The sequence below is a fragment of the Vibrio sp. C8 genome, from assembly GCF_054051265.1.
Window position 1 is genome coordinate 173,015 of record NZ_JBPAOE010000050.1, and the last position, 42,324, is coordinate 215,338.

The window sequence follows — 42,324 nt, forward strand, 5'->3', positions numbered from 1 at the left end:
GAAGTTAAATCTTATATCAAAAGACAATTTGATAGTTTTCGTGTGAAATCGAATGCGGATGTTATAATAGAAAAAACTTGCGCTACGACATTACGAGTTGGTTTTGTCAATGAGGTTTTTCCTGAGGCAAAATATATCCATATCATACGAGATGGAGCTGATGCAGTAGGCTCCGCAAAGCTGCGTTGGACGGCTAATCTGGATATCCCTTATTTGATGAAAAAGGTAAGGTACGTTCCTATATCCGATCTGCCCTACTACGCAATTCGTTATGCTTGGAATAGATTAGTCAAGCTATTCTCGAAGAATAGAACTCTGAGTTATTGGGGGCCTCAACTAGACAATATGAAAGAATTAACGTCTGGCTTTAGTGTGTTTGAAATTTGTGCTTTGCAGTGGAAAGTATGTGTGTCACGATCTAGAAAAGAACTCGAACAATATGATCCTAGACGCGTATATACACTTAAGTATGAAGATTTTGTAGCGAATCCCACTGAAGAGTTTGTTAAACTTTCCAAGTTTATAGGTAAGATACCTTCCGCAGAAACAGTTAAAAAGGTCGTGGGCAGTACGAGCTCAAAGAGTGTCGGCAAAGGGCGATCTCAATTAGACACTAAAGAAGCGAAAAAAGTAAACGATATAATTAGTGAAGAGCTAAAACTCTACGGCTACTTACCTCTGGATAAAGACAATGATATATAGAAGTGGTGGAAAACGCCTGTTTGATTTATTTTTTTCTTTTTCTGGACTAGTAATATTGTTTCCATTGGTAATATTGGGGTGGATTGCTGCTTCAGTTAGTACAAGATCAAATGGCTTCTATGTTCAGAAACGAATTGGTCAACATGGTAAGCTAATTAGAGTATATAAGCTGAAGACAATGCTAGACAGTCCATTGAAGTATAGTAGTGTTACTGCTCTTAACGAAAGTAGAATTACAGCTACAGGTAACTTTTTGCGTAAGTTAAAACTTGATGAACTTCCACAACTCATGAATGTTCTTTTAGGCAATATGAGTTTTGTTGGTCCAAGACCAGATGTTCCTGGCTATGCAGATAAGCTGGAAGACAAAGATAGATCATTGCTTGTGATTAAGCCCGGTATTACAGGGTATGCTACTTTGTTTTTTAAGTATGAAGAACAAATATTAAAAGAAGTAGTAAATCCTCAGTACTTTAATGACTCTGTGATTTATCCTTTAAAGGTTAAACTTAATCTAGAATATTTAGACATGTATTCATTAAAATCTGATCTGGGTCTGATTATGCAAACCGTGTCGGGGAAAAACTTCGAAGGGCAGTTAGTGGTGCCTTTAAGAAATGAAAAGCAATGTTTAGATCTTTTGGATAAATATAAATGTTAAATACAGAATTCTCCCCGTGGCCAGATTACAGTCAAGAAGAGGCTGATGCTGTTAAAGAGCTGTTATTGACTAACAGAGTAAATTATTGGACGGGTAATGAGTGTCGTGAGTTTGAGAAAGAGTTTGCTGAATGGAGCGACTGTGACTACGGTATCGCTGTTGCAAATGGCACTTTAGCTCTTGATTTAGCTTTAAAGTCATTAGATATTGGATCTGGAGACGAGGTTATTACAACTCCACGAACGTTTTTAGCATCAGCATCCTCAATTGTTACTGCCGGTGCAAATCCAGTTTTTGCCGATGTAGATCTTAATAGCCAAAATATTACAGCAGAAACAATTGAACAGGTTATAACAGGTAAAACTAAAGCCATTATTGTTGTACACCTAGCAGGGATGCCTGCCGAGATGGATGCTATTATGGCCCTTTCAGAAAAGCACGGCTTTAAAGTCATTGAAGATTGTGCACAAGCGCATGGAGCCAAATATAAAGGTCGTAGTGTCGGTACTATTGGTCATATTGGTGCGTGGTCTTTCTGTCAGGATAAGATTATGACCACTGGCGGTGAAGGTGGTATGGTGACAACCAACGATCATCATCTATGGTCTAAAATGTGGTCATATAAAGATCATGGTAAGAGCTTTGATGCGATCTACAACAAGCAGCATCCTCCAGGTTTTCGTTGGTTACATGAAAGCTTTGGTACAAACTGGCGGATGACAGAAATGCAAGCGGTGATTGGCCGTATTCAGCTAAAACGTATGGTGGAATGGACCGCGAAGCGCCAGCACTATGGTCAGTTAATTGATAATGCTGTTGCAGATTTGTCTATTATCCGTACGGTTAAGGTGGCAGACTACATTGAACATGCTGAGTATAAACATTACTTGTTTGTTAATCCGGAACATTTAAAAGCAGATTGGGACCGAGATCGTATCATTGAAGAGATTAATGCTGCAGGCGTCCCAGCATATCAAGGTAGTTGTTCAGAAGTTTATCTGGAAAAGGCTTTTGATAATACCCCGTGGCGACCAGCAGTACGTTTAAAGAATGCCGTAACTTTGGGTGAAACCAGCTTAATGTTTTTAGTTCATCCTACGTTAACTGAGCAAGAAATGGCTAAAACTGTTGATGTAATTCGTAAAGTACTTAAGTTGGCTTCTAAATATGTAACGCTGACTTAGTTGTGTCATTATTGAACAGAACAGAACGTTGAATCAATAGATGTACTCGATTATGGATAAATTAGCTTGTATATATTCCTTACCAAGAATCTATAAGCGATTGATTAGCTTGGGTATTGACTCATGCTTTATTACATTTGCATTCTTTGCCGCTATTTGGGTGCGCTTGGGAGAAATTACCCCAGCACTTTCTCCTACAACCCTGTTAACCTTGGCTGGCACATTAGTCGTTACTTTATTGGCGTATACTAAGCTAGGCTTGTATAGAGCAATACTCCGTTACTTAACGTTCCACGCTTTAACCGTTGTATTGGTTGGCGGGATCGTTTCTGCGGTATCAATTACCACTTTTGCTTACTTCTTTCACGCTTCCATTCCGCGTACGGTCCCTATTATCTACATGACTTTTTTGATTCTGTTCTGTGGTGGTTCCAGAATGGTGATACGTGCTTTGATTGTACAAGCTAGCCGTCGTAGCTGTAAGCGAGTATTGATTTATGGTGCAGGAAGTACTGGTAGGCAGCTCGCTATTGCGTTAAGAAACTCAGAGAATTATCAAGTTAAAGGGTTTATTGATAATTATGGTGTACTTGAAAGAACCATTATCCAGGGTTTAACCGTCTATTCGCCCGAGCAAATTGAACATTTGGTTGCCAAGTTAGGTATCGATAAAATACTGTTAGCAATGCCGAGAAAGTTGCGTTCTGAGCGCAAACAGATAATTGACGGGTTGCTACACCTACCTGTTGAAGTTCTAACGGTTCCGGATTTTAAAGATATTGTTAATGGCAATGCGACCGTTGATGAACTTAAAGATGTCGCTATTGAAGATTTGCTTGGCCGCGATCCGGTAGAGCCAAATCCAAATCTGATGATTGCTAATATCAAAGATAAAGTGGTATTAGTAACCGGTGCCGGCGGTTCGATTGGTTCAGAGCTGTGTCGACAAATACTGCGTCAAAAACCAAAAACATTGGTATTGTTTGAGTTATCTGAGTTTGCTTTGTACCAAGTGGATAAAGAGTTATCGGCTATTAATGAGCAAGAACAACTAGACGTTAATATTGTACCTTTGCTTGGTTCGGTGCAACGCATTAACCGCATCAGTACTGTGATGAGGTCATTTGCAGTACAAACCGTTTATCATGCTGCGGCATACAAACATGTTCCTTTGGTGGAATATAATGTGGTGGAAGGGGTGCGTAATAATGTGTTTGGTACCTACTTTACGGCGAAAGCAGCTATTGAAGCTGGTGTAGAATCTTTCGTGTTGATTTCTACCGATAAAGCCGTACGCCCAACTAACGTTATGGGAACATCAAAACGTATGGCTGAGCTTGCTCTGCAGGCTTTGGCTGATAAAGAAAACCAAAAGACTAACGGTACGCGTTTTTGTATGGTGCGTTTTGGTAATGTCTTGGGTTCATCAGGTTCTGTAATCCCGTTATTTAAACGTCAGATTGAGCAAGGGCATCCAATTACAGTGACTCACCCAGATATTATTCGTTACTTTATGACCATACCAGAAGCGGCTCAGCTGGTGATTCAGGCGGGTGCATTAGGTAAAGGCGGGGATGTTTTTGTCCTGGATATGGGCGAACCGGTTAAGATTGTTGATTTAGCCAAGAATTTAATTCAGCTTTCTGGTCTTGAAGTCAAATCAGCAGAGAACCCGAATGGGGATATTGAGATTAAGTTTACTGGATTGCGTCCGGGTGAGAAATTATATGAAGAGTTGCTTATCGGAGATAACGTCGCTGGAACCAGTCACGAGCGTATAATGACCGCTAATGAGCAGTTTTTACCGATTGAAACCTTTAGTTTTATCTTAGATAACCTCGATAAAGCATGTCATAACTTTGATCATGAAAAAATTCGTCAAATTTTGCTTGAAGCGCCAACGGGCTTTAACCCAACTGATGGTATTGGTGATTTGGTATGGAATGTCAAGCAAGAGGTAAGCTCGAATATTGTGGACTTTAAAAATAATCAAGTGTGATTGATTTCGATAGTATCTTTATACTTCGCAACTATTTAATTAACTAGTTTAATAATTAAGGAAATACTTTGACTGAGCAAAATCAGCAGCCAGCCCAAATGGGTGAATATTCTCCTCAAGTCCCGGTTGCTTATCATCAGCAAAATGATGAAATCGATTTGAGAGAATTATTGTTAACTTTGTGGCAAGGAAAATGGATTGTTTTAGCATCAATTTTACTTGTGGGTATTGTGGCTGCTTTTTATGCAGTAAAACAACCTAATGAATATCAAACGAAGGCCTCCGTTGTTGTAAATAGTAGTTTTTATTCACTGGACGATACTTATCAATTGAGTTTGTCACCGCATTTGTTGACTGGTAGTGGATTAGTTAATGCGCTTAAAGATAAATCCGGAGATAACCGTAATTTAGTTAATGGGGTTGGCATTTCATATGACAAGCGTGATCAAGTTTTTACTATCAGTAAAACATCCACATCTCCAGAGCAAGCGTTTACTGGCGTTGAGTTAGCGGTGAATCGTTTAAATCCTATTTTAAAACAGTTAGAGCTGAATAAAGTAGTGACGGCTGTTAACTCAGTATCGTCATTAAATGAACTCAATTCTACAGAACAGGTTAAATCATCCCTATCTGAAATTTACGCCCAACAGTTATATAAAAAGGCAGTGCTTGAAAACCCTGACTCACAGATTGTTCAAGTGGTAAGCCCTCCTGTAAAACCAACCAGCCATATTAAGCCTAAACGCCCTTTGATCATTGTTTTAGGTGTATTACTTGGTGGTATGGTGGGAGTCGCTATTGTCCTGCTTCGTTTTGCATTCCGAAAAGAAGATTAATTTTTTTAACTTCCCGTAATGTTTGTTTTAAACTCCTCCGCTATCCGAAATAGGTAGCTGGGGAGTTTTTGTTTGTTAATAACCCAACATCCCCCGCAACTTCACTTCACTGTTTTATCTATACTCCCTATATCGCTATTAGGCTGAAATCAATAGCAAATATAGGGAGTATGGTTTATGCAACTCGTCCATCATGGCGGCAAAAATACGGTAACTGGTTCGTGTCACGAACTCGTGTTTGGAGACCGTTCTATTCTTATTGATTGCGGTATGTTTCAAGGCGCGGATGCGCAGCAACTTAGCGAGCCATTTCCTTTAGATAACGTGAAAGCGTTAGTGCTTACTCACGCTCATATCGACCATATAGGGCGCTTGCCTTGGCTTATTACTCAAGAGTTTAATAAACCCATTTACTGCACAAAGGCAACGGCACAGTTAGTGCCTTTGATGCTTGATGATGGGCTTAAAATTCAGCAGGGACTGACGTTTGAAGCTCGCAAGCCGATCATTGAAGCGATCATTCGTTTGCTTCATCCGGTGGATTATTATCGCTGGATTGATGTCGATACTTTCCGCTGTCGATTTAATCCTGCTGGTCATATCTTAGGCTCTGCGTATTTAGAAGTGGAGCTACCAAATCAGGAACTTGTGGTGTTTTCTGGCGATTTAGGACCAAGCAACACGCCGTTGTTACCTGATCCGGTTCCACCGAAGCAGGCAGACTATCTAGTTATTGAAACGACCTATGGTGATGCTAAACACGAAGGGGTAGAGCACCGGTCTCAGAAACTAAAAGAGATCATCGATCGTTCTTTGTCTGATGGTGGCACAATCCTGATTCCCGCGTTTAGTGTTGGGCGAACTCAAGAGTTGCTATTCGATATCGAGCAATTGATTCATGAACATCAACTCGATTCTAAACTACCTATCATTCTTGATTCACCCATGGCGCAAAAGGTCACTTTGTCTTATCAGAAATTCAGAAGCCTTTGGGGTGAAGAAGCCAAACAACGTCTCAAAATGCATCGCCATCCACTCGCGTTTGAACAGTGCATTACGGTCGGTGATCATCAGGCGCACCAAGAACTGGTGAATCGTCTGGTTTCAACGGGAGAGCCTGCAATTGTCGTGGCAGCCTCAGGCATGTGCGAAGGTGGGAGAGTTATGGATTATCTCAAAGCCCTTTTGCCTGATGAGAGAACCGATGTGATATTTGCAGGCTTTCAGGCTGAGGGAACACTAGGTAAGTGTATCCAACAGGGAAACAAAACAGTTTGGATTGATGAAGAGGAAGTGTCAGTAAACGCTCACATTCATATTATGTCGGGCTATTCTGCCCATGCGGATAGTGATGACTTACTCAAGTTTGTTGAAGGGATACCAGTTAAACCTAAGCAGATTCATCTGATTCATGGAGAGCCAGAGTCCGAGAAAGCTTTTGCCAATACCTTGCGCTCCAAAGGTTATGAGGTTGTTGAGTAAGCTTACAGACTAAATACAAGAATGAACGTGCTTGCGAATGTATTCCACAACCTCTTCTTCAAACCAGGGGTTTTTCTTCAGCCAAAGCGTGTTCCGAGGTGAAGGGTGCGGAAGTGGTATAAACGTCGGTGCCCATTTTTGCCATTGTTGTACGGTCTCTGTGAGAGTTGCGGGTTTATCTTTTAGATAGTAATTTTGCGCGTACTGACCGATCAGTAACGTCATTTCAATATTCGGTAATTCGGCTAGCACTCTTTGATGCCAGAGTGGAGCGCATTCTTTTCTTGGTGGTAAGTCGCCACTGTTACCTCTGCCGGGATAGCATAATCCCATTGGCATGATGGCAATTTTCTCAGGGTTATAGAATGTCTCTTTATCGATATCCAGCCAGCTTCGTAGTCGATTGCCACTGGGGTCATTCCAAGGAATAGAAGTCTCGTGTACTTTTGCTCCCGGAGCTTGGCCGATGATGAGCAACTTAGCTTTTTTGTGAGCCTGAATAACCGGGTTTGCACCTAAGGGAAGTGAGTGAGCACATACTTCACAAGCTCTGATTTCTTTGAGTAGAAGATCTAACATCAGTAGCCTTTGTCAAAATCAATTCGATTTTCTAATTGGAAGCCATCTCGCCACAAGCGGTAGTTGTGAGCAAAAATTTCAACCACCTGATGTGGGAAACTTAAGGCTGCTATGTGTGGTGTGATAGTGACACTACTGTGCTGCCAGAAAGGATGTTCTGGTATTAGTGGCTCATTGATGAACACATCAAGAAAGGCGTGTTTGATATGCCCTTGTTCAATAGCAGGAATTAAATCTTCTTCAATCAAAATAGCACCGCGCCCAACATTAAACAGCAGAGCATTGGAGCAGTAACCCAATGTTTTAGCGTTTAACAGCCCTTTGGTCTCTGGGGTATTTGGCAAGGTATTAACGACGATATCAGTGCGTTTCATGGCGTTTTCGAGTTCATTGATATGGTAAGTATCATGAAATGTGCCTGTTTTCGCTGGTATGCCTGTGGTATTAACACCTATCACTTTGATTCCCAGTGCCGCTGCTGCTGAAGAGAGGTGAGAACTGATAGAGCCAGTACCGAGTATCAGCATCTCCTTGGTATCAAGGGAATGATATAAGTGTTGCTGCCATTGACGTTGAGCTTGTTGCTTTTCATACGTAGCAAAGTGACGGAAATGGCTAATTGTGTAGCCTAAAACATATTCTGATATCTGCTGGCCGAAGATGCCTTTAACATTGGTTAACTCATAGTCTTGTCGAAGATGAGGTGCGGTTAAAGCATCCACACCTGCATAAGCGGATTGTAGCCATTCTAGCTTTGGAAAGTCATCGAGGCATTTCGCGGCCATGGGAGGGGCAGCCAAAAGTATCGACGCGTCTTCTCTTTGTTCTGTGATGACTAAGTCTTCAAGCATCAATGATTCAACGTTTTCTCGATAAACGTCGTTTTGTTCCGTCAAAATATAAAGCTTGTGAGTGAAATTGTTCATAAGAGCCGCTTTTTTCCCCGTTGGTTATCCAGTACACTTCCGCTGTCTATTTTCCTCAACGGTTGAGTGCTTATGCTCCAAAATCCTGTACAGGTTCGTCTAGAAAAGTTCGAGCCTTGGCAACAAATTACCTTCATGGCTTGCTTGTGTGAGCGTATGTACCCTAACTATGCCATGTTTTGTGAAAATACTGAATTTGCTCATGCCCGCGTTTATCGCGATATTTTAGATAGTGTGTGGGAGCAGCTAACAGTCAAAACGGCCAAAGTGAACTTTGAGCATCAACTAGAGAAGCTAGAAGAGATCATCCCGACCTCGGAAGATTTCGATATGTATGCCGTGTACCCAGCTATTGACGCTTGTGTTGCGCTATCAACGTTGCTGCATGGCTTATTAGACCGTGACTACCTGTTTGAAAACATGCTAGAAGTCAGCCAGATATCGGTAACCACTGTCGCTCAATTGGAAGAAGCTCAAACGGGTGAAGAGATCACAAACGAGAACCAAAAGCAGAACGAAGCGGTTTGTGCTGAATGGGACGTTCAATGGGCCATTTATCGCCCGCTGCGTGAAGTCGAAGGTCGTGATATCGATCTAATAAAAGATTTGCGCCAAGAACTTCGTGATGAAGGCGTGAGCAATATTGGTGTGACTCTCTAATTCTGTTTAGGCTTTATGAGCTATGTTGCTGTCTAAAAAAATCTCGCAGATAAAAAGCGCCGTGAGCAACAAAATTGTGCGGGCGTTAGATTTTCAGTCGCGTATCTGGGTGATTCGAATATCGGAATCAAGATTGAAAGACGAATCCTTTGTTATTAACGAAGATAGCTTTCAAGAGCCTTTACAGTGGATGAAACGACGTAATTACACACCCGTGATGCTAGAGCAGGTTGAAGATATGCAGCGTTCTCAGGTTCGTATCTTTCATTTTGACCATCAGACGCATCATCTCTTACGGGTTAAGTAACCAACCTTTCGGATATTGCCCTTAGTAACTTACGCTAAGGGCGATCTCTTTTAGTTATTCGTCATTGTCGTCATGATCGCGACTTTCAATCACACGGTGTGCTTGTTTCCATCGCTCCCAACGTTCTGCTGCCAATTTTTGCATGTTGGTTGTGCGGTCTGCTTCATCAATAATCTCTTCACCAATCAAATGCTCGAAAATATCTTCCAAGGTTAGCAGGCCTTGAACGGTTCCATATTCGTCAACCAACATGGCAAGTTGCGATCGGTTTTCAATCATTTGCTCAAAAGCCTTGGGTAAAGTGATCGTATTCAGCAGAACATGCAGTGGCCGCATAACACTACCAATTTGTTTTTCCCCTTTTCCTTTTTGTTGCAATCTAAATAACTCCAATCGGTGTACAAAACCGAGGATATTGTCTTTATTCTCGCTGTAGATCAGTGGCCGAGAAAACGGTGTGTTTTTATGTTGGGTCAAAAACTCATTGATGGTCATTGTAGCATCAACTCTAAAAAGCACTCTTCTCGGGGTCATTGCCTGTATTGCCGGCACATTTTGAATGTTTAATAAGTTGTAGAGGATTTTGGATTCACCAGACGTAAACTCACCGCTCTCATGAGCGAGTTGAGCCATAGCTGACAACTCTTCTCGAACTTTAGGCGTTATTCGATTTCGCGTAAGTAAATGGGTGACTTTTTGGGACATCCAAACGAAAGGCAAAAGCAACACCACCATCCAGTGCAGAATCTTTGCGGTCGCTGGCGCAAGCTGTCGCCAATATGTTGCGCCAATCGTTTTAGGCACTATTTCTGAAAGAAAAAGGATACCCAGCGTTAATATCGCCGAAAATAATCCTAGCCACTGACTGCCAAATACCACTGATGCCTGAGCACCCGCGCTAGCGGCACCCGCAGTATGTGCAATGGTGTTTAACGTTAAAATTGACGCCAGCGGTTGGTCAATGTCGGCTTTTAGGCGTTCCAGTTTTTGAGCACAAGGGTGGTTCTGTTGACGTAACTGTGCCAAATAACTGGGTGTAATACTCAGTATCACGGCTTCAAGAATCGAACAAATAAACGACACGCCAATGGCAATCAAGACGTAAATTGTGAGCAGAAACATGAATACTCCTTAGGTAAGAGAGCGAAATACACCCTAATATTTCAGATGTTTCAACACATTGATGCTTATTTAATAAGGTCGTTTTGCTGTAAAGCAAGGGTATATGCAGCCAATTGATTTAGGAAATTGTGAGTTAATGCCCAGAATATGGTTAAAACTACGTCAGATAAGCAAATCTTGCATGACAAACCTTTGCCAGCTGGGGCACTTATGCTTTAGAGTGAAGCGAATTCGATAACCTATCAGAAGGGAAAACTAATGAACAAGACCCAATTAATCGACTTTATCGCAGAAAAAGCAGACCTATCTAAAGCTCAAGCAAAAGCTGCTCTTGAAGCGACTCTAGGCGCAGTTGAAGGTGCACTTAAAGATGGTGACCAAGTTCAACTAATTGGTTTTGGTACATTCAAAGTAAATCATCGTGCAGCTCGCACTGGCCGTAACCCAAAAACTGGTGCTGAGATTCAAATCGCTGCAGCAAATGTACCTGCATTCGTAGCAGGTAAAGCACTGAAAGATTCTGTTAAGTAATCTATACTACGCCGAGGTAGTCTTATCTCGGCGTTCTTTTCTATGAAAAAAATTCTTTCCTCTCTTTTCGCTTCCGCTCTTATTGCGGGATGTTCATCTTCCATAGATACATCTAACTTCGCTCAAATGAGTCAGTTTTCTGGTGGTCAACGTACTGGAGACGCAACTAGCTATTACTGGTACGTCGAAAATGCATCTCAAGCTTTATCTGCCTCTGACCATGTTACTTCTGAAACCTATGGTTGGTATGAAACCTCTTACCGCTGGGATGAAGGAAGTGTGCGTGAAGTGGTTCGTAAAGGTGAGCAACTCAAAGATGGTGAGCTTGTACCATATACTGCGCATGTCCGTTTTAATAAAGATGGGGAAGCGGTATATCAGCAGTACCGAGTGAACAAGAAAATTTTGCCTCTCAACGAAGGGCAGTTAGAACGCTACGTTTTAGAAGCAAAAGCCATTACTAAAATGACGAAAGACCAAAATAAACAAGGTCTTGAGCTTATTCAGGGCTATTGGGATGGTTCGACATTTGAACGTTGTAACGGACCCGATTACAACAAGGTTGAGTTTAACCATACGCTTCCGAATTTCGTTATGAGCCGCTTGTCTACACTGGATAACTACATTGGCTTTCTAGGGAAAATTCGCAATAACACTGTTTATATCGATGAATTGCTCATTCTTGCCGATGATGATCACGACTGTATCGAAAGGCCTCAGTTGATTACTGAATAACGTGCTTTTGAGGTTCCACCAATAAAAAAGACGCTGAGTTTCCACAGCGCCTTAATCTTAATTGCTTTAGCTATTACTTATCAGCTTGTTGCTCGCGCGCGATAGCACGGTAGCCGATATCGTTGCGGTAGAACATGCCGTCCCACTGAATTTGTTTTGTTAGCTCATAAGCGCGTTGTTGTGCTTCAGATACTGTGTTGCCCAGTGCCGTTGCACAAAGAACACGACCGCCGTTAGTCACAACATTGCCGTCTTTTTCAGTTGTACCCGCATGGAAAACTTTTTGACCTTCCACTTCAACTGTTGGTAAGCCAGAAATTACATCACCTTTGTTGTAGTCGCCAGGGTAACCACCTGCAGCAAGCACAATACCGATAGAAGCGCGTGGATCCCACTTAGATTCCATTTGATCTAACTTGCCATCAATAGCAGCCAGACAAAGTTCAACTAAGTCTGATTGCATACGCATCATGATAGGTTGAGTTTCTGGATCACCAAAGCGGCAGTTGTACTCGATAACTTTAGGTGTACCCGCTTTATCGATCATAAGACCAGCGTATAAGAAACCTGTGTATGGGTTACCTTCTGCTGCCATACCGCGTACCGTAGGGTAAATCACTTCTTGCATAATGCGGTCATGAATTTCTTGAGTAACCACTGGCGCTGGAGAATAAGCACCCATACCACCTGTGTTAGGACCTGTATCTTTGTCGCCTACGCGTTTATGGTCTTGGCTGGTGGCCATAGGTAGCACGTTAACGCCATCAACCATTACAATGAAGCTTGCTTCTTCGCCATCAAGGAACTCTTCCACAACAACACGGCTGCCTGCATCACCGAATGCATTGCCAGCTAGCATGTCTTTAATCGCGTCTTCTGCTTCTTCTAGCGTCATTGCGACAATAACGCCTTTACCAGCAGCAAGACCATCTGCTTTAACAACAATAGGCGCGCCTTGTTCACGAACGTAAGCCAATGCTGGTTCAATTTCAGTGAAGTTTGCGTATGCCGCCGTTGGAATGTTGTGACGAGCTAAGAAGTCCTTAGTGAAGGCTTTTGAACCTTCTAACTGAGCTGCGGCTTGGGTTGGACCAAAAATCGGTAAGCCTGCTGCACGGAAAGCATCAACCACGCCGATAACTAGTGGCGCTTCTGGACCAACAATCGTTAAGTCAATTGCGTTTTCTTTTGCGAATGCTACTAAACCAGCAACATCTTCTACCTGAATTGCCACATTTTGCAGTTTAGGTTCAAGAGCTGTACCAGCATTACCCGGAGCGATAAAGATATTTTTAACGTTCGGGTTTTGGGCAACTTTCCAACCAAGCGCATGTTCACGGCCGCCAGCACCAATAATCAATACATTCATTCTTTAAAATCCTTATAGCTGCGCCAATGTCATTATTTCTGTGTCAAAAGTGCTCATTTATGCTTATAAACTGCGCGCTTTTTCCTTGAACTAAAGCCATTGGCTTGCTCTAACACATTTCAAAATATCAGATATTTAAAATGCAAAAATATCAAAAATGTTTACTCAAAATAGTTGGTGATGTAGCAAGGCAACAATTGAGCACTTCCCCAGGAGCATAAATATCTATGTGACTGGGGAGGGCGAAAGCCGTTAACGCCGCTACAACGCCAAATATGAAGAGTAAAAGTTAGTGGCGGAAATGACGCATACCCGTAAAGATCATCGCCATGCCGTGTTCATCTGCTGCAGCGATAACTTCGTCATCACGCATTGAGCCACCTGGTTGAATTACGCACTTAATGCCAGCTTCTGCTGCTGCGTCGATACCATCACGGAATGGGAAGAATGCGTCAGAAGCCATTACGCTACCTGCAACTTCAAGACCTTCGTCTGCTGCTTTGATGCCTGCAATTTTAGCTGAGTATACGCGGCTCATTTGTCCTGCGCCGACACCAATTGTCATATCGCCTTTTGCGTAAACAATCGCGTTTGATTTCACGTATTTCGCTACTTTCCAGCAGAATAGGGCATCTTTAAGTTCTTCTTCAGTTGGTTGACGCTTAGAAACCACTTTCAGGTCATCAAGTGAAACCATGCCTTGGTCGCGATCTTGAACAAGAAGGCCGCCGTTGACACGCTTAACATCAAAGCCAGTTGTTTTCGTTGACCACTCACCACACTCAAGTAGACGAACGTTTTTCTTCGCAGCGACTACTTCAATCGCTTCAGCAGAAACTTTTGGTGCGATGATTACTTCAACGAACTGGCGTTCAACGATAGCGGATGCGGTTTCTGCATCTAACTCTTGGTTAAATGCGATGATGCCGCCGAATGCTGAAGTTGGGTCAGTTTGGTAAGCGCGGTTGTAGGCTTCTAGAATATCTTTACCTAGTGCTACACCACATGGGTTTGCGTGTTTTACGATCACACATGCTGGTTCAGCGAACTCTTTCACACACTCGAGTGCAGCGTCTGTATCTGCAATGTTGTTGTATGAAAGTGCTTTACCTTGAATTTGAGTCGCTGTTGAAACAGATGCTTCTTCTGGGTTTGCTTCCACATAGAAAGCCGCCGCTTGGTGGCTGTTTTCACCGTAGCGCATATCTTGTTTCTTCTCGAACTGTTGGTTGAATGTGCGAGGGAATTTACTCTCCTCATCACCTTCTTTGTTCTCACCGTAAGATGGAACCATAGTGCCGAAGTAGTTAGCGATCATGCCGTCGTATGCCGCTGTGTGCTCGAATGCTGCGATAGCTAGGTCAAAACGAGTAGCAAGAGTGAGAGATTTTTCGTTCGCATCCATTTCAGTAATAACGCGGTCGTAATCTGAAGCGTTAACTACGATAGTCACATCTTTATGGTTTTTCGCCGCAGAACGAACCATTGTTGGACCACCGATATCGATGTTTTCAACAGCATCTTCTAGCGTACAACCGTCTTTCGCGACTGTTTCAGCGAATGGGTAAAGGTTAACAACCACCATATCGATAGGGTTGATGCCATGAGTAGCCATGATTTCATCATCTTGGCCGCGACGGCCTAATACGCCACCATGAACTTTCGGGTGTAGCGTTTTTACACGCCCGTCCATCATTTCCGGGAAACCGGTGTAGTCTGAAACTTCAGTTACAGCGATACCTTTTTCTGCAAGCAGGCGAGCGGTACCGCCAGTAGATAGGATATCGACACCGCGTTGTGCGAGCGCTTGGGCGAACTCAACGATGCCAGTTTTATCTGAAACACTGATCAGTGCGCGGCGAATTGGACGAGCGTTACTCATGCTTCCATTTTCCTTTAATTCATGGAGTTGATACGAAAGGTGTTTGCCAAAACTGTTCATGGGCGATGTTGATTCATCACTGCTTGGTCAGTTTTGGTAAAGACCCTATATCTGTATCAATAGTCTTCCAGATTTCGGATGGCGCGTATTCTAACCAATTTATTACAAAAGATCTCGCGCAATCGTTTGGCATGGGGAAAATAAACTCTAAAAACAGGTTTTTCAAGAGAAAAAAGTAACGAAGAGGTAAATAAAGCAAGTTATTTCTAGTTGGGAAGTGGGAGTGGATTGAGCTGTTGATATTGCAGTCAGAAAATAAGATATAGATGTGTTAACAAGTAAAAGCTCGATGTGAGAAAGAAAAAGTGGGCATTTGCCCACTTCCCCTTTAAACCTTAAACACAGAAAAGCTGTGAGTCAGACGTTGCCCGTTTTCTTGTAGCTGCTCGCTTGCTGCAGTGACTTGTTCTGCTTGAATTGCCGCTTGAGCACTGTGATCGGCTATCAGGGTGAGGTTACGGCTGATTTCATCTGTTGCCAAAGATTGCTGGGCACTGGCTTCGGCAATATGTTCATTCAATTGCAGGATTTGTCGAATCTGCTGATCAATATCATCCAATGCTTGTTGAGCTTTTTCTGCTTGCTCTTGAGTGCCTTTCGATTGTAGCTGAGTTTCGTCCATTGACGAGCTCACCTGATGTGCTCGCTCTTGTAGCCCTGCAATGATCTGTTCTATTTGTTGAGTGCTGCTCTGAGTGCGGGTTGCCAGTGAACGCACTTCATCAGCAACCACCGCAAAACCTCTCCCTTGCTCGCCAGCACGTGCTGCTTCAATGGCTGCGTTGAGAGCTAACAGGTTAGTTTGTTCTGCTACACCGTAGATCACCTCAAGTACCGCGCTTACTTGCTGAATCTCTTTGGCTAAGGCTTGAGTGTTGGTGTCGGTAGCGGTCAATCTTTCAGATAGTGAATCCATATAAACGGATACTTGATTGATGACATCACGCCCTTGCTGACTCTTCTCATTAGCGGTTTGAGCTGCAATCGCCGCATTTTGTGCCGCGTTAGCCACTTCCTGATTGCTGGAGTGAAGCTGGTTCATGGCAGAAGCGACGGTATCCACCGATTGCTGTTGTTCCATTGCTTTACCCGCCGCATTTTGAGCAACATGAGTCAGCTCAAGTGCTGAACCGGTCACCCCATCCGTTACTGGCACGATATCCAGCACGATATGGCGAAGCTTATGAGTAAACTGGTTGAAGGCTTGAGCGATACGCGACAGTTCGTCTTTGCCTGATGCATCAAGTTGTTTGGTAAGATCTCCTTCACCTTTAGCGATATCTTCCATCGCTTGCAATGTTGCAACACATGGTTTGGTAATACTTAAACCGATCAAATAAGCGAGGGTCAACATAGCTATCAGCACGATGGCTAAGCCAGTAAATACACTTTGCAGACGTTGCCAAACCAAAGCGTTTACATCATCAATATAAACCCCTGAACCGACAATCCAGCCCCAAGGTTCGAACAACTTAACGTAAGAGACTTTTTCAACGTCGGTTTCTGAACCTGGTTTAGGCCACATGTAATAAACGGTTCCTTCGCCCTTCTCACGGGCAATGTTCGCCATTTCGACAAATAAGGCTTTGCCTTGTGGATCTTTCACAGCAGAAAGGTTTTTTCCATCAAGCTGAGGCTTGAATGGGTGCATGATCATTGTCGGAGTCAGATCATTCATCCAGAAGTAGTCCTCTTCTCCATAACGTAACTGAGCTACGGCTTGTTTGGCTTGGTTTTGAGCTTGTTGTTCGCTCAAGGTTCCTTGAGTCTGGAGTTGATAGAAGTGGTTGAGTAGAGAGTGGGTGTTTTCAACCAAATGGCGAGTTTGTGTTTGTTTAGCTTTTATTAGGTCACTTTGATAATCCTGCACCATTACCATAAGCGGAAACAGAAGGAACAGAGTGATCATTCCACTAAGCAGATATAAGCGAGCACGGATGCTGATTCGGCGTAAAGAGACAAAAATCATAAAGCCACTCCTTGTAATACGGCAATTCGGGCTAGCAAACTGAATAATGAATTGTGTTGTTAACATTAATGTAACAATGTGGATTTTGATTTGTATATGAGACTAAAGGATAAAAAAGTGAAAACTGTTAGTGAGGTCTACAATAGTTAGTTGAAATTTGGCGTGAGTGTTGTACTGGAATTTGATGGCAGGACAAAGGATTTGATAATGAACCAATAAAAAAGCTCAACTATTTCTAGCTGAGCTTTTTAAATTCAATTAGTTAGCACTTTTTATTAGTTCATGCCGTATTTTTTAAGTTTCTTACGAAGAGTGCCGCGGTTGATACCCATCATAGTTGCTGCGCGAGTTTGGTTACCGCGAGTGTACTGCATGATCGTATCTAATAGTGGCTGTTCAACTTCCGCTAGAACTAACTCGTATAGTTCTGTTACTTCTTGGCCATTTAACTGAGCAAGATAGTTTTTAAGAGATGCTTTAACGGAATCACGTAGTGGCTTTTGCGTGATTTGGTCTTGTGAAGTTACTGTAGTTACTGTTAAAGCTTCTGAAGTCAGATTTTGTTCGAACATATTCGGTCTAGCTCTTCTCTTAATTATGATGCAACGTTATCAAAATAACCTTCAAGCGCTTCCAATTGCAGCGAGGCTGCCTCTATGGCGTTGAAGGTACGGCGAAACTCACTCGCTTCTTCATGTTCTTTTAAGTACCAACCCACGTGCTTACGCGCGATTCGTGGCCCTAAATACTCTCCATAGAAACCATGTAGAGCTGTCACATGACCAAGCATAATACTTTTCACTTCCTCAAGAGGAAGGTCGGGCATTGTGGTGCCGTTTTCCAAATAGTGTCGGATTTCCTGGAAAATCCACGGACGACCTTGGGCAGGACGTCCAATCATTAAAGCGTCAGCGCCTGTGTACTCAAGCACATATTTGGCTTTCTCCGGAGAATCGATATCACCGTTAGCGATAACCGGAATACTGATTGCCTCTTTCGCCGCTTTAATGCTGTTGTATTCTGCCTCTCCTTTGTACATACAAGCTCGCGTTCTCCCGTGGAGTGCTAATGCCTGTATGCCGCAGTTTTCGGCTAATTGAGCGATGTAGACACAGTTTTTATTGTCTGTATCCCAGCCAGTACGGGTTTTGAGTGTCACTGGGACATTCACCGCATCTACCACCGTTTTTAAAATCTCTTCTATGAGATCAGGAAAACGAAGTAGTGCAGAGCCGGCTAGCTTCTTATTCACTTTTTTCGCTGGGCAGCCCATGTTGATATCGATGATTTGCGCACCGTTTTCAACACTGAATTGAGCCGCATCGGCCATAAGCTGTGGGTCACTTCCCGCAATTTGTACAGAACGAATGCCCGATTCGCCTTCATGTACCATACGGTTTTTTGATTTATCGGTATTCCACAGTGCAGGGTTGGAAGACATCATTTCACTGACGGCCATTCCTGCACCATATTGAAGACACAACTCACGAAAAGGTCTATCAGTGACACCTGCCATAGGGGCAACGATAAGATTGTTCTTAAGTTGATAATTTCCGATCTTCAAAACGTCTTCACAGCTTAGTACCAGCAAGGGCGCGCATTTTACGCATTTTTTTACTGCGTGAAAAGACTAATATTTGAGCATTTACAAATTGTTTTTGTAAATAGTCCAATTTTCAATCAATTAAGCAGATAACTTATCTTTAGCTTAATTTCTGTCCAGAGATTCTGCACCACTCATTGAGCTCTACAATAGGGTCAACTCGCAGTTCATCTCGGTAGTAGTTGGCGACGTCTTCGGCTTGAGTATCTAGCACGCCAGACATTGCTAACAGACCATTTGGTTTCATAAGCCCTTTGATAACACCAGAAAGTTCACGCAGTGGGCCAGCAAGAATATTTGCCACGACAACGTCAGCTACTAGACCTTCTGGTTGGTCTTGCGGCAGATAGACTTCGATTTGGTCTTCAACGCCGTTACGACCAGCATTGTCTTTTGAAGCAAGCAGAGCTTGAGGATCGATATCGATACCGATAACTTTTGCTGCGCCGAGTTTGATCGCTGCAATAGCTAGGATGCCCGAACCACAACCGAAATCGATGACGGTTTTGCCGCTTAAATCGAGGGACTCAAGCCATTCAAGACACAGTGCTGTGGTTGGGTGAGTACCTGTACCAAATGCAAGCCCCGGATCGAGCATCACGTTCACAGCGCTTGGATCTGGTACATCACGCCAGCTTGGGCAAATCCATAAGCGCTCACCGAACTTCATTGGGTGGAAGTTATCCATCCATTCACGTTCCCAGTCTTTATCTTCAATCTGTTCAACTTTATGAGCAAAGCCTTCAGGAAGAAGTTGGCTGTCGCGAATTTGGCTGATGATGAGTGCGGTATCAACTTCAGCGTCGTAGAGAGCTAATACGTCTGTATCACCCCATAAGCGAGTTTCACCCGGTAAAGGCTCAAACACAGGGGTATCTTTTGCATCTAGGAAAGTGACGGATAACGCGCCAGTATCTTCCATTAGCATATCGCTAATTTGTTCGGCGTTTTCATTGGTCGCGTTAAGCTTAATTTGAATCCAAGGCATGTTATTGCTCTCTTCGTACTTTATGTTGGCGCTGAGTTTACTCTCGCACTGATGCTGCTGCAACTTTGTTCGTTAATGACGTACATCACAAAAAGAAACGCCACAAAAAGATTGCACCAGAAATAAAAATGCCCACCGAAGTGGGCATTTCTTTCAATTTGTCTATTAAGACTTATTCAAACCAAGTTTTTTCTCTAGGTAGTGAATGTTCGCGCCTCCATGTTGGAAGTTCTCATCCTTCATGATTTCTTGTTGTAGAGGTACGTTTGTTTTGATGCCTTCTACAATCATTTCGTTCAGCGCGTTACGCATACGTGCGATCGCTACATCACGGTTCTCACCGAAAGTGATCAGCTTACCGATCATTGAATCGTAGTACGGTGGAACTGTGTAACCAGAGTAAATGTGCGACTCCCAACGAACGCCCATACCACCCGGAGTGTGTAAACGAGTAATCTTACCTGGGCTTGGCAGGAAGCGTACTGGGTCTTCAGCATTGATACGACACTCAACTGCATGGCCGCGGATCTTGATGTCACTTTGAGTAAATGACAGTGGCTGACCAGCCGCAATACGAAGTTGCTCTTTAATCAAGTCTACGCCAGTTACCATTTCTGTTACTGGGTGTTCAACCTGAATACGCGTGTTCATTTCGATGAAGTAGAACTCGCCATTTTCGTATAGGAATTCGAATGTACCAGCACCGCGGTAGCCGATCTCGATACATGCACGAGTACAACGTTCACCGATGTACTTACGCATCTCTTCAGTGATACCTGGAGCTGGAGCTTCTTCAACAACTTTTTGGTGACGACGCTGCATTGAACAGTCACGCTCACCTAAGTGAATTGCGCCACCTTGGCCATCAGCAAGCACCTGAACTTCAACGTGGCGAGGGTTCTCTAGGAATTTTTCCATGTAAACCATGTCGTTGTTGAAGGCAGCTTTTGCTTCTGCACGAGTCATGCTGATTGCGTTAACAAGTTCTGCTTCAGAGCGAACAACACGCATACCACGACCGCCGCCGCCGCCAGACGCTTTAATGATTACTGGGTAACCAATGCGTTTAGCGTGAGCCTTGTTTTTCGCTTCGTCATTGTCTAGTGGACCATCAGAACCCGGAACACAAGGTACGCCAGCTTTTTTCATTGAGTTGATTGCTGAAACTTTGTCACCCATTAGGCGAATGGTTTCTGCTCTAGGGCCAACGAAAATAAAGCCGCTTTTCTCTACTTGTTCAGCAAAGTCTGCGTTCTCAGATAGGAAGCCGTATCCAGGGTGAATCGCAACAGCACCTGTCACTTCTGCAGCAGAAATGATGCGTGGAATGTTTAGGTAACTTTCCATGCTTGAAGCTGGACCGATACAGATAGACTCATCTGCTAGCAATACATGTTTTAGATCGCGGTCTGCTGTTGAGTGAACAGCAACCGTTTTGATCCCCAATTCTTTACATGCGCGAAGAATACGAAGTGCAATTTCACCTCGGTTCGCGATGACTACTTTATCTAACATAGAAAAGGCCTCTATTATTCGATAACAACAAGTGGTTGGTCGAATTCAACAGGTTGACCGTCTTCAAGTAGGATCGCAGTAACAACACCAGACTTGTCTGATTCGATTTGGTTCATCATTTTCATCGCTTCAACGATACATAGAGTATCGCCTACAGACACTTTTTGACCCACTTCGATGAATGGTTTTGAATCTGGACTTGGTGAGCGGTAGAACGTACCAACCATTGGAGAAAGAACGCTATGACCTGCTGGTGCACTTGGCTCTGCAGATGCGGCTGGCGCAGCAGCTGGTGCCGCTACTGGTGCCGGTGCAGCTACAGGAGCTGGTGCTGCCGCATAGTGAATTGGTGCTGGCGCAGCAACACCGTGGCGACTGATTCGTACCGACTCTTCGCCTTCAGAAATTTCTAGTTCAGCGATGCCTGATTCTTCAACTAACTCGATTAGCTTCTTGATTTTACGAATATCCATTGTTTCTTTTCTCTTTTATCTTGTTGAGTAAGACAGTTCGTTAGAACTGCAGAGTGTTTGGTTACTGTGCCTGCAGCGTTTTTATTGCTGCAGACAAAGCAAATTCATAACCTTGTGCACCTAGACCGCAAATAACCCCTTGCGCCTTATCGGACAAGTAAGAGTGATGACGGAATGGCTCACGAGCATGCACGTTCGACAAATGCACTTCGATAAACGGAATGGCAACGCCGAGCAAAGCGTCACGAATAGCGACACTGGTGTGCGTAAAAGCTGCTGGGTTGATAATAATGAAATCCACATTTCCATGAGCCTGATGAATGGCTTCTATCAACTCATATTCGCGATTAGATTGAAGATGTTCCAACTCAACACCTGCTTTTTCTGCATTTTCACGTAAAGTCGCGACAATGTGCTCTAAGGTGTTAGAACCATAATGTGTCGGCTCACGTAAACCTAAAAGATTTAGGTTGGGGCCGTTTAAGACAAGAATGCGTGATTTGGCAGTCATTGTGTCGTTATCTTCCTCTAATGTGGAGCGAATCGGAGATTCTTGAGAATCTTCTCGTATTCGACACTATTTTTTGTCAAAAATTCGTAGGAATTTTCAAATTGACCAAGATTATAGCTAATTCACAGCAAATGGCAGCAAATTACTGGTCTTATCACTTTTATTTAGCTTTTAAGTATAGATGAAATGGAAGGAACAACACACAGCGGGTCGATCCATCCGTCTTTCATTCTTTTGTGGGCAAGCTGATATCAGATTTGTCTGAAAATTCAGAATATTGTTATTAATCTGATATTCGAGACTCAATCAGAAACTATAGTTTACAAATTCGGCTTTAAAAAGTGTTGTTACACTCAAGTCAGTGGTCTGGTAGAAGAACGAATTTGATTGAAGAGGGCAGACTCCGGCATCAACCGTTTCTTCTCAATGAAGGTATTTAAAAATGAAAACAGCCCCATTTATATCGATAGCAACGTTAGTTTTCGCTAGTGCAGTGCATGCGGCGCCAAACTCGGATATTAAAGATAATGAATCTAAGTTAGCTGATGACCCGACTAAGGTTGTGACCAAAGTGGGAGTGTCTTATGCGAATAACTACGATTTTGATGATTCCAACGTCTCTTTTTCAGGCTCTTTAGCGTTTGATCCTGCGAGAAAGATTAACGTTCGTCTTAATTCTGATGCGAGTGAATGGCGTGTAGGCGGCTCTTGGTTATTTCCTGTTGGTATCTTGAACTTTAATTTTGGTAAGAATGAGTACACTAACGGCGCCACACAAACTAACTACAGTGTGGGAACCTTTATTCCTCTAAGTTTATTTGGCATTGAACCTTTGGGGGTTCAGTTGTTCCCAATGGCGGGTTATACCTACAACGATGGTGAGTCTCCTCGCTGTGATGGTATTGGTGCATGTGCGGATGTGACTTTCATCGATACACCAAGTGCTGAAAATGGCTTCTATATGGCAGACTCTGCGGGCAGTAGTGGCTATGTCGGTGCATTTGGTTTGAAACCACTATCGCAAGAAGTGACATTGATGGGCTTTGCTGCTGGCACTTATGGCTCTGAAAACGATGAAGGTGAAAACTATAAAGGTTTCTTCCTTGGTGGTGGTGTCAGCTATTTAGCCAATAAGAACCACTCATTCAGCTTGATGAGCTTTATGATGGACAACAACACTTATTTAGAAGAAGCAGATAAGCGCGTTATTGCGTCATACTCCTACCAATTTAATTGATTGAGGAAGTCGGCGAGATTGATATCTAGACAAATATTGATGTCGAGATAAAGAAAAGCCCCAACGAGTTGGGGCTTTTTACTTTTGAGTATTCGCTAAGTGGTTACACTAGTTCGGCTTTCTCTGCGATCAGTTTATCGACAACACTTGGATCCGCTAAGGTAGAGGTATCTCCCAAGTTTCCGGTATCACCAGTAGCAATCTTGCGTAGAATACGACGCATGATTTTACCTGAACGTGTTTTCGGTAGCGCATCTGTCCAATGCAGCACATCAGGTGTCGCGATAGGACCAATCTCTTTACGCACCCAGTCTTTCACTTCTTTATGCAGTTCCGCTGTTGGATACACGCCATCATTGAGCGTGATGTAAGCGTAAATCGCTTGGCCTTTAATGTCGTGAGGTACACCAACGACAGCTGCTTCAGCAATTTTCTCGAATGCGACTAGAGCTGATTCGATCTCAGCCGTACCCATTCGGTGACCTGATACGTTGAGTACGTCATCCACACGACCTGTAATCCAGTAATAACCGTCTTCATCACGGCGAGCACCGTCACCAGTAAAGTACATGCCTTTAAAGGTAGAGAAGTAGGTTTGCTCAAAGCGTTCGTGGTCACCATACACGGTGCGCATTTGACCCGGCCATGAATCCAGAATGACTAGGTTACCTTCAGTCGCACCATCCACGATTTCACCCATGTTATCGACTAGTGCAGGTTGTACACCGAAGAATGGACGAGTCGCTGAGCCCGGTTTCAAATCTGTTGCGCCCGGTAGTGGCGTAATCAAAATACCGCCGGTCTCTGTTTGCCACCAAGTATCCACAATTGGAGACTTCTCGTTACCAATGGTTTTGTAGTACCACTCCCACGCTTCTGGGTTAATTGGTTCACCCACTGAACCCATGATGCGAAGGCTGTTACGATGAGTATCTTTTACAGCTTCATCACCTTTTGCCATGAGAGCACGTATTGCCGTTGGTGCAGTGTAAAGGATATTGACCTGATGTTTGTCGACAACTTGGCTCATACGGTTTGTATCAGGGTAGTTAGGTACACCTTCAAACAGAATGGTTTTCGCGCCGTTAGCCAGTGGTCCGTAAATCAGATAAGTATGACCGGTAATCCAGCCCACATCGGCAGTACACCAGAAAGTTTCGCCCGGTTGATAGTCAAACACGTATTTAAACGTCATGGTCGCATAAACAAGGTAGCCACCCGTGGTGTGCAGTACGCCTTTTGGTTTTCCTGTTGAACCAGAGGTGTAAAGGATGAATAGAGGATCTTCCGCTTTCATCTCTTCAGGAGGACAGTTAGCAGACACTTTAGCGGTTGCTTCATGCCACCAAACATCGCGATGTTCATGCCATGCTACATCGCCACCAGTACGTTTAAACACAATGACTTTACTGATGTTTTTGACTTCAGGGTTAGTCAGTGCTTCGTCGACGTTTTTCTTCAGAGGAACTGCGCGGCCACCGCGAACACCTTCATCGGCAGTGATGACAAGTTTCGCGTTAGAGTCGATGATACGACCTGACAGAGCTTCTGGAGAGAAGCCACCAAATACTACCGTATGCACGGCACCAATACGTGTACAAGCTAACATTGCAATCGCGGCTTCTGGAACCATTGGCATGTACAGACACACCACATCGCCTTTGCGAACGCCTTGATCTTTCATTGCGTTTGAGAAGCGACAAACTTGCTCATGCAACTGCTTAAAAGTAAGAGTCTTGTCTTCTTCAGGATTGTCGCCTTCCCAGATGATGGCAACGTCATCACCACGCTCAGCAAGATGACGGTCGATACAGTTAGCAGAAACATTTAGCGTGCCGTCTTCAAACCAGCGAATGTCGACATGTCCAGTGTCGAAAGAAGTCTGTTTCACTTTAGTGAATGGCTTAATCCAATCCACAATCTTACCGTGTTCGCTCCAGAACCCTTCAGGATCGGAAACTGATTGCTGGTACATGGCTAGGTAAGTGTCATTATCCGCATGCGTGTGAGATTTAATATTTTCTTTTACCGGATAAATGTGGGCTTCACTCATTACAAATTCTCCTTGTGAATACGGCGATCACCTTGATGGCGTTTAAAACATCCAACATGGAATATCGTTATCGCTATAACTCTTAGCCACAAGGGGAAGTTTCACAATTAGACTTTAGGATAAATGCGGTTTGTTTAAGGCGGAATAAAACGAATTTTTGTTTGATTAGGCGTTTGTTTGAAAAGGGAATCGACCCACAAATCAGACTTTAGTGATAGGACGAGGTGAAAGTCGGTAAGTCTCCATGAGTCAGGCGCACATAAACCAAAGCGGCTGAGATGGCATCTTGTAGTGCATCGTGTTTGTCTTGTTGTGGTAGGCCGAGATGTTTGCAAATAGCGTCCAAACTCAAATCGATATAAGCGTTAGGCAGATGCCGCTCAAGTTTATCGTGATAAATCTGACTGACTTCAATCAATTCGTTTGGTAGCGGAAAACCAAGCTGTTTACGACAAGCGATATCTAAGATTTTTTTGTCATAACGAATGTGATAGCCAACCAGAGGACGGTTACCAATAAAGGCGATGAGTTGAATAAGCGCTTCTTTTTCTGAAATACCGTCAATTAAGTCTTGATGACGCATACGGTGGATCCGCACAGAATTGGAATCAAGAGACTGAGGAGCCCGTAATCTTACTTCGAAAGGCTGGCTAGTGATTATGCGATTATCAATAATCTTGGTTGCCGCGATGGTCACCAGTTCGGCTCTGTTTGGGTCTAAGCTGGTGGTCTCACAGTCGAGCGAGACATACTCATTGCCACTGCTTGGTTCAAACAGTGACTGATAATGAGATCCTTTAAGCTTGTGGTGCCAATAGCGGCGACTTATCCAATTCATAATATTGCCCGTTGCCTAGTCTCTTATTTGGTAATGATAGCCAAGCCACTGTTTAAATTTCTTCACGACGTGCAGGCTGTGTCTCAGCAAGTCTCGCTCAGTACGGTCAAGCAAGTTAATGTCGATGTTATTGCTACCCTTTACATCTGAAGCAGGTGGGTGATTTAATTGCTGTGCGAGACGCAATTTGAAAAACTGCTTCAGCGCTTCGCTCAAATTGTCGCCAGTCTGTTTTTCTAGTACACGACGTTTTACCAGTTCACTGATTCTGTCGAAGGTGTTATTCACTTCAATCATGTGCTCTAAGCTCAAGGCGCGAATGCCGTGAACGATAGGGAATATGCCTCCTTGCTTGATATCCAAACCGGTTTTTGAATTTTTCACATTACCGAACAAAGTGAGAGGAACTGAAAAATTCAGTGCCGGACGGGTAAACTCGGTAAGAATCAGTTCTTGATCGGCCATCAGGTGAGTCAAATGTGACTTGATAGGAGCCAGCAAAGATTTATTACCCGCAATCGCATGAGCGTCAGCCATAATCGCAATATCCATCACCTGTTCAGGTTTAGCGGCATTGACCCAACTGCTGAGCATTTTTTTCCACTGTGACTGGCTTTTAACCCATTTAGGATTGTTCACCATCACCTTGCCGGGACATAGAGGATAGCCAAGCTGCAACAAGGTGTGGGTCAGCTCATGCATGATGTTTTCACATTGATGCCATTCCAATCCGTCTTTAATAATTAAAGCGTTGTCCTGATCGGTTTTGAGTATTTGTTCTCCGCGTCCTTCTGACCCTAACACGATGAAACAACAGTGATCATGCAGTGCTGGTGGCACCACGAGTTCAAACGCTTTCTCGATGATCTGCTCGTTGACCGCAGAAATGAGCTCCATGATAAACCGGGTACGGACGCCTCGGCTGAGCAAGCTTTCGATTAACTCTATTTGTTTATTAGATGCTAAGGCTAGTTCTTCAACGCTGGAGGCTCGTGCAATTGCCAGTGTCAGTACATGCGAGTGGGTTGAGAAAGTACTCAGGATCTGCGTCATATCCAGCATACCGATGGCATTATTACCATCGCATACCATCACGCGTTTGACGCGATTACGGGTCATCATCACCATGGCATTAAACAAAAAATCTCCGTCGTCGACATGCATGACTGGGAATGTGGCTATTTTTCCTACGGGAGTATCTAGCGGATGATTCTCCAGCATTACAGCATGCAGCATGTTGGTTCGGGTGACGATGGCATACGGATGATGAGTAGAGTCAATTAAGCGAATATCGGACTCAGCCAACTCAACCAGTGCTGCATCGACACCGTTTTCTTTCATCTGCATGGTGACCGTTTTCAATGATTGTTCAGGAGTGACAATCATTGGTGGAGAATAAATGGAGTTGTCGACCTTAGTCAGGATGAATTCAGCGATGTTTTTCTGTTGCTGTGCCGCTTCAATTAGCTCTTGTCTTTTGGCTAGGTTGTTATCGAAGTAAGCGGCAAACTGCCCATTTTCTGAATAGAGGGAAAGAAAGATTTCTCTTGGGATCAGGTAAGAAAGCGTATCTTCTAACGCAATGTATTGGTGGCGGGTTTGTTCTTCAAATAAGGCTCGCACATCGAACATGTCGTCGTTGGCGTAATGAGCGAATATTTCTTTCCCCGTTGGCGAACGCTCTTCGACCGTTCCCTTAATTAGGACGTGTAAATGAGTGCTGGTTTGGCCGTTTTTTAGCAGTGGGGCGCCTTGCCGGAAATAGGCCACATCTAATGATGCGCGAAGTTTTTTCTGTTGATCAGAGGTCAAACGATCAAAGGGTGGAGATTGCATGTTGAATTTATCAGGCATATACCCTTCCTATTTGAAGCTGCCGCTACATTCGCTGCGTTCTTTTGCCCCAATCGCAATGAACTAAACATGCCCAGCTACAAATAGTTTATCGGCGGTTTGTTCTCTGTGTTCATGGGGGCTCATTCACTTTTACCTTACTGAAATGCTGATTAGATTGGGCATTACAGAAGTTCGTTAGTGAGAGGTACCTAAGGTAAGTGTGACAAATTTCCCTCAGCCCTCCAGACGACTTTGGTCTAATGAAGCTATTTTTTACGCGATGAAAGTTGTGATAGGGGAAACAGTTCGTTTAACAAAGTTCCCTTTTTCGCGGTCGTGTCTCGTTGCATAATGGCCGCGTTTATTTTTCTCATGCTGTTTAGGATAACTAATGTTTAAGCCCTCTCCCTACGGATGGATCTCTCAATACTTTTTCGGTTTCTTCTTTGCTTACGGCGTATATCTACCGTTTTGGGCGCTATGGTTTGAAGGGCAGGGTGTGTCTGCCAGTGATATCGGTGTGTTAGTGGGGATTGGTTTTGCAACACGTTGTGTCGCGAACTTAGTTATTACACCTCGCATCCATAACGTGGAACATCTTCTGCCAGCACTTCGCTGGGTGACATTCGCACTGATGTTATTTACCGCCTTTCACTTTTTCACTGGTGGTGATTTTTGGTTACTAGCTTTGGCGACGGTTCTTTTCAATATGATGTGTGGCCCAGTATTACCGTTGTCGGATTCTGTTGCTAACCACTATGCCAAGCGCAATATGCTCGATTATGGACGCACCCGTCTCTGGGGTTCGATCGCCTTTATCGCAGGCTCTACTGTGGTTGGGTATCTGATTGTGTTTTCTGGTTCAGACATGATCGTTTACACCGCGCTGTTCGGCACACTTGTCACCTTGCTGATCAGTCTGCGCAATCCTAAGGTTATGCCTGTTACAGAAAGTCACGAACATAAAATTCGCCCTAAGCTAACGGAATTACTTCGTGAATGGCCAGTGATTAAGTTTTTGCTCTTGGTCGCGCTGATCCAAGGTAGCCATGCAGCGTATTACAGCTTTAGTTCGATTCACTGGCGTGCAGCGGGGCATTCAGAAGATATCATTGGTTACTTGTGGAGCTTAGGCGTTGTTTCAGAGATTCTGGTGTTTGCTATCAGCAAGCGAGTGTTTTCCAATTGGAATATTCGCACCCTGTTTATCATTTCTGCGTTAGGGGTCATTGTCCGCTGGGGATTAACGGCATCAACAACCTCATTAGTGGCATTGGTGGCGATTCAATCCTTACATGGGGTGACTTTTGCTTTGGCTCATATCGCGACGATTAAATACATTCAGCACGCACCGCAGCATAAAATGGTCGCACTACAGGCGCTGTATAACGCGATCCCTCTTGGCGCAGTGATTGCGATGATGACAACGCTGAGTGGTTGGGGCTACGAAAGCTGGGGCGCTGGTGTGTTCTGGGGAATGGCGTTGATGGGTTTGCTTGCTTTGTTTGTGAAAGTCGAATTACTCCAATCACAAGTTAATGATGTTTCAGCGCATAAAGCGGAGCCTGAAGCACAAAATTAACCCAATCAGATTGAGATAAAATCCCAACCCTGTTTAATAAAGCTTCTCCTAAGCTATTGGAGAAGCTTTATTTCTTTATAAGCCGCACTGGCGGTTTTAGAACATTCAGAGATTTCACAGGGAATAGGGAAGTCGGATGCAGGGTTGGTTGGTGGTTCCAGTCTCACTCGCTTATTTAGGCGTGCTGTTTCTTATCGCATGGTATGGCGATCGTCAAACCCGTTGGTTGGCGAAATGGCGACCTTGGATATACAGCCTATCGATTGCGGTTTACTGCACCTCATGGACCTTTTACGGCACGGTTGGCCAAGCTAGCCAGAACCCGTGGTCATTTTTACCGATTTATATCGCGCCAATTATTGTCTTTACGTTTGGCTGGCGCATTTTAGCGCGTCTGATCCTGATTGCGAAACGGGAACACATCACTTCCATTGCTGACTTTATTGCCGCTCGCTATGGGAAATCTCAGGGCTTAGCAGTTGCCGTCACCCTAATTGCAGTTGCAGGCATACTGCCCTATATCGCATTGCAGCTTCGTGGTATCACCATGGGGCTGAATATCATCGCACCAGATCTGGGTACGCAGTTTGGTTATCAGGACGACAGTGTTTCTTGGTTTGTGGTCTTGGCGCTAGCTCTGTTTACTATGTTGTTTGGTACTCGTCATATTGATAATACCGAGCATCACCGAGGAATGATGATGGCGATTGCTTTTGAATCGATCGTCAAGCTGGTTGCGTTTCTGGTGGTAGGCATGTTCATTCTCTATCTTGCACTGAGAGAGCAAGATGTCGCGCTGTTGGATGTGGCGCGAGAAACCTATCAGGCCCCGAACTGGCCAACGTTAATTATCCATACTGTTTTAACCATGATCGCCATCATATGCTTGCCTCGTCAGTTCCATACCATGGTGGTAGAAAATGAACGCGCGCAAGACTTGCACACAGCGCGTTGGCTTTTTCCTTCTTATTTGATTCTGATGGGAATATTTGTTCTGCCGATTGCATGGGTGGGACAGAGTTTATTGAGCGGCACATCCCCGGACACTTTCGTTATTAGTGTCCCTGTTGCCGTAGGTGCGAATGATATTGCTTTGCTGGCGTTTCTTGGTGGCACTTCTGCTGCTTCTGGGATGGTAATTGTCTCTACTATCGCATTAGCCATTATGGCGTCCAATGATCTGGTAATGCCTTTATTGCTGCGCCGTATGCGTTTATCACAACGAAATCATCGTCATTTTTCCGGTCTTCTGGTCATTATTCGTCGTACTTTGATCTTATTGTTATTGCTGGGGGCGTGGGGATTCTATTTGGTTTTGGATACCATTCCCTCGCTGTCTGCTATTGGATTTTTGTCTTTCTCTGCCATTACTCAGTTTGCTCCTGCACTCATTGGTGGCATGTACTGGCGAGAGGGAAACCGCAAAGGGGTTTATGTCGGTCTCTTGGTGGGTTTCACCTTGTGGCTGATCACTCTGATGAGTGCAACCAATATGCTGGCGGGCGACCATGAAAGTAACGTGCTGTTGTGGGTGATTACGCCTCCTCAGTTCCTCGGCAATATGGGGTTAGAAAATTCCGACTGGGGTATGTTGCTGAGCGTGACTCTGAACAGTATCTGCTATGTGGTTATTTCTATCGCGACGCGCTCAAGTTTAAGTGAGCGCTTGCAGTCGGCATCTTTCGTTGGCACACCGCTGCCGGAAAACGAAAACATCAGCTTGTATCAAAGCCGTGTAACTGTCGCCGAGCTTGAAATGCTTGCTTCGCGATTTGTTGGACGACAAAGAGTGCGCGCGGCATTTGGTCAGTATTGGGATCAGCAACGTGAAACGTTGATGCCTAATCAGCAAGCGCCAGCAACATTGATTCGTCATACAGAACGTGTACTTGCTGGCGTGTTTGGTGCTTCGTCTGCCAAGTTGGTGCTTACTTCTGCTTTGCAAGGCCGCAATATGCAGCTGGAAGAGGTGGCGACTATCGTTGATGAAGCCTCTGAACTTTATGATTTCACCCGCGGCCTGTTGCAGGGGGCGATAGAACATATTGGGCAGGGCATTGCGGTAGTCGATAAGCAACTTCGGCTGGTGGCTTGGAACCAACGCTATCTAGAACTGTTTGATTTCCCGCTAGGACTTATACAAGTCGGAAGACCGATAGCTGATGTCATTCGTCATAACGCTCAGCAAGGTTTGTGTGGGCCGGGTGATCCTGAAGAACATGTTCGTCGTAGGGTTTATCACTTAGAGCAAGGGACTCGCCATACTTCTTCGCGTATTCGCCCAGATGGACGAGTGATCGAAGTACAAGGAAATCCGATGCCCGGTGGCGGGTTTGTTATGAGCTTTACTGATATCACCGTGTTCCGAGATGCAGAACGAACTCTGAAAGAAGCGAATGAAAATCTTGAAGAAAGAGTATTAGAAAGAACCCGTGAGCTGGAAACTTTGAATAAGAAACTCGTTTCCGCCACACAGCGTTCCGAGCAAGAGTCTCAATCTAAATCGCGATTTTTGGCGGCGGTCAGTCACGATTTGATGCAGCCGCTTAATGCGGCAAGATTATTTGCATCTTCACTTTCGGAGGTTGCTCAGGAAGAAGAGTCGAAGCGTTTGTCTCGTCATATTGAAAGTGCGCTCAGTGCTGCTGAAGATTTGATTGGTGACTTACTCGACATTTCTCGTTTGGAGTCTGGAAAACTTGAAGTGCATTTACAGAGCTTTAAGGTGAATGATGTGCTTTCCAACTTGAAAGCGGAATTCGAAGCGTTGGCACATCAACAAGGGATCAATTTCAGTATGGTATCTTCCTCGCTGTATGTTCATTCTGATCCTAAGTTATTGCGAAGAGTTATTCAGAACTTCTTAACCAATGCTTTTCGCTATAACCCAAAGGGAAAAGTGGTTCTTGGCGTAAGAAGAGTTGCTGGTAGGGTGCGCATCGATGTCTGGGACAACGGCATCGGGATAGAGCAAGATAAACAACAAGAGATTTTTGAAGAATTTAACCGAGGCAGCCAAGTACGTTCAGACCAAGGTTTAGGGTTAGGACTAGCCATTTCTAAAGGGATTGCGTTTGTATTAGGCCATGAAATATCAATGCGTTCTTGGCCGGATCAAGGTAGCGTGTTCTCGCTTACTTTGGATAAAGCAGAGCCACATGAGGTGGTGCCGCAAAAAGCCGCGGTATTGGAAGCGGTGCATGATTTAGGGAACCTGCGGGTTCTCTGCGTAGATAATGAAGAAGAAATTCTGATTGGGATGCAGACCTTGTTGGAACGCTGGGGATGTGAGGTAAAAACGGCGCTGGATATCAAACAGAGTATGAAGGCTCTGGATAATCAGTGGATCCCTGATGTGATTTTCTCCGACTATCGACTCGATGACGGGCGCACTGGTTTAGAGGTTTTACAGCAATGTCGATTACGTCTAGGTGATTGCTTTGAAGGGGTGATCATTAGTGCTGACCGCAGCCCGGATATACTGGATGGTATTAAATCCAATGGCTTTAGTTTTATGGCTAAGCCCGTTAAACCATTGAAGTTAAGAGCTCTGTTGAATCGTATTGGATAAAAGAAAGCCCTCATTTGAGGGCTTCTTAATATTTGAGCTTATTACGCTAAAGCGATTGTTCGTTTATTCATTCGCTTGAATGTTCAACGGCCAACCCATGTCTGTTTGACGGTTTGCTTCAAGTTCAAGTTCCGCACGCGTTAATGGATTTACTTGCAGCCATTGTTTGTTGATAGATAACGTCAATTCGTCATCTTCGGCAGTAAGAACGATATTCGGTTCTAACTCTACGCAACGACGGTGGCTCAGAAGTACCGCTAAACGTAATAGGCGCAATACTCGCTTACTGCTGCTTACGGACAACGCATGTTGCTCAGGCAAGTTTGTTAACTGCTCACGGTAGCGTCGTGTCAATTCAGCAAGTAAGTGCTTTTGTGCACGAGTGAACCCAGGTAGATCAAGATTCTGTAATAGGTAAGCATTATGCTCACCGCCTTTTTTAAAATCGATAGAGAGACCAATTTCGTGCAACTGCGCAGCCGTGAGCAGAAGCATCTCAGCTTGTGGCTCAGAAATCCAATCTTGCCCACCACACTGAGTAAGCAGCTTGCTGGCAAGATCAGAAACTTGTTGTGCGTAGCATTGGTCTATCTGATAGCGAATCTGGACACTGTGAATCGTGCGCGAACGAATGTCGTCTTGGCGCAAGTTATCCATCATGTCGTAGACCAAGCCTTCGCGCAAAGCGCCGCCAGCTAGGGTCATAGATTCAATGTTTAACGATTCGAAAATAGCGATAAGAATCGATAAACCGCTAGGGAAGACTAACGCTCTCTCTAGAGTTAGGCCTTCAATTTCAAGCTCTTCAAGATGATCAGACTGCATCGCCTGCTTTTTAAGGCGATTTAATTTTGCCAAAGTGATGACTTCGTCCATCCCTTGAGCCAACATGATCTCTTGCAGAGCTTGAACAGTGCCGCTTGCTCCCACACACACATCCCAGCCTAACTGGGTATATTGTTCTAACACGGGAGCTAAGCGTTTTTTCGCTGCATCTATAGCGTTGTTAAAGTTGGTGCTGTTGAGCTGACGGTCTTTAAAATGACGTTCAAGCCAAGTCACACACCCCATCTTTAAGCTGGTTAACGCTTTTGCTTCAAAGCCCTCACCGATAATCACTTCGGTACTGGCTCCGCCAATATCTACCACTAATCGACGCCCTACTCCTCCGGAGGTGTGAGCGACACCTTTATAGATAGTGGCAGCTTCTTCTTCACCAGAGATGACTTCAATCGAATGTCCTAGAATTTCATTTGCTTTCACTAGGAACTCATTGATGTTCGTCGCTGTACGCAATGTTGCAGTACCTACGATACGAATATTCTCGTGTGGGATGTCTTGTAAGCGTTCAGCAAACAAACTTAAACAATCCCAACCGCGTTGCATGGCTTCATGGCTTAGCGCGTTATTGTCATCTAAACCGGCGGCAAGACGTACTTTGCGCTTAATCTTAGCCATAGTTTGAACGCTACCGTCGACATGACGCACTACCAGCATATGGAAGCTGTTAGAGCCTAAATCAATCGCGGCATATAACGGTGAAGAAACAGTTTGGCTCATAGATGAATTACGAATCCTTTGGCTTTTGCGGCGCGCGAGGGCGTCTTTGTGGCTTACGATTTCCGTTGCGAGAACCACCTGTATTCGTGCGGCGCTGTGGTGACGATGAGCGTAACGTTAATGGTTTCGGCAAATTCGTCAGTAACGCAGATGGATCGTAATCAGACACAGGAATTGAGTGCCCAGTGTATTCTTCAATTGCAGTCAGGTTTATTGCGTACTCTTCACATGCAAATGAAATTGAGTGACCACTTGCACCTGCACGACCAGTACGGCCAATACGGTGAACATAATCTTCACAATCATCTGGTAGGTCGTAGTTAAATACGTGTGTTACTTGTGGGATGTGTAGACCACGAGCTGCCACATCTGTAGCAACCAGAATATCCACTTCACCTTGAGTAAACTGCTCTAAAATGCGTTCACGTTTTTTCTGTGGAACATCACCTGTTAGCAAACCTACACGATGGCCATCGGCAGCAAGAGCACCCCAGATGTTTTCACAACGGTGTTTAGTGTTAGCAAAAATGATGGCGCGATCCGGCCAATCTTCTTCAACCAGAGTTTGCAGAAGGGCCATCTTGTGTTCATTAGAAGGGTAGAACAGCTCTTCTTTAATACGGTGACCTGTTTTCTGTTCAGGCTCTACCACCACGTGCTCAGGGTTGTGCATGTGTTCAAATGCCAATTCTTGAACGCGGTAAGATAAAGTCGCAGAGAACAGCATGTTCAAACGATCTTTCGGCTCAGGCATACGGCGGAATAAGAAACGGATGTCTTTAATGAAACCCAAATCAAACATACGGTCTGCTTCATCCAGAACCACAGCTTGAATGTTGTTCAGATTAAAAACACGTTGCTTGTAGAAATCGATGATACGGCCAGTTGTACCGATCAGGATATCCACACCTTCTTGAAGCTTGCCCAGCTGTTTATCGTAGCTTTCGCCACCATAAGCCAGTGCAGCTTTAAGACCGGTACTCGCCACTAGCGAGTCTGCATCATTAAAGATCTGAATCGCGAGTTCACGCGTCGGAGCCATAATAATTGCACGAGGCTGAGTGACTTTACGTCCTTCAATTTCGGGTGTTTTTAGCAAATGGTTAAAAGTCGCAGCGAGAAACGCGATGGTTTTACCAGTTCCCGTTTGGGCCTGGCCTGCAATGTCTTGGCCGGTGAGCAGTACCGGCAACGCCAAAGCTTGGATAGGGGTACAGAATTCGAACCCTTTTTTTTCCAATCCTTCAATTACTTGGGGATGTAAATCCAAGTCGGCGAATTTTTGCTCTGTGATATGTGTCTTTTTCATTGCTATAGAATATCAGCTTCCACTTGCAATACGGAAGTAAATACATTCCAATAGGGCATCTATTTACTGGTTAGTCGATAATCAGTCTAATGATTGTTAATAATCAGTGCAGAAAAAAGCACATTGGAGTGGAAGATGAGTGATAAAATTTTGCAGCTATCTGATGATGGTTTCGAGAACGATGTAATCAAAGCTGCAGGTCCTGTTCTAGTTGATTTTTGGGCAGAATGGTGTGGTCCTTGTAAGATGATTGCTCCTATTCTTGATGAAATCGCAGAAGAATACGAAGGTAAACTCACTATCGGTAAATTGAATATCGACCACAACGCAGGTACGCCACCTAAGTTCGGTATTCGTGGTATTCCTACGCTATTGCTATTTAAAGATGGCAGCGTAGCAGCGACAAAAGTAGGCGCGCTGTCTAAAACTCAACTGAAAGAGTTCTTGGACGCAAACCTATAATTCGCCATAACTTTACCGTACATAGAAATATGTACGGTTTTGTTTTTGTAAAAAACAATTTCTAGACTAGGCTAATATTTAGTGCTAGTTTATCGCACGTAAATTAAACAAGTGTTCACTTCTTGGTCAATCCTGAGACCAAATCCATCTTAACTAGAAAATAGATCCTATTTTGACTAAACAAGTATCCACCACAATGAATCTAACAGAACTGAAGAACAGACCCGTATCTGATCTTGTCAAACTTGGTGAGAGCCTAGGCTTAGAAAACCTTGCGCGTCTGAGAAAACAAGACATTATTTTTGCCATCTTAAAAGCGCACGCGAAGAGCGGTGAAGATATCTTCGGCGACGGTGTTTTGGAGATTCTTCAAGACGGTTTTGGTTTCTTGCGCAGCGCGGACAGTTCCTACCTTGCTGGCCCAGATGATATCTACGTATCTCCAAGCCAAATTCGTCGTTTCAACCTACGTACAGGTGATTCGATTGCCGGGAAAATTCGCCCGCCAAAAGAAGGTGAACGTTACTTTGCACTATTGAAAGTGAACACTGTTAACCACGACAAACCTGATAACGCACGTAACAAGATCCTATTTGAGAACTTAACACCGCTACACGCTAATGAGCGTATGGTAATGGAACGTGGTAATGGCTCGACTGAAGACATTACAGCACGTGTTCTTGATCTTGCTTCTCCTATCGGTAAAGGTCAACGTGGTCTGATTGTAGCTCCGCCAAAAGCGGGTAAAACTATGTTGCTACAAAATATCGCCCAAAGTATTGCTAACAACCACCCTGAATGTGAATTGATGGTACTTCTTATTGACGAACGTCCTGAAGAAGTGACTGAGATGCAACGTCTTGTAAAAGGTGAAGTGATTGCATCTACGTTTGATGAGCCAGCATCTCGTCACGTTCAAGTTGCAGAGATGGTTATCGAAAAAGCAAAACGTCTTGTTGAACACAAAAAAGACGTTGTTATCCTTCTTGACTCAATCACTCGTCTAGCGCGTGCTTACAACACAGTAATCCCTTCATCAGGTAAAGTTCTTACCGGTGGTGTGGACGCTAACGCACTACACCGTCCAAAGCGTTTCTTCGGTGCAGCTCGTAATGTGGAAGAAGGTGGTAGCTTAACTATCATTGCGACAGCACTTGTTGACACTGGTTCTAAGATGGATGAAGTGATTTACGAAGAGTTCAAAGGTACAGGTAACATGGAACTGCACTTGAACCGTAAGATTGCAGAAAAACGTGTTTTCCCTGCTATTGACTTCAACCGTTCTGGTACTCGTCGTGAAGAGCTACTGACTAAGCCTGATGAGCTACAAAAAATGTGGATCCTACGTAAGATTGTTCACCCTATGGGCGAAACTGACGCAATGGAATTCCTCATCGACAAACTGGCAATGACCAAAACCAATGATGAATTCTTTGACGCAATGCGCCGTCAGTAATGAATAAACATTGATTATTTTGAAGCACCACCCATTGGGTGGTGTTTTTGTTTGCATTCTTTTCATTACCGCACGACAATTATGAGGAATGTTAACAGGAGGTTAATATGCAACAAGGACTGTTGTTCAGTTTATTCCTCTCTCTTTTATTTGCTTGGACACCGGTTTCTGCTGTTGAGGTTTCATCAACAAGCCAGCAAAACTTGCTGCAAGATCATCTGCTACAGCAGAAGGTTACAGAACTGGTCGACTTGGCGATAAAAGACGATATCGATGCCCTTTCATTTGCTGTAGAACGTATCTCGTTGCCACAGCAGGAAGTCGCTCGCTTTCTATTACTGCAGCACTTAGAACAACAGCAAGTAGCTCTGTCTGAGAATTTGTTCCATTTTGTTGAAAAGCAAAAAAACATCGTTCCTGTTTATCAAGTACTAGAGAAGGGGGAAGGGTATGAATTTTCCGTTCCTGCATTTGACTACATAGCTATTGCTCACCGCTTAACAAAACAGTGGAAACAAGAGCAGAGCGTACTTAACTTCATCCTCAAAGCTGAAAGTGGTGAGTTGAAACTGGATGAATGGTTATCTGGACCTGACTATTTAATACAAGAGCGGGAAAATTTGCTGTTGAGTGAGTTCGATAACTTGTCTGAGAAAGTACAGCACGATCTTGTTCAGCAACTAACTCAGGTAAAAGTTGTGGTTTGGTTACCTTCATCGAGTGTGATGGTTAAAATGGCACAGGTAACAGGTGACCTTCAGCTTTATAAGTTGTTGTGGTTAATGCGCGCGGATTTTTACGTTGAGCAAGAGCTTGAGCGTTTAGCAAATGTCGGTGATGATTTTGCCATTAATCAAATCATGTTAGCCGCAGACAATCCGAGACTGGCGACCAGTGCATTACAGTATTTAGTCCAAATACCGAAACCTTTTTCTGAGCAAGTGAAGCAATTCTTGGTAAAACGCTTAGAAAATTCTTCTGATGCTCCCATTGTGGCTCAAGCGCTTGTGGAACAAGGGTATCAATCTTGGTTGAAAGAACTCTTGAACAGTAATCGTCGTGTTGAAAGCCAAGCGATATTACAGGTTCTTTCTCAGCAATAAGCGTTCATAACCTTCATCATAATCTCTCTACAAAAGCGCAACACTTTTTAGAAAAGAGAAATCGATAGCAAAGTGTTTTTTGTTATACTGCGTGCAGTTTAATCATTCATAGAGCAGATATGAGCTTTAAAAACTTACGTGATTTCTTAGACCATCTCGAAGCAAACGGACAACTCAAGCGTATTTCTCATCCCATTGATCCGCATTATGAAATGACGGAAATCAGTGACAGAACACTACGTCAAGCTGGTCCAGCTTTGTTGTTTGAAAACCCTATTGGTTACGATTTCCCTGTCCTGACGAATCTATTTGGTACACCAGAGCGTGTTGCCATCGGGATGGGGCGAGAAAACGTACAAGATCTACGTGAAGTTGGAAAACTGTTGGCATATTTGAAAGAGCCTGAACCACCTCGCGGGTTTCGTGATGCTCTGGATAAACTCCCAGTATTCAAGCAAGTTCTAAACATGCCAGCCAAAAAGCTGCGTAAAGCAGCGTGTCAGGACATAGTATGGCAGGGTTATGATGTTGATTTAGATAAAATCCCTGTGATGAGTTGTTGGGCTGATGATGTTGCTCCTCTTTTAACTTGGGGGCTGACCATCACTAGAGGTCCAAATAAAAAGCGCCAGAATCTCGGTATTTACCGTCAACAAAAGATCGCAAAAAATAAAGTTATTATGCGCTGGTTAGCTCATCGTGGGGGAGCGCTTGATCTTAGAGAGTGGATGGAAGCAAACCCGGGAAAGAATTTTCCTGTTTCGGTCGCTTTTGGTGCTGACCCTGCCACCATTTTAGGTGCTGTTACCCCAGTTCCAGACACGCTATCCGAATATGCTTTCGCAGGTTTATTGCGAGGCAGTAAAACAGAAGTGGTTAAATCAATCAGTAATGATTTGGAAGTGCCTGCCAGTGCTGAAATAGTACTGGAAGGTTACATTGACCCGAATGAATTCGCGGATGAAGGCCCTTATGGTGATCACACTGGTTACTATAATGAGGTTGAACGACATCATGTCTTTACTGTGACTCACATTACCATGCGTAACGAACCTATTTATCACAGTACTTATACTGGTCGTCCGCCTGATGAACCTGCTGTTTTGGGGGTGGCATTGAACGAAGTTTTTGTGCCTATTCTACAAAAGCAGTTTCCTGAAATCGTAGACTTCTATCTACCGCCCGAAGGTTGTTCTTACCGTATGGCTGTAGTGACAATGAAGAAGCAATACCCAGGTCATGCGAAGCGAGTCATGATGGGCGTGTGGTCTTTCTTACGTCAGTTCATGTACACCAAATATGTGGTTGTGCTTGATGAAAGCGTAAATGCTCGAGACTGGAATTCCGTGACCCAAGCCATGTGTGAACATATGGATCCGGCACGCGATACATTAATGATAGAGAATACGCCAATCGATTCGTTGGATTTTGCTTCTCCGGTGGCGGGACTAGGTTCCAAGATGGGCTTAGATGCAACGATGAAATGGGATGCCGAACTTGCGATGACACCTAAAATCGAAGCTCGACCATCTCACTCAATAGAAGATGCGGATATTGAAGAGTTCAAACGACGTTTCCCGCAAGTTGAAGATATTTATTTCCCGCCGACGACAGAAAACCGCATCGTTATAGTTTCAATGCGTAAATATGCTGCTGGTGAGTCAAAAGCTCTGTTGGAAGCCGTGTGGACATTTTTGGCAGAGTACACGGACGCTAAGTTCGTTGTATTGTGCGATGATGATGTGAATGCCCGAGATTGGAATGATATTATCTGGGCTATCACAACAAGAATGGATCCTGCTCGAGATACTTACGTCATTCCTGCTACAAATTGTGCCGTGTCAAAACTAGGTTTGGATGCAACCAATAAATTTGACGGTGAAGTATCGCGGGAGTGGGGAACACCAATTCATAAAGATCCTAAGTTGGTAGCGAAAATCGATACGCTCTGGCATGAACTAGGAATTCTATGACTTTTACTGTACGTTTGCTGCCAAGCGAGCTTCAGTTTGAAGTTGAAAAAGGGCAAACGATTTTGGAGGCTGCGCTCAACCAGCAAATTCCATTTCCTCATCGTTGCCAAGTGGGGGTATGTGCTGCATGCCTGTGCCGTAAAGTGGAAGGTGATGTAACTTACCATCTAGAGCCTATGCTTACAGAGAAAGAGCAAGCTGAAGGATGGATATTCCCCTGCCAAGCTATAGCAGAAAGTCATTTGGTACTTACTTTTGAAGAGTAAGTAAGAAGGATAAATATGACCATTAAATGTAAAGTAAAGTCGATACAGTCTTTAGCCAGTAACACATATCAAATACTGCTCCATCCTGAGCAACCAGTGACTTTCAAAGCTGGCCAGTACTTAATGGTAGTGATGGGCGAGAAAGATAAACGTCCATTTTCAATCGCAAGTAGCCCTTGTCGCCACGAGGGCGAGCTTGAGTTGCACATTGGTGCTGCTGAGCATAATGCTTACGCGATTGAAGTTGTACAGCTGATGCGTGAAGCATTAGATAAGCAACTGGAAGTTGAAATTGATGCACCACATGGCGATGCATGGGTTAGAGAAGAGAGCGAAAGCCCGATATTACTTATTGCTGGCGGTACTGGTTTTAGCTACGTTCGTTCGATCTTGGATCACTGTATTGCCCAAAACAAAGCTAATCCTATCTATTTATATTGGGGAGCTCGTGACGAGAGCCAGCTTTATGCTTTGACTGAGTTAGAGCAAATAGCTGCGAAACATGAAAATGTCCGTTTTATTCCGGTAGTTGAAGAGGCTGGCACAAACTGGCAAGGAAAAGTAGGTAATGTATTGCAAGCAATAAGCGCTGATTTTGATTCTTTGGCTGATTTTGATATCTATATTGCTGGACGCTTTGAAATGGCTGGCGCTGCGAGAGAACAATTTACTCAAAATAAACAAGCATTGAGTGAAAAGATGTTTGCGGATGCATACGCGTTTATATAAAAACTTACTCAATTCGAAATAATAAAGAGGGCAAAAAGCCCTCTTTTTGTTATTTTTGCTGCTTTCTTAAACGAATGGGCCGTTTTTTCAATTTTTTTAAAAAAAGCACTTGCACAGTTTTAATTCCTCCCTATAATGCCGCCTCACTGACACGGCAGACGCCGCAAGGCTTCAGCAGGTGTTGGTAGAGGATAAGACTTCTAAAAAAGAAAATTGAAAAAGTGTTTGACACTGACAGTTAACTCGCTAGAATGC

36 protein-coding genes and 1 pseudogene (1 of these 37 running past the window's edge) are annotated in these 42,324 nt (G+C 44.0%); 19 read left to right on the top strand and 18 right to left on the bottom strand.

Annotated features, from left to right (window positions below; translation table 11 throughout):
* From ACRQQK_RS18430 to ACRQQK_RS18455, 6 genes are all read left to right on the top strand, one after another.
* Positions 1–702, top strand: the 3' portion of a protein-coding gene (locus ACRQQK_RS18430) for a sulfotransferase family protein (protein ID WP_457513838.1). 174 nt of this gene lie to the left of the window's left edge; 702 of the gene's 876 nt are visible here — the last part of the coding sequence; its start codon lies off the left edge, out of view; it ends in the stop codon at positions 700–702.
* Entirely contained in the window at positions 692–1,363 is a 672-nt protein-coding gene (locus tag ACRQQK_RS18435) for a sugar transferase (RefSeq protein WP_457513840.1), read from the top strand. Before ACRQQK_RS18430 ends, ACRQQK_RS18435 begins: the two co-directional genes overlap by 11 nt.
* On the top strand, positions 1,357–2,547 hold the full coding sequence (locus ACRQQK_RS18440) for a DegT/DnrJ/EryC1/StrS family aminotransferase (protein WP_457513841.1): 1,191 nt from the start codon (positions 1,357–1,359) through the stop codon (positions 2,545–2,547). Before ACRQQK_RS18435 ends, ACRQQK_RS18440 begins: the two co-directional genes overlap by 7 nt.
* Positions 2,548–2,599: 52 nt before the next feature.
* Positions 2,600–4,546, top strand: coding sequence for a polysaccharide biosynthesis protein (locus ACRQQK_RS18445; protein ID WP_457513843.1), 1,947 nt, complete (start codon positions 2,600–2,602; stop codon positions 4,544–4,546).
* Between the two features lie 68 nt (positions 4,547–4,614).
* Positions 4,615–5,382 (top strand): YveK family protein, encoded by a 768-nt coding sequence (locus ACRQQK_RS18450; protein ID WP_457513845.1) that lies wholly within the window; start codon positions 4,615–4,617, stop codon positions 5,380–5,382.
* Positions 5,383–5,559: 177 nt separating this feature from the next.
* Positions 5,560–6,864 carry an MBL fold metallo-hydrolase gene (locus ACRQQK_RS18455; RefSeq protein WP_457513846.1) on the top strand — a complete coding sequence of 435 codons (1,305 nt, stop codon included), beginning with the start codon at positions 5,560–5,562 and terminating at the stop codon, positions 6,862–6,864.
* A 9-nt stretch (positions 6,865–6,873) separates the two neighbouring features.
* Here ACRQQK_RS18455 and ACRQQK_RS18460 read toward each other — a convergent pair whose 3' ends face one another.
* Both ACRQQK_RS18460 and ACRQQK_RS18465 read right to left on the bottom strand, forming a co-directional pair.
* Entirely contained in the window at positions 6,874–7,443 is a 570-nt protein-coding gene (locus tag ACRQQK_RS18460) for a uracil-DNA glycosylase family protein (protein WP_457513848.1), read from the bottom strand.
* Entirely contained in the window at positions 7,443–8,369 is a 927-nt protein-coding gene (locus tag ACRQQK_RS18465; protein ID WP_457513849.1) for a D-2-hydroxyacid dehydrogenase, read from the bottom strand. Before ACRQQK_RS18465 ends, ACRQQK_RS18460 begins: the two co-directional genes overlap by 1 nt.
* 72 nt (positions 8,370–8,441) lie before the next feature.
* Here ACRQQK_RS18465 and ACRQQK_RS18470 point away from each other — a divergent pair, with 72 nt between their 5' ends.
* Both ACRQQK_RS18470 and ACRQQK_RS18475 read left to right on the top strand, forming a co-directional pair.
* On the top strand, positions 8,442–9,029 hold the full coding sequence (locus ACRQQK_RS18470; protein WP_167411998.1) for a YjaG family protein: 588 nt from the start codon (positions 8,442–8,444) through the stop codon (positions 9,027–9,029).
* A gap of 22 nt (positions 9,030–9,051) precedes the next feature.
* Entirely contained in the window at positions 9,052–9,336 is a 285-nt protein-coding gene (locus ACRQQK_RS18475; RefSeq protein ID WP_175579693.1) for a hypothetical protein, read from the top strand.
* A 54-nt stretch (positions 9,337–9,390) separates the two neighbouring features.
* On the opposite strand, the gene ACRQQK_RS18480 is transcribed toward ACRQQK_RS18475, so the two are convergent.
* A complete protein-coding gene (locus ACRQQK_RS18480; RefSeq protein ID WP_457513851.1) occupies positions 9,391–10,458 on the bottom strand; it encodes a CNNM domain-containing protein in 1,068 nt (355 codons plus the stop codon).
* 258 nt (positions 10,459–10,716) lie between these two features.
* On the opposite strand from ACRQQK_RS18480, the gene hupA reads away from it, so the two are divergent.
* Complete coding sequence (gene hupA, locus ACRQQK_RS18485) at positions 10,717–10,989, top strand: nucleoid-associated protein HU-alpha (protein WP_102941587.1); 273 nt, start codon at positions 10,717–10,719, stop codon at positions 10,987–10,989.
* Between the two features lie 42 nt (positions 10,990–11,031).
* A complete protein-coding gene (locus tag ACRQQK_RS18490) occupies positions 11,032–11,724 on the top strand; it encodes a DUF1481 domain-containing protein (RefSeq protein WP_457513853.1) in 693 nt (230 codons plus the stop codon).
* 73 nt (positions 11,725–11,797) lie between these two features.
* Here ACRQQK_RS18490 and purD read toward each other — a convergent pair whose 3' ends face one another.
* From purD to aroQ, 10 genes and pseudogenes are all read right to left on the bottom strand, one after another.
* Positions 11,798–13,093 (bottom strand): phosphoribosylamine--glycine ligase, encoded by a 1,296-nt coding sequence (gene purD / locus ACRQQK_RS18495; protein ID WP_457513855.1) that lies wholly within the window; start codon positions 13,091–13,093, stop codon positions 11,798–11,800.
* Positions 13,094–13,382: 289 nt separating this feature from the next.
* Positions 13,383–14,975, bottom strand: coding sequence for a bifunctional phosphoribosylaminoimidazolecarboxamide formyltransferase/IMP cyclohydrolase (gene purH / locus ACRQQK_RS18500; protein WP_457513857.1), 1,593 nt, complete (start codon positions 14,973–14,975; stop codon positions 13,383–13,385).
* A gap of 116 nt (positions 14,976–15,091) precedes the next feature.
* Positions 15,092–15,226, bottom strand: a pseudogene (locus ACRQQK_RS18505) (phosphoribosylamine--glycine ligase); the annotation flags it as partial.
* Positions 15,227–15,363: 137 nt separating this feature from the next.
* On the bottom strand, positions 15,364–17,004 hold the full coding sequence (locus ACRQQK_RS18510; RefSeq protein WP_457513859.1) for a methyl-accepting chemotaxis protein: 1,641 nt from the start codon (positions 17,002–17,004) through the stop codon (positions 15,364–15,366).
* Positions 17,005–17,279: 275 nt separating this feature from the next.
* A complete protein-coding gene (gene fis / locus ACRQQK_RS18515) occupies positions 17,280–17,576 on the bottom strand; it encodes a DNA-binding transcriptional regulator Fis (RefSeq protein WP_000462885.1) in 297 nt (98 codons plus the stop codon).
* Positions 17,577–17,599: 23 nt separating this feature from the next.
* Complete coding sequence (dusB, locus tag ACRQQK_RS18520; RefSeq protein WP_457513862.1) at positions 17,600–18,568, bottom strand: tRNA dihydrouridine synthase DusB; 969 nt, start codon at positions 18,566–18,568, stop codon at positions 17,600–17,602.
* A gap of 139 nt (positions 18,569–18,707) precedes the next feature.
* Positions 18,708–19,595, bottom strand: coding sequence for a 50S ribosomal protein L11 methyltransferase (gene prmA / locus ACRQQK_RS18525; protein WP_102955092.1), 888 nt, complete (start codon positions 19,593–19,595; stop codon positions 18,708–18,710).
* Between the two features lie 165 nt (positions 19,596–19,760).
* Positions 19,761–21,110, bottom strand: a complete 1,350-nt coding sequence (gene accC, locus ACRQQK_RS18530) for an acetyl-CoA carboxylase biotin carboxylase subunit (RefSeq protein ID WP_042489912.1) — start codon at positions 21,108–21,110, stop codon at positions 19,761–19,763.
* 14 nt (positions 21,111–21,124) lie between these two features.
* Positions 21,125–21,583 carry an acetyl-CoA carboxylase biotin carboxyl carrier protein gene (gene accB, locus ACRQQK_RS18535; RefSeq protein WP_457513864.1) on the bottom strand — a complete coding sequence of 153 codons (459 nt, stop codon included), beginning with the start codon at positions 21,581–21,583 and terminating at the stop codon, positions 21,125–21,127.
* A gap of 61 nt (positions 21,584–21,644) precedes the next feature.
* Positions 21,645–22,094: a type II 3-dehydroquinate dehydratase gene (gene aroQ, locus ACRQQK_RS18540; RefSeq protein WP_457513866.1), complete on the bottom strand. Its 450-nt coding sequence runs from the start codon at positions 22,092–22,094 to the stop codon at positions 21,645–21,647.
* 442 nt (positions 22,095–22,536) lie between these two features.
* Between aroQ and ACRQQK_RS18545 the strand changes: the two genes are divergently transcribed.
* Positions 22,537–23,331: a hypothetical protein gene (locus ACRQQK_RS18545; RefSeq protein ID WP_457513868.1), complete on the top strand. Its 795-nt coding sequence runs from the start codon at positions 22,537–22,539 to the stop codon at positions 23,329–23,331.
* Positions 23,332–23,434: 103 nt separating this feature from the next.
* Here ACRQQK_RS18545 and acs read toward each other — a convergent pair whose 3' ends face one another.
* The 3 genes from acs to ACRQQK_RS18560 all read right to left on the bottom strand — a co-directional run bounded on the left by acs (position 23,435) and on the right by ACRQQK_RS18560 (position 28,076).
* Positions 23,435–25,384 (bottom strand): acetate--CoA ligase, encoded by a 1,950-nt coding sequence (gene acs, locus ACRQQK_RS18550; protein ID WP_457513870.1) that lies wholly within the window; start codon positions 25,382–25,384, stop codon positions 23,435–23,437.
* A gap of 208 nt (positions 25,385–25,592) precedes the next feature.
* Entirely contained in the window at positions 25,593–26,222 is a 630-nt protein-coding gene (locus tag ACRQQK_RS18555; protein ID WP_102941602.1) for a 3'-5' exonuclease, read from the bottom strand.
* A 15-nt stretch (positions 26,223–26,237) separates the two neighbouring features.
* The gene (locus tag ACRQQK_RS18560; RefSeq protein WP_457513872.1) at positions 26,238–28,076 is read right to left on the bottom strand and encodes a DUF294 nucleotidyltransferase-like domain-containing protein; all 1,839 of its coding nucleotides are present in this window, start codon (positions 28,074–28,076) and stop codon (positions 26,238–26,240) included.
* Between the two features lie 373 nt (positions 28,077–28,449).
* On the opposite strand from ACRQQK_RS18560, the gene ACRQQK_RS18565 reads away from it, so the two are divergent.
* Both ACRQQK_RS18565 and ACRQQK_RS18570 read left to right on the top strand, forming a co-directional pair.
* A complete protein-coding gene (locus ACRQQK_RS18565) occupies positions 28,450–29,640 on the top strand; it encodes a 3-phenylpropionate MFS transporter (protein ID WP_457513873.1) in 1,191 nt (396 codons plus the stop codon).
* Between the two features lie 136 nt (positions 29,641–29,776).
* Entirely contained in the window at positions 29,777–33,211 is a 3,435-nt protein-coding gene (locus tag ACRQQK_RS18570; RefSeq protein WP_457513875.1) for a hybrid sensor histidine kinase/response regulator, read from the top strand.
* 63 nt (positions 33,212–33,274) lie between these two features.
* Here ACRQQK_RS18570 and gppA read toward each other — a convergent pair whose 3' ends face one another.
* Both gppA and rhlB read right to left on the bottom strand, forming a co-directional pair.
* Complete coding sequence (gene gppA / locus ACRQQK_RS18575; RefSeq protein ID WP_457513877.1) at positions 33,275–34,771, bottom strand: guanosine-5'-triphosphate,3'-diphosphate diphosphatase; 1,497 nt, start codon at positions 34,769–34,771, stop codon at positions 33,275–33,277.
* A 7-nt stretch (positions 34,772–34,778) separates the two neighbouring features.
* Positions 34,779–36,080: an ATP-dependent RNA helicase RhlB gene (gene rhlB / locus ACRQQK_RS18580; RefSeq protein WP_042489932.1), complete on the bottom strand. Its 1,302-nt coding sequence runs from the start codon at positions 36,078–36,080 to the stop codon at positions 34,779–34,781.
* A gap of 135 nt (positions 36,081–36,215) precedes the next feature.
* On the opposite strand from rhlB, the gene trxA reads away from it, so the two are divergent.
* The 6 genes from trxA (at position 36,216) to fre (ending at position 42,069) form a co-directional block, all read left to right on the top strand.
* On the top strand, positions 36,216–36,542 hold the full coding sequence (gene trxA, locus ACRQQK_RS18585) for a thioredoxin TrxA (RefSeq protein WP_042489933.1): 327 nt from the start codon (positions 36,216–36,218) through the stop codon (positions 36,540–36,542).
* 196 nt (positions 36,543–36,738) lie between these two features.
* Positions 36,739–37,998 carry a transcription termination factor Rho gene (gene rho, locus ACRQQK_RS18590; protein WP_102941608.1) on the top strand — a complete coding sequence of 420 codons (1,260 nt, stop codon included), beginning with the start codon at positions 36,739–36,741 and terminating at the stop codon, positions 37,996–37,998.
* 107 nt (positions 37,999–38,105) lie between these two features.
* The gene (locus tag ACRQQK_RS18595) at positions 38,106–39,101 is read left to right on the top strand and encodes a hypothetical protein (protein ID WP_457513879.1); all 996 of its coding nucleotides are present in this window, start codon (positions 38,106–38,108) and stop codon (positions 39,099–39,101) included.
* Between the two features lie 119 nt (positions 39,102–39,220).
* Positions 39,221–41,074 carry a 4-hydroxy-3-polyprenylbenzoate decarboxylase gene (gene ubiD, locus ACRQQK_RS18600; RefSeq protein ID WP_457513880.1) on the top strand — a complete coding sequence of 618 codons (1,854 nt, stop codon included), beginning with the start codon at positions 39,221–39,223 and terminating at the stop codon, positions 41,072–41,074.
* Positions 41,071–41,340, top strand: a complete 270-nt coding sequence (locus tag ACRQQK_RS18605; RefSeq protein ID WP_457513882.1) for a 2Fe-2S iron-sulfur cluster-binding protein — start codon at positions 41,071–41,073, stop codon at positions 41,338–41,340. The genes ubiD and ACRQQK_RS18605 overlap by 4 nt, the downstream gene beginning before the upstream one ends.
* Before the next feature lie 15 nt (positions 41,341–41,355).
* Positions 41,356–42,069, top strand: coding sequence for an NAD(P)H-flavin reductase (gene fre / locus ACRQQK_RS18610; RefSeq protein WP_457513884.1), 714 nt, complete (start codon positions 41,356–41,358; stop codon positions 42,067–42,069).
* The last annotated feature ends 255 nt before the right edge of the window (positions 42,070–42,324 follow it).

Coding starts and splice junctions, on each gene's coding strand:
- ACRQQK_RS18435 (WP_457513840.1), top strand. CDS start 692: ATGATATATAGAAGTGGTGGAAAACGCCTGTTTGATTTATTTTTTTCT.
- ACRQQK_RS18440 (WP_457513841.1), top strand. CDS start 1,357: ATGTTAAATACAGAATTCTCCCCGTGGCCAGATTACAGTCAAGAAGAG.
- ACRQQK_RS18445 (WP_457513843.1), top strand. CDS start 2,600: ATGGATAAATTAGCTTGTATATATTCCTTACCAAGAATCTATAAGCGA.
- ACRQQK_RS18455 (WP_457513846.1), top strand. CDS start 5,560: ATGCAACTCGTCCATCATGGCGGCAAAAATACGGTAACTGGTTCGTGT.
- ACRQQK_RS18460 (WP_457513848.1), bottom strand. CDS start 7,443: ATGTTAGATCTTCTACTCAAAGAAATCAGAGCTTGTGAAGTATGTGCT.
- ACRQQK_RS18465 (WP_457513849.1), bottom strand. CDS start 8,369: ATGAACAATTTCACTCACAAGCTTTATATTTTGACGGAACAAAACGAC.
- ACRQQK_RS18470 (WP_167411998.1), top strand. CDS start 8,442: ATGCTCCAAAATCCTGTACAGGTTCGTCTAGAAAAGTTCGAGCCTTGG.
- ACRQQK_RS18475 (WP_175579693.1), top strand. CDS start 9,052: ATGTTGCTGTCTAAAAAAATCTCGCAGATAAAAAGCGCCGTGAGCAAC.
- ACRQQK_RS18480 (WP_457513851.1), bottom strand. CDS start 10,458: ATGTTTCTGCTCACAATTTACGTCTTGATTGCCATTGGCGTGTCGTTT.
- hupA (WP_102941587.1), top strand. CDS start 10,717: ATGAACAAGACCCAATTAATCGACTTTATCGCAGAAAAAGCAGACCTA.
- ACRQQK_RS18490 (WP_457513853.1), top strand. CDS start 11,032: ATGAAAAAAATTCTTTCCTCTCTTTTCGCTTCCGCTCTTATTGCGGGA.
- purD (WP_457513855.1), bottom strand. CDS start 13,093: ATGAATGTATTGATTATTGGTGCTGGCGGCCGTGAACATGCGCTTGGT.
- purH (WP_457513857.1), bottom strand. CDS start 14,975: ATGAGTAACGCTCGTCCAATTCGCCGCGCACTGATCAGTGTTTCAGAT.
- ACRQQK_RS18510 (WP_457513859.1), bottom strand. CDS start 17,004: ATGATTTTTGTCTCTTTACGCCGAATCAGCATCCGTGCTCGCTTATAT.
- fis (WP_000462885.1), bottom strand. CDS start 17,576: ATGTTCGAACAAAATCTGACTTCAGAAGCTTTAACAGTAACTACAGTA.
- prmA (WP_102955092.1), bottom strand. CDS start 19,595: ATGCCTTGGATTCAAATTAAGCTTAACGCGACCAATGAAAACGCCGAA.
- accC (WP_042489912.1), bottom strand. CDS start 21,110: ATGTTAGATAAAGTAGTCATCGCGAACCGAGGTGAAATTGCACTTCGT.
- accB (WP_457513864.1), bottom strand. CDS start 21,583: ATGGATATTCGTAAAATCAAGAAGCTAATCGAGTTAGTTGAAGAATCA.
- aroQ (WP_457513866.1), bottom strand. CDS start 22,094: ATGACTGCCAAATCACGCATTCTTGTCTTAAACGGCCCCAACCTAAAT.
- ACRQQK_RS18545 (WP_457513868.1), top strand. CDS start 22,537: ATGAAAACAGCCCCATTTATATCGATAGCAACGTTAGTTTTCGCTAGT.
- acs (WP_457513870.1), bottom strand. CDS start 25,384: ATGAGTGAAGCCCACATTTATCCGGTAAAAGAAAATATTAAATCTCAC.
- ACRQQK_RS18555 (WP_102941602.1), bottom strand. CDS start 26,222: ATGAATTGGATAAGTCGCCGCTATTGGCACCACAAGCTTAAAGGATCT.
- ACRQQK_RS18560 (WP_457513872.1), bottom strand. CDS start 28,076: ATGCCTGATAAATTCAACATGCAATCTCCACCCTTTGATCGTTTGACC.
- ACRQQK_RS18565 (WP_457513873.1), top strand. CDS start 28,450: ATGTTTAAGCCCTCTCCCTACGGATGGATCTCTCAATACTTTTTCGGT.
- ACRQQK_RS18570 (WP_457513875.1), top strand. CDS start 29,777: ATGCAGGGTTGGTTGGTGGTTCCAGTCTCACTCGCTTATTTAGGCGTG.
- gppA (WP_457513877.1), bottom strand. CDS start 34,771: ATGAGCCAAACTGTTTCTTCACCGTTATATGCCGCGATTGATTTAGGC.
- rhlB (WP_042489932.1), bottom strand. CDS start 36,080: ATGAAAAAGACACATATCACAGAGCAAAAATTCGCCGACTTGGATTTA.
- trxA (WP_042489933.1), top strand. CDS start 36,216: ATGAGTGATAAAATTTTGCAGCTATCTGATGATGGTTTCGAGAACGAT.
- rho (WP_102941608.1), top strand. CDS start 36,739: ATGAATCTAACAGAACTGAAGAACAGACCCGTATCTGATCTTGTCAAA.
- ACRQQK_RS18595 (WP_457513879.1), top strand. CDS start 38,106: ATGCAACAAGGACTGTTGTTCAGTTTATTCCTCTCTCTTTTATTTGCT.
- ubiD (WP_457513880.1), top strand. CDS start 39,221: ATGAGCTTTAAAAACTTACGTGATTTCTTAGACCATCTCGAAGCAAAC.
- ACRQQK_RS18605 (WP_457513882.1), top strand. CDS start 41,071: ATGACTTTTACTGTACGTTTGCTGCCAAGCGAGCTTCAGTTTGAAGTT.
- fre (WP_457513884.1), top strand. CDS start 41,356: ATGACCATTAAATGTAAAGTAAAGTCGATACAGTCTTTAGCCAGTAAC.